This window comes from Massilia sp. UBA6681, from assembly GCF_002454935.1.
GTDB classification, from domain to species: Bacteria; Pseudomonadota; Gammaproteobacteria; order Burkholderiales; family Burkholderiaceae_D; genus Telluria; species Telluria varians.
This window is the reverse complement of record NZ_DKJX01000045.1, coordinates 1-57,404: the sequence shown is the minus strand read 5'-3', so window position 1 is coordinate 57,404 and position 57,404 is coordinate 1. Positions and strand designations below refer to the sequence as shown.

Here is a 57,404-nt window from a genome sequence, read left to right as displayed (position 1 = left end):
GGTGCCCTGGGTCTCGGGACGCTTGACGTAGTTGACGATCAGCACCAGGAGCGACAGCATCCCGGCCGAGAACAGGAAGGTCAGGGCGTGGGCGATGTACAGGATGCGCGCGAACTGCTTGGCGTCCTCGGTTCCGCGATCCATTACCAGGTCTTGCGACATCAGTTTTCTCCTTAGAGGAACACGGGAACGCCCCGTACGCGACGATTGTAGCAGCGAGTGCTGCCGTTTTGCCAACATGAGGGCCGAAGGCAGCTTCTTCAAGACCTGCTCTGCGGTTTTACCTCAGCTGCGATTCGACCCAGGCGACCAGGCGGCCGGCATCCATGGCCCCGGACTGGCGCGCGAGCTCGCGGCCGCCGCGGAACAGCGCCAGGGTCGGGATGCTGCGGATCGCGAACTGTGCCGCCAGGTCCTGGCTGCGTTCGGTATCGACCTTCAGCAGGCGCAGCGCCGGCTCGAGCCGCTGCGCCGCCTGGGCGAAGTGTGGCGCCATCATCTTGCAGGGGCCACACCACTCGGCCCAGAAATCGACCAGCACCGGGATGTCGTTGCGCCCGACGTGTTTCATGAAGCGCGCGCTGTCGACGTCGAGCGGGCGACCGGCAAACAGGGCTTGCGCGCACTTGCCGCACACGGGCGCATCGCGCAGGCGCTCGGGCGCCAGCCGGTTCACCGCATCGCATTGCGGGCAGACGATATGGATCGGTTCGCTCATCGGATTCTCCTTCGTTGATACCCCCCGGTATTGTAAGCCGAACATCATGCGCCGCCCGCGCGGCGCGTTTCGTAGAATGGAGCCATTGCCATCTTTAACATGCTTATGACAGCTCATTCAACAGCGGATGCAAACCTGCCGGGCCGCCTGCTGGTCGGGTGTGCCGGCTGGAGCCTGCCCAAGGCCGATGCCGCTTCCTTCCCCGTCGAAGGCAGCCACCTCGAACGCTACGCCGCCGTGTTTCCCATGGTCGAAATCAACTCGTCCTTCTACCGTCCGCATCGTCCGGCGACCTATGCAAAGTGGGCCGCCTGCGTGCCCGAGGACTTCCGCTTCGCGGTCAAGGTGCCGCGGGCGATCACGCACGACGCCCGCTTGGAAAACGTCGAACAGCTGCTGGTGCAGTTCGCCGCCGAGGCAGGGGAGCTGGGCGAGAAGCTGGGCTGCCTGCTGGTGCAGCTGCCGCCCAAGTTCGGCTTCGTCGACGAGACCGCGCGCAGCTTCTTCCGCCAGCTGCACGGCATCTTCGGCACTACGGTCGCGTTCGAGGCGCGCCATCCGAGCTGGTTCTCGGACGCGGCGACCGAGCTCCTGGTGGAGAGCCGCGTCACGCGCGTGATCGCCGACCCTGCGGCCGGGCAGCCCGGCCCGCACGTGCCGACCAGCAGCGACTCGGTCTACGTGCGCCTGCACGGCACGCCGCGCATCTACTACTCCAGGTACTCCCCGGAGTATGTCGAGTCGGTGCGGCGCGAGCTCGACCGCCAGCGGGCGGCCGGGCGTACCTGCTGGTGCGTGTTCGACAACACCGCGGCCTTCGAGGCCGTGCCGAACGCGCTGCAGCTGCTGCACGGCCTCGACGGGCAGCAGCTCGACGAGTCCGCCATACCGCCGGCGCCATGGTGACCGCGAGCTTTCGCTTCTACGACGTGCTGGGCGAGTTCCTGCCGCGCGAACGGCGCGGGCGCGCGTTCAGCACGCCTTGCGCGCGCGAGGCCACGGCCAAGCACATGATCGAGGCGCTGGGCGTGCCGCATACCGAAGTCGAGCTGCTGCTGGTCAACGGCGTGTCGAGCGGCTTCGAGCACCTGCTGCGCGAGGGCGACCGGGTGGCGGTCTACCCGGCCTTCGGGATGCTCGACGTGCGCCCGCTGCAGCGCCTGCGCCCCTTGCCGGAAGGGCGCCCGCGCTTCGTGGCCGATGCCCACCTGGGCGCGCTGGCGCGGCTGCTGCGCATGGCCGGCTACGACACGCTCTACGACAACCATTACCACGACGACGAGATCGAGCGCATCGCGCGCGAGGAAGGGCGGATCCTGCTCACGCGCGACCGGGCGCTGCTCAAGCGCCGCAGCGTGGAACGCGGCTGCTACATGCATGCGCTGGCGCCGGAAGCGCAATTGCGCGAACTGTTCGCGCGCCTGCGCCTGGGCCCCGGGATGCGTCCCTTTTCGCTGTGCCTGCACTGCAACCTGCCATTGCGTCCGGTCGCCAAGGCGTCGGTAGCCAACCGCCTGCCGCCGCGGGTGGCGCAGCTGCATCAGGAATTCACTACCTGCGATGCTTGCGGCCGGGTGTACTGGAAGGGCTCGCACCATGCGCGCATGGCGGCCCTCCTGCAGGGCGTGGCGGCGGCGCCGGCTGATGTAGAATTGCCGCCGACCCCTGACTCCCATCCATGACAGCGTGAGCGAGCAACTTTCGCCGTTTCCTTTCCCCGTCCGCACCGAGTGCCCCCCCGGCGCCTGTGTGTGCGAGCGCGAGCGTGTCATGGCCGACCCGCAGGCCGACCACCGGCCCCTCGCCCTGACCCGCCAGCAGGAGCAGAAGCTGGTCGAGCGCATCGAGCGCGTGAGCAGCTACGAAGACCTCAAGCACGTGCAGGAACTGATCCGCAAGAACCTGGGCGCCGAGCTGCGCATCGCACCGGGCCCGAACGAGGTGCGCACCATGCGCGGCATCATCGTCGTGCTGGAAGAGAAGCCGGGCCTGTGCAAGAAGGCGCGGCAATCGGTGCCGGCGGCGGTGCGCCGCTGCCTGACCGAACACCCCGAGATCGCCTATGCGCTGCTGGATGCCCACGACCTGTTCGGGTCCCGCTAGCTACTTAACCCCGGCCGCACGCGTTTTGCTTGGCTCTTATACAATGTGGACGAGGCGGCAATAGCCGTGCGCATTCATCAGGAGAAAAGTCATGTCGGGCTACAGCATCAACATCGAAGAGAAAACCCTTGCCGGAAACAACTTCCGCGAGGTGCTCTACACCACCCAGCGCAGCCAGCTGGTCATCATGACCCTGCAGCCGGGCGAGGAGATCGGCCTCGAGCACCATGAAGGCCACGACCAGTTCATCCGCGTCGAAGCGGGCGAAGGCGTCGCGATCCTGGACGGCGAGGAGCACAAGCTGGAAGACGGCGTCGCGGTGGTGATCCCGGCCGGCACCGAGCACAACGTCATCAATACTTCGCAGACCGAGCCAATGCGCCTGTACACCCTGTACACCCCGCCGGAGCATCCGGACGGTATCGTCCACGCCACCAAGGCGCAAGCCGACGAGTACGAGCGCCAGCACCACGGCCACTGATCCGGGCCGCGCCCATGAAAAAGGCCGGCATCCCTGCCGGCCTTTATTACGTGCACGCCTTTAGCGGCGCCAATGGTAGGGGAAGCGCGTCCCGATGTGGCCGCCCCAGCCGCGATGGTGCCCCCAGCCGCGGCCGAAATTGAAGCCGAGACCGATCGAGACCGGCGGGTAGTAGTAACGCGGCTGGTACACCGGTTCCGGCACGTACACCGGTTGCGGCACGTACACCGGCGCCGGCTGCACATAGACCGGCGTCTGGTGCACGACCACCGGAGCAGAGCCATAGGTCGTGCTCGTCCCGGTGTCCCCGCTGGCGGCCGCGCGGGCGCCTGTGCCCAGCGGCACCGGTGTCACCGACACGACTTGCCACTGGCTCGGATCGCCCGAGCGCGGATAAGCCTGGCTGCCGTAGTAGTTCGGGCCGGGCGCGGCGCAGCCGGCCAGCACGGCCAGCGACGCGGTAACAATGATGAGTTTCTTCATGGCGGTCCTCCTGATGCCACCATGATAAAAAAATCCGTGCACTGTACCGCGTGGAATTACACCCTGTTACAACCGCCGGTTCCGGAACGTTCATACGCGCAGCGACGCCAGCTCCCCGAGCGGCACGGCGGCCGCCAGTGCCTGGTAGCCGGCATCGTTCGGGTGCAGCCCGTCGCCGCTGTTGTAGGCACTGCGCAGGTAGGCGGGCGCTTGCGGGTCGCGCAGCACGCTGTCCCAGTCGACCAGCGCGTCGAAGGCGTTCGGCGAGCGCAGCCAGCTGTTGACCTGCTGGCGCACCGTCTCGCGCGCCGCCGAGTTGCGCCCGGAGCCCTGGATCGGGGGCAGCGTCGCCCCGAGGATCGTGATGCCGCGCGCCCGCGCCTTCATGATCAGCTGGCGATAGCCGTTGACCAGGTTATCGCGCATTTGGGTCAGGGCCGTACTGGACGCCAGGATGATGTCGTTGGTGCCGATCGCCACGATCGCGGCCTGCACCCCCGGCGTGGCCAGCACGTCGCGATCGAAGCGCTCGAGCACGTCGTGGCCGGCCAGCAGCGCGTTCGGGTCGTCCACCAGCAGACGGTTGCCGGCAATCCCCCGGTTCACCACGCCGATGCGTCCCGCCGTGCCCAGTTCGGCCTGCAGCCGCCGTGCCAGGTAGTCCGGCCAGCGCCGGTTCTGGTTCACGGTGCTGCCCTGGCCGTCGGTGAGCGAGTCGCCGATCGCCACGACGCAGGGCGCTCCGACGTCGACGTCGACTTCGGTGAGGAAGGCCCAGGAAGCGAAACTGCGTGTGTACGAGAACGTGGTGTTGGCCGCGGCATTGCCCGAGGCGACATAGGTCGACGACCAGGAGTCGCGGTGCAGGGTGCTGGCCCTGGCCGGCAAGCTCGACGGGAAATACAGGCTGACGGCCAGGTCGGCGAAGGGCGCGACCTGGAAGAACAGCGGGTCGGACAGGACATGGGCGCCGGGCTGGATGGTGATGGTGCTCCTGCCGCCGAAAGTGAGCGGATGGTTCGATCCCGCGATCACGGCTTGCGCGCTGTTGCGCAGGCCGATCCAGGCGGCATCGATGGCGAGCGGCGCGCTGCCCATCTGGTTGGACAGGCGCACGCGCACGCGCTTGCCGCCGATGCTGGCGCGGATGAACATGCGAATCGTCTGCCCGCTGAAATTGTAGTCGTAGTAGCTGCCGGCAGGGGCGGGCCCGGCCGGTGCGCATCCCCAGCTCGCGCACCAGCCGGGCAACTGCTGCGCCGATACGCCGAAGGGTGCGAGGGCAAGACTGCCTGCAAGGGCCGGCACACCGAGGACGAAGCGCCGTCGGCCGCTGTCCGGGCCGCCGGCCGCGCGGGCGGCATGGTCGGATTGGGAATCGGAAAGGTGAGGAAGCGAGGTGCGGAAGGCCGGAATGGACATGGCATGCTCCTGAGGAGTGAGGCGCAGCCGCGGCGCGGCCGCACCAATACCATAGACCAGCAGCGCTGCTCATCCAATCGTGCGTGTCAGTTCTTTTGCGCTGGCTCGTGTTTGAGCACCGAACTTACGGAACAGAGGAAACTTATGCGAAACGCGACGGTTCGTCAGTGCATGAAATTTCGTGCTTCACATGCATATCGCCCGTGAATCCAGGCGCTATGCCGTGCGGCACTGTCCTCGCCGCACGGAAAAAACGCGTCACTGCAGGATCGTCAAGAGACCGTCCAGTCCCGAGAAGTTCAGCGCCACCGAGGCCTGCGCACGCACCACCGGCTTGGCGCGGAAGGCCACCGACAGGCCGGCGATGCCCATCATCTTGAGGTCGTTCGCGCCGTCGCCCATGACGATGGCCTGGCGCGGCGTGAGGCCATATTGCGCGCAGACACGCTCGACCGTGCGCATCTTTTCTTCCGCATCGACGATGCCGCCGAGCACGCGGCCGGTCAGCTTGCCGTTTGCCACTTCCAGCACGTTCGCATGCGCGACGTCGAGCGACAGGCGCTGCTGCAGGCGCTCGGTGAAGAAGGTGAAGCCACCCGACACCAGCAGGGTCTTCAGGCCGGCGGCCTGCACCGCCTGCAGCATCGCTTCGCCGCCCATCGAGATGCGCAGGCGCTCGTCGTAGACGCGCTCCAGGGCCGTGGCATCCAGCCCTTCGAGCAGGGCCACGCGGCGCGTCAGGCTGGCCGCGAAGTCGAGCTCGCCGCGCATGGCCGCTTCGGTGATCTCGGCCACCTGGGGTTTCAGGCCCTGCATGTCGGCGATCTCGTCGATGCACTCGATGGTGATCAGGGTCGAGTCCATGTCCATGGCCACCAGGCCGAAGTCAAGCAGCCGACGCCCGGCCTCGATGAAGCAGGCATCGACGCCGGCCTCAAAAGCGGCCGCGTCGATGCGCGCCTTCAGTTCGGCGGAGAAGGCCACGTCCTCGCAGCGCAGGGCATGGTCGCCGAGGCGGACCACGCGCGCGGCTTGGGCGAGCAGGGCAAGGCGGTCGAGCGTGTCGGAAGAGGCCTGCGGCCCCTGGAGCACCAGGTTCATCGTCATTGTGTTTCTCAAGCGAGCAGTTGTTTGATGGTCTGTTTTACCTGCGTCACGCGCGCCGCCAGGTCGGGCATGCTGGCGCTGATGCGCAGCTTGTCCTGGCCGGCGAGCTTGATGTGGCGGTTCTTCTGGATCAGCGTGATGATCTTGATCGGATCGATCGGCGGCTTCTCCATGAACTGCAGGTTGGCCGCTTCGCCGTGGGCGTCGATCTTGACGATGCCGACTGACTTGGCCGCGATGCGCAGGCGGTGGGTCTCGATCAGGGCCTTGACCTGGTCCGGCATCTTGCCGAAACGGTCGATCAGCTCTTCCTGCATGGCGTCGATCCGGTCCTGGCTTTCGCAGTTGGCCAGGCGCTTGTAGATCGACAGGCGCTCGTGCACGTCGCCGCAGTAGTCCGAGGGCAGCAGGGCCGGCACGTGCAGGTTGATCTCGGTGGTCGACGAGAGCGGCGCGGCCAGGTCGGGCTCCTTGCCTGCCTTCAGGGACTTCACCGCTTCGTTCAGCATGTCCGAATACAGCTGGAAGCCGACCTCCAGCATTTCGCCCGACTGGTTCTCGCCCAGCACCTCGCCGGCGCCGCGGATCTCCAGGTCGTGCATCGCCAGGTAGAAGCCGCTGCCCAGTTCTTCCATCGCCTGGATCGCGTCCAGGCGGCGCTGCGCCTGCTTGGTGAGGCCGGAAACATCGCTGACCAGCAGGTAGGCATAGGCCTGGTGGTGCGAGCGCCCGACGCGGCCGCGCAGCTGGTGCAGCTGGGCCAGGCCGAAGCGGTCGGCGCGGTGCATGATGATGGTGTTCGCGGTCGGCACGTCGATGCCGGTCTCGATGATGGTGGTGCACAGCAGGATGTTGAAGCGCTGCGCAACGAAATCGCGCATCACCTTTTCCAGGTCGCGCTCGTGCATCTGGCCGTGGGCCACGCCGATGCGCGCTTCCGGCAAGAGTTCCTGCAGCATGGCGCGGCGGTTCTCGATGGTCTCGACCTCGTTGTGCAGGAAGTAGATCTGGCCGCCGCGCTTCAGTTCGCGCAGGCAGGCCTCCCTGATCACGGAACCGTCCTCGCTGCGCACAAAGGTCTTGATCGCCAGGCGCTTTTGCGGCGCGGTGGCGATGATGGAAAAGTCGCGCAGGCCTTCCAGCGCCATGCCGAGGGTGCGCGGGATCGGGGTCGCGGTCAGGGTCAGGACGTCGACCTCGGCGCGCAGGGCCTTGAGCGCCTCTTTCTGGCGCACGCCGAAGCGGTGTTCCTCGTCGATGATCACCAGCCCCAGGCGGGTGAACTTCACGTCCGGCGACAGCAGTTTATGCGTGCCGATCACGATGTCGAGCGTGCCGTCGGCCATGCCCTTGATCGCGTTGTTGATCTCCTTGCCGGTGCGGAAGCGCGACAGCTCGGCGATTTTCACCGGCCAGTCGGCGAAGCGGTCGGCGAAGGTCTGGGCGTGCTGCTCGGCCAGCAGGGTGGTCGGGGCCAGGATCGCGACCTGCTTGCCGCCCATGACGGCGATGAACGCGGCCCGCAAGGCCACCTCGGTCTTGCCGAAGCCGACGTCGCCGCACACCAGGCGGTCCATCGGACGGCCCGAGGTCATGTCCTTGATGACGTTGTGGATGGCCTCAAGCTGGTCCGGGGTCTCGTCGAAGCCGAAGCTGCCGGCGAAGTTCTCGTAGTCGGTGCTCGAATACTCGAAGGCGTGTCCCTGGCGCGCGGCGCGGCGCGCGTACAGGTTGAGCAGCTCGGCCGCGGTGTCGCGTACCTGCTCGGCGGCCTTGCGCTTGGCCTTTTCCCATTGGCCGGAGCCGAGGCTGTGCAGCGGCGCGTCTTCCGGCGAGGTGCCGGAGTAGCGCGAAATCACGTGCAGCTGCGAGACCGGCACGTAGAGCTTGGTCTCCTTGGCGTATTCCAGGTGCAGGAATTCCATCTCGCCTTCGCCCAGGTCCATGCTCATCAGGCCCATGTAGCGACCGATGCCGTGGTTGATGTGCACCACCGGGTCGCCGATCTTCAGCTCCGACAGGTCGCGCACCATCGATTCGACCTGGCTGGTCGCTTCCTGCTTCTTCTTGCCGGCGCGGCGGCCCGAGCCCGCGTACAGCTCGGTCTCGGTGACGAAGACCAGGCGCCCGCTTGCTTCCTCGCTCAGCTCGAAACCGGCCTGCAGCGGGGCCACGCCGAGCGCCAGTTTCGCACTGGCGGCGCGGAAGCCCTCGAAGCCTTCGACGGGCGCCAGTTCCAGCCCGTATTCGTGGAAGTACTGCTGCAGGGTCTCGCGGCGGCCGGCCGAATCGGCGACGATCATCACGCGCGCATCCTGGCGCAGGAGGTAGGCGCGCAGATTGGTCAGCGGATCGTCCAGGCGGCGGTTGACCGAGATGTCGGGAATCGGCGCGGACAGCTCGGAGCTTGGGGCGGCCGGGTCACGGCCGATGGTCCAGCGGCCATGCGGCTTGGCGCAGGTGAAAAATTGCTCTGCGCCCAGGAACAGCTCGCGCGGCTCGAGGATCGGGCGTTCGCGGTCGCTCTTGAGGAATTTATAGCGCGATTCGGTATCGAGCCAGAAGCGCTGGATGGCGGCCTCGATGTCGCCCACCAGGGCCAGGGTGGAGGCCGAGGGGAGGTAGTCGAACAGGGTCGCGGTTTCTTCGAAGAACAGCGGCAGGTAGTACTCGATGCCGGCCGAGGCGATGCCGTTGCCGATGTCGCGGTAGATCGGCGAGCGCGAGGGATCGCCCTCGAAGCGCTCGCGCCAGCGGCCGCGGAAGGCGGCGCGCGCCGCTTCGTCCATCGGGAACTCGCGGCCCGGCAGCAGGCGCACTTCCTTGACCGGGTACAGCGAGCGCTGGGTGTCGGCGTCGAAGGTGCGGATCGATTCGATCTCGTCCCCGAACAGGTCGAGGCGGTAGGGCAGGGCCGAGCCCATCGGGAACAGGTCGATCAGGCCGCCGCGCACCGAATACTCGCCCGGCGACATCACCTGCGACACGTGGGTGTAACCGGCCAGCGTCAGCTGGGCCTTCAGCCTGGCCTCGTCCAGGCGTTCGCCCTGCCGGAAGAAGAAGGTGTAGGCTGCGAGGAAGGACGGCGGGGCCAGCCGCACCAGCGCGGTGGTGGCCGGCACCACCAGCACGTCGCACTGCCCGTTGCGGATCTCGTGCAGCGTGGCCAGGCGTTCGGACACCAAATCCTGGTGCGGCGAGAAGGCGTCGTAGGGCAGGGTTTCCCAGTCGGGCAACAGGTGGCAGGACAACTTGCCGTCCGCGAACCAGGGTATCTCGTCGAGCAGGCGCTGGCCGTCGCTGGCATTGGCCACGACCACGGTCAGTATCTGATTGTTGGCCTTGAGAGCCAGCGCGGCAGTGGCGAGCGCATACGCGTCGCTCGAGCCATGCAGGGCCGGCAGGGCAAAACGGGTTCCTGGTTTGGGAAGATTTTTCTTGAGATCGAAGGGCATTGAGCGCGCAGTGACGTTCGCAACAGTGGTGGGCCATTATAGACGAATGGCCCACGCCACGCCGGGCAGGACGCCTTGGCGGATTGCGCTCCCGGCCTCGATGCCGCGAGTAGAGCGAGGTGCAGAATGAGAAGTGCAATGAAGCATTTTTCCGATCCGGCCGCGGTTGCGCATTACCACCAGGGCCCGCCGCGGCTGGTGCCGGGATTCAGCGACCTGCAGCGCATGGCGCAGGTGCTGCTGGCCGAACGGGCGCCGCTGGACGCCCGGGTGCTGGTGCTGGGCGCCGGCGGCGGGCTGGAACTGAAGGCCTTCGCCGATGCCCAGCCCGGATGGTCGTTTGACGGCGTCGATCCGTCGCACGAGATGCTGGAACTGGCCCACGACACCGTCGGCGAGCATGCCGGGCGCGTCCGGCTGCATGAAGGCTACGTGGATGCCGCGCCGGCCGGTCCTTTCGACGCCGCGGCCTGCCTGCTGACCATGCACTTCATGCCGCTGTGCGAGCGCCGCCACGCGATGCGCGCTATCCGCCAGCGCCTGCGGCGCGGCGCGCCTTTCGTGGTGGCCCACATGAGCCTTGCCGAGGACGAGGATGAGCGCGCGCTGTGGCTGGCGCGCGACGAGGCCTATGCGGTGGCCTCCGGCGCGCCGCCCGAGGAAGCGCGGCAGCGCCGCGCGCTGATCGAGCGGGTGTTGCCGGTGCTGGCGCCCGAGCAGGACGAGGCGCTGCTGCGCGAGGAGGGCTTCAAGGAGGTGAGCATGTTCTACGCGGCCGGGGTGTTCCGGGGATGGATCGGCTATGCCTAGCGGGCGGGCTGCTTCACTGCTGCTGCGGATGGAGCTTGTCGAATATTCGCAACTCGTCACCGGCTAATGCTGCCGCCATTTCACGCGCCTCTGCGTTGCCCGCATCGCACAGCACGCGCAGCTTGGCCAGCCGGTCGCCTTCATGCAGCGCCTGTGCGAGCGGCGTGGCCTCAATCTGGCCGGCCTGCAGGATCGCCTGCGCCACGCCCGGCGGAAATTCCCATCGTCCCGCGATCCCTGCCGACAGCCTGCGCGCGCTGTCCAGCAAGGCACGGGCGAAATCGTCGGACTGCGGCAGGGGCGCCGCGCCGCCCAGCCGGTCCGCCAGGCGCAGGGCGACCACCAGCCCGACGCTGCGCATCAGGCCCGCGAGCGTGGCCTCGAAGGGATCGGCGCCGCAGGCGGGGGCCGCCATGCTGGCCGCCATCGCGCACTTCTCGGACTGGCTCCAGACCAGCGGCGCCGCCTGGCGCGCCAGGCGCCCGCTCTGGCTGCCGATCAGCGGACGGAAGGCCACCCGCGCCAGCAGCATGCGCAAGCCGTTCTGGCCCAGCAGCATCAATGCGCCTTCGATGTTCGCGATCCTCGCCGTGGCGCGGTAATACGGGCTGTTGACCTCGCGGATGACTTCCGCCACCAGGCTCACGTCCTGCGTCACCTGGCGCGCCAGTTCGCCCGCTGAGGTGGCATCGATGCGCAGGCTGCGCAGCAGTTGCGGGATGACCGCCGGCACCCGTGGCACCAGTTCGGCCGCCGCTTCCGGCTGGCGTGCCAAGCGCGCCAGCTCATCGAGAATCAATCCCTCGGGCATCTCGCCGGCATGCGCCGATCCGCCCGCAAGCGAGCGGTAAAAAGCCAGGTCGAGGTCGAAAGACGGTGGCGGATTTACAACGCCGGCGGCGGCGGGAACGGCCGATGGCGGCGTCGGCGCCGGCTGCCCCGGACTGCCGAACAGGCGTGCAAGCCAGTTTTTCATCGTCGACCGCAGGGAGAGGGAGAACGAGCGACGGCCCGGCTGTGCGACCGCGAAGCGGCCGCAGCCGGGCTGCGGGGCAGGTAGCCCGGCCGGAGGATCGCGGAAGGCGCAGGCAGTGCGCGCCGGTTCCGCGGGCCGTTCAGCGGCCGGTACCCGAGGTCGACGAATTGGTCGCCGGCGGGGTGGTGGTGGTGCTCGGGTTGGTGGTGCCGGTGTTGGTGCCGCTCTGGCCCGAGCCGCCCGTGGTGTCGGAGCTGGTGCCGGTGCCGACGTTGCCGGAGGCGCTGGAGCTGCCGGTGCCGGTCGTGCCCATGCTGGCGTCGGAGCTGGAGCTGGAGCCGGTGTCGGTGCCGGTCGTGTTGCAGGCCGCCAGCGACAGGGCCATGATGCCGCCCAGCAGAACGGTGTGGATCTTGTTCATTCGTGTTCTCCTCGATGTGGTTGGGTCGGACCATCATGCGAGGTGTGCGGTGCACGTGAAATAGGAACAAAACTTCAGTCGGTGTAGGAGCGGGCGTACGTACTGCGTGGCGCGAAGTTCGCGCCGTACGATACTGTTCAGGCAGCAATTGCCTGGTGACCGGCCAGCCATGCCAGCAGGTCGTCCGAGGGCAGCGGCCGGCTGTAGAAGTAACCTTGGCCCTTGGCGCAGCACTGGGCGCGCACGACGTCGGCCTGGGACTGGGTCTCGATGCCTTCGGCCACGGTCTTCATGCCCAGGCTCTGGGCCACCTTGACGGTCGCTTCGATCAGCACCCGGTGATGGTGGCTGGTGTCGGCCTGGCTCACGAAGGAGCGGTCGATCTTGACCGTATCCACCGGCAGCAGGTGCAGGCTGGACAGCGACGAGTAGCCGGTGCCGAAGTCGTCGAGGGCCAGCTGGATGCCCAGCGCCTTCAGTTCGTGCAGGCGCTGCTGGATGCCCTGGTCCTGCGCCGCCAGGCTTTCGGTGACCTCGAGCTGGAGCTGCTCGGGCGCGATGCCGGTGACCTTCAGCACGCGGCGCACGCTGTCGATCCAGCCCGGCTGCCCGAGCTGGGCGCGCGACAGGTTGACTGCGATCCGCCGCGGCGCACCCTGGCCCAGGCGTGCCTGCCAGTCCATGAAATCGCGGCACGAGCGTTCCAGCACGAAGTCGCCGACCGCGCCGATCAGGCCGCACTCTTCGGCGACGGTGATGAATTCGATCGGCGGCACGATGCCGCGCTCGGGATGGCGCCAGCGCACCAGCGCCTCGACCCCGGCCGCATGGTCGGTGCCGCCGTCAGGCAGCAGGCCGACCACCGGCTGGTAGACGACGAACAGCTGTTCCTCGGCCAGGGCCTGGCGCAGCTCGGCCTCGATGCCGGCGCGGCGCTCGGCGCGTTCGCGCATCGAGGCGTCGAACACCAGGTGGCGGGCGCCGCCGGCGCGTTTGGCCTCGACCATCGCGATGCCCGCGTCGCGCAGCACGTCGTCGGCGTCGCGCGCGCCGCAGTGGACCGATTCGGCGCCCCAGGCCAGGCCCAGGCTGGTGCCGCACACGACTTCATGACCCTGCACCCGGTAGGGAAGGGCCAGGGCATCGAGAATGCGGCCGGCGACGCGCTCGGCATCCTCGCGCGAGCGCATCCCGTCCAGTACCACCACGAACTCGTCGCCGCCCACGCGCGCGGCCAGCTGGCCGGTCACGCTGCCGATGTCGATGCGGTCGCTCGGCGGGCGCAGCGCGCCGCGGATGCGGTCGGCGATCTGCACCAGCAGCTCGTCGCCGGCCGCCTGGCCGAGGGTGTCGTTGATCTGGCGGAAGCGGTCGCAGTTCATGAACAACACGGCAAACTCGCCCGCTGACAGGGGCCGCTCAACCAGGTGCTGCAGCTGCTCGCGCACCGCTTCGCGGTTCGGCATGCGCGTGAGCGCATCGGTACGGGCGGCGTTGCGCAGCCGGCGCACCAGGGTGTCCTGCTCGCGCTGCACTTCGGCCGTGACGTCGGTCACCACCGCCATCAGCCGCTCGGTGTCGAGCTTCATCAGGCTGATCGCCAGCACTTGCGGGCTGCCCGAGGTCAATTCGAGCGGCAGCGGCGCGCGCATGCCTTCGCAGATCACGCCGGAGGAATCGCCGAATCCCGCTGCCAGGGCAGGCAGCTGGGGCGCGATCGGCGCCAGCACGCTGTACAGGTTGTCCAGGCCGGTATCGCGCGCGATCGGCATCAAGAGGCTCGATGCCATGGGATTGAGCATCTCGACCGTGCCGTCCGGCGCGATCTGGGCCAGCCCGATCGGCGCACGGTACAGGAACTGCACCAGGGCTTCGTAGGCGTCGCTCGGGTCATGCATGCTTGCGATCTCCTTCGGATTGGTGGGCCGGGCTGGAGGCCATCTCGGTGCGCCAGCGTTCGACGCGGTTGCGCCCCTGGCGCTTGGCCGCGTACAGGGCCTGGTCGGCGCGCTTGAGCAGCAGGTCGATGCCGCCTTCGCCGTCGGCCAGGCTGGCCACGCCCGCGCTGACAGTATACTGGATGCGATGTCCATCAAAGTGGACGACTTGCGAGGCCACGGCCGCACGCAGGCGCTCGGCCACCACCGCCGCTCGCGGCAGGTCGGTGGACGGCAGCAGCACCGCGAACTCCTCGCCGCCGATGCGCGCGACCACGTCGACCTCGCGGAAGGTCTCGCCCAGGATCGCGGCCAGGTGCTGGAGCACGGCGTCGCCGCCCGGATGGCCGTAGCGGTCGTTGATGCCCTTGAAATGGTCAGCGTCGATCGCGATCACGGAGGTTGGACGCGGCACCGTCAGGCTGCGGGTCAGCTCCTGCTCGGCCGCTTCAAAAAAGGCGCGGCGGTTCGCCAGCCCGGTGAGGTAGTCGCCGAAGGTTTCGCGCCGGCGCCGTTCGCTGGCCTCGCGCTTGTCGGTGATGTCGCGCAGGATCAGGCAATAGGCCGGGCCGTCCGCCTCCAGGCCGCAGGGCGGCTCACGCTCGGGCAGCGGCGCGATGAGAAGGCTGCCCCAGAAGCCGCTGCCGTCGGCGCGCACGCGCTTGCCTTCGTCGAGGCTCCAGCCGTCGCGTTCGGCGTCGCGCAGGCGGTCGAGCAGGCGCTCCGGGGTCATCGCATCGAGCGGGTAGAAGATCGAATAGGGCTGGCCCACCGCCTCCTGGCCGAAGCCGGTGACACGGCCGATGCTGGGGTTCCATTCGGTGATGCGGCCGTTCGCGTCGAGGCCGACCAGGGCGTAGTCGGTGATGCCGGTCAGGATCGCGTTGAGCCAGGCGTCGTTCTGGCGCAGCTGGCGCTCGCGCCGCACCTGCAGGGTGACATCGTCGATCACCGCCATGATGCGCTGGGCGTCGAGCTTGAGCAGGGTGATCGCGAGGATCTGCGGGATCTTCTTGGCGCCGCCGGCGTTCAGGTGCACGTGCAGGCCGTCGCAGATCTTGCCCGCGTGCCTGCCGTAGGTGCTGCACAGGTGGCGCAGCTCGGGCGCGACGCTTTCCAGCGCCGTGAACAGGTTGTCCAGGCCGCCGTCACGCGAGAGCGGCATCAGGAGCTGGGCCGAGATCGGATTCATCATGACGATCGCGCCGTCGATGTCGGCCTGCACCAGGCCCACCGGGGCCAGGTACAGGAACTGGATCAGGGCCTCATGCTCGGCCCGCAGCTCGTCGATGTCGTCCACGCGTGCGCCTCGTTCGTGTGGCGGCTCAGCGCTGGCGCTGGACCAGCACGTAGCGGTTGCCGCTGGCTGGGCTGGCCAGCAGGCGCAGCGCCACCTTGACCGGACGCATGCGCAGCGTCAGGACGTAGTCGAGGGTGGCGTCCAGCGCGCTGCCGTCCTCCATGGCGTCCTCGAAGCGCTGGGCCACCATGAAGTTGTTCAGGCAGGGGGCGACGTTGGTGAACAGCGGCTGGCCGACCACGCGCTGCGGCGACAGGCCGGCGGCCTGCGATTCGAAGGCGTTGTAGCGCTGGACATTGGTGTCGGCGTCGAAGCCGATCACGCCGAAGTCGAGCTGGTCGAGCTGTTCCGAGGAGCAGCTGTCGAGTTGGGACGCCAGGTCGGCGGTCGAAAACGACAGAGTGGGTACGTTCATGGCGTAAGTGGCGGTCGGGCGCGTTCGTTGATTTGAGGAAATTGATGTTGACATGCCGCCACCCCCTCTGTCAATTGTGCGCGACCGGGTTTTGACAGTTTGCGTTGTCGAATCACACTTTTGCTCGGAATTTCGGCAGGGTTGACAGGGTTCCGGGCTGTCGGCACCATCGACGGCTCGCCACGTATCCGCCAAGCCATGACTGTCAATACCGATTTCGAACCCCGTTGGTGGACCCACGGGCCAAGCCTGCTGCGCGTCCTGTCCGACCTGCTGGCCGGCGAACTGACCTTGATGCGGCCCGGCATTGTGCGCCGCCCGCCGCCCTGGCCGCCGGAGCTGGACTTGATGGCCGACCTCGGCGCCGATTCGCTTGAACTGCTGGGCCTGGCCACCGCCATGGAGCAGGTGCTGGGAATCGGCTGCATCGGCGAAGAGCGGGTGCTGGCCAACCCCCGGCTTGGCGCCTGGTGCGATGCGGCGGCATCCGGACTGGACCATGGCAGCGGGGTGATCAATTTCCGCACTTCCGGCAGCTCGGGCGCGCCCAAGCCCTGTTCCCATCTGCTAGCCAGCCTGTGGCAGGAAACCGGCGCGCTGGCCGCGCTGTTCCCCGGCACGCGCCGGATCGTCGCGCTGGTACCGTCCCACCATATCTACGGCTTCCTGTTCACGGTCCTGCTGCCGCGCGCACTCGGCCTCGATCCCGCCGCGACCGTCGACCTGCGCGGCGCCTCGCCCGGCGCGGTGGCCCGGCAGCTGGCGCCCGGAGACCTGGTGGTGGGCTTTCCCGATTTCTGGCGCGCCTTCGCGCCGGTGGCCGGGACGCTGCCGGCGGGCGTGACGGGCGTCAGCTCGACCGCGCCGTGCCCGGACGAGGTGGCGCGCGCCGCCATGGACGCCGGCCTGGCCCGTCTGGTGCAGGTCTACGGCAGTTCCGAGACGGCCGGTGTCGGTTGGCGCGACAGCCCGGATGAGGATTACCACCTGTTCCCGTACTGGGAGGTTGGCGAGGATGGGACGCAGCTCGAACGCTGCGGCGCGGACGGCAGCCGTCGGTCCTTCGCCTTGCAGGACCGGCTGGCCTGGAGCGCGCCGGGCCGGTTCCGGCCGATGGGACGGATCGACCATGCGGTGCAGGTCGGCGGCGTCAACGTGTTCCCCGGCTACGTGGCCGACGTGCTGCGCATGCACCCGCAGGTAGCAGATGCGAGCGTGCGCGCCATGCGGCCCGACGAAGGCCGGCGCCTGAAGGCCTTCGTGGTGCCGCGCGCGGGTGCGCCGCTGGAAGGCAGCCCGGAAGCGTCGACGCTGCGCACGGAACTGAGCGCGTGGATGGCCGAGCGCCTGTCGACGCCGGAACGTCCCGCCGCATATTCGTTCGGGGCCGCGCTGCCGCGCCAGGCCAGCGGCAAGCTGTCGGACTGGATCATCGACGCCGGCGCATGAGGCCAGGCATCAGAATATCGTGGATGGGGCCGGCGGTGGGGGAGGCGGCGGCGGTGGCTGTGGCGTCGCCGGGGGCGGCGGCGTGAGCGGCTCGCCCGTGACCGGATCCACTTCCACCGGCGGATTGTCGAGCCCCGGGTCGATGTCGATCGCGCGCAAGTCCGGCCGTTCGACGAATTCCTCGAATATCCAGTCGTCATCCTCGCGCACCACGCCTTCCGGCTCCAGCTGTTCCTCCTGCGGCGGGACCTTGGCCAGGGCCACGCGCATGTAGTCGATCCAGATCGGCAGCGCCAGGGTGGCGCCGAATTCGCGCCCGCCCAGCGAGCGCGGTTCGTCGTAGCCCATCCAGGCCACCGCCACCACCTTGCCGCCGTAGCCGGCGAACCAGCCGTCGATGGCGTCGCTGGTGGTGCCGGTCTTGCCGGCAATGTCCGTGCGTCCCAGCTGCTTGACCGAAGCGGCCCCGGTGCCGTAGCGGGTGACGTCGCGCAGCATGGAATTCAGGACGAAGGCATTGCGCTGGTCGAGCACGCGGTCGCTGTCCTGGCGCGCGGCCGGCTTGTTCTCCTGCAGGATGTTGCCGTTGCCGTCGCGGATCTCGGCGATCAGGTAGGGCTTGACGCGGTATCCGCCGTTGGCGAACACCGCATAGGCGCCGGCCATCTGCAGCGGCGTCACCGCCCCGGTGCCCAGCGCCAGCGTCAGGTTCTTCGGGTGCTTGGGCAGGTCGAAGCCGAAGCGGCCCAGGAAATCGTGGGTGTAGTCGGTGCCGAGCGCGCGCTGCAGGCGCACGGTGGTCACGTTCTTCGAATGGGCCAGCGAGTGGCGCATCGTGATCGGGCCGTCGAACACGCCGTCGTCGTTCTGCGGCGACCAGGTCTCGCCGGCGTTCTCGCCCGGCATGTCGAGCGGCTCGTCGAGGATGCGGGTGCCCGGCGAATAGCCCTTGTCCAGCGCCGCCGCGTACACGAAGGGCTTGATCGCCGAACCCGGCTGGCGCCAGGCCTGGGTCACGTGGTTGAACTTCTGCAGGTTGTAGTCGAAGCCGCCCACCAGCGCGTGGTAGGCGCCGGTGTCGGCATCGATGGCGACAAAGGCGGCCGCCACCTGCGGCACCTGGGTGATGGCCCAGCTTTCCTTGCCTTTTTCCTTGCGCTGGCTGACGCGCACCACGGCGCCCGGCGTGATGCGCAAGGCTTCCTTGGCATTCGCCGCCAGGCCGCGCGCCGCGAACTTCAGGCCAGCGCCTTCGATCGTCACTTCCTCGCCGCTGAGCAGCTCGACGCGCACCGCCTGGGGCGAAGCCGCCAGCACCACCGCCGGCAGCAGGCCGTCGCTAGGCAGGCGCTTCTGCAGGGCCTCGATGACCGCTTCCTCGCGCTCGAGCGGGTCCTGCGGCAGGTCGACTCGCGCCTCGGGCCCGCGGTAGCCGTGGCGCTGGTCGTAGTCGAGCACGTTGCGGCGCACCGACTCGTAGGCCGCGTCCTGCTCGGCCTTGAGGATGGTGGTGGTCACCACGATGCCGCGCTCGTAGGCGCCCTCGCCGAGCTGGGCGAAGACGGCCTGGCGCGCCAGTTCGGCGACGTAGTCGGCCTTGGTGTCGAAGACCTGGCCGCCGCGGCGGATGCGCAGCGGCTCGGCCAGGGCCTGCCGGTATTCGGGCTCGCTGATCTGGCCGAGCTTGAGCAGGCGCTCCAGCACCGCGTGCTGGCGCTGCTGCGCGCGCTTCGGGTTGGCGATCGGGTTGTGGCGCGAAGGGTTCTGCGGCAGGCCGGCCAGCATCGCGGTTTCGGCCAGGGTCAGCTCGTCGAGCGTCTTGCCGAAGTAGCTGCGCGCCGCGCTGGAAAAGCCGTAGGAACGGTTGCCCAGGAAAATCTGGTTCATGTACAGCTGGAGGATCTGGTCCTTGGTGAGCGCGTCCTCGATGCGGTAGGCCAGCGCGACCTCGGTGATCTTGCGCGACAGGACCTTCTCCTTGGAGAGGAAGAAGTTGCGCGCCACCTGCATCGTGATGGTCGAGGCGCCGCCGGAGCCGAAGCCGCCGCGCAGGTTGGTGTACACCGCGCGCATGGCGCCGCGCCAGTCGATGCCCTGGTGCTGATAGAAGTGCGCGTCCTCGATGGCGAGCAGCGCCTGCTTCATGCGGGTCGGGATCTTGTCGATGGTGACGAAGTCGCGCCGCTCGACGCCGAACTCGCCGATCAGGTGCTTGTCGAGCGTGTACACGCGCAGCGGGATCTTGGGCTGGTAATCGAGCACCGAATCGATCTTCGGCACGTTCGGCAGGACCACCGTCATGGCATAGATGGCAAGGGCGGCCGCCAGTCCGACCAGGGCGGCGAGGACAAAGAACAGGAACATCCGGAGACGGCGGGGACGCCTGGCGGGCGACTGGGACGGCGGGGTAACAGGCTTGGTCACTGACTACTCTCGAAGAACGCTCGTAATTACGGAGCATTGCGGTGCATTGTATCCCGGGCATTCTAACCCTTCAAACCGCTTTCATTCCATTTCGGCATATGCGATAGTCACGCCTTCTGTTTTACCCAAGCATGCATACCAGAGGACATCCATGCCTTACGATTCACCTTCCAAAACGAGTGCGGCCGGCTTCAAGCCTTATATCCCGGCCAGCGCGAACCTGCCCGAGTTCACACTGCGCGCCCTGATCATGGGCACGGTGCTGGGCATGATCTTCGGAGCGTCCTCCCTCTACTTGGTGCTGAAGGTCGGCCTGACCGTGAGCGCCTCTATTCCCGTAGCGGTCATCGCCATCACCCTGTTCCACACGGCGAAGAAGTTCGGCGCGCGCGAATCGACCATCCTCGAGAACAGCATCACGCAGACCGCCGGCTCGGCGGGCGAATCGCTCGCCTTCGGCCTGGGCGTGACCATGCCGGCGATCATGATCCTCGGTTTCGACCTGGAGATCTCGCGCGTGATGCTGGTCGGCGTGCTGGGCGGCCTGCTGGGCATCCTGATGATGATCCCGATGCGCCGCACCATGATCGTCGACGCCCACCGCGAACTGAAGTACCCGGAAGGCACGGCCTGCGCCGAGGTGCTCAAGGCCGCGGCCACCGAGACCTCGCGCGCCGCGGCGGGCGAGGCGCGCGAAGACGGTTCCGATGCCGCGCTTGAGGCCAAGCGCCGCGCCATGCTGATCTTCGGCGGCTTCGGCGTCGGCCTGGCGTACAAGACCCTGAGCGTGTCCTTCAAGGGCTGGCGCGACTACGTCAACTTCGAATTCGGCAACCCGCTCAAGGGCGGCTCGGCGGGCGCCGAAGTCTCGCCCGAGCTGCTCGGCGTGGGCTACATCATCGGCCCGCGCATCGCGCTCACGATGGCGGCCGGCGGCGTGCTGTCCTATCTGCTCCTGATCCCGATGATCGCCTTCTTCGGCGAGCTGCTCACGGTGCCGCTGGCGCCGGCCACCACCCTGATCCGCGACATGGGCCCGGACGACATTCGCAACGCCTACGTGCTGTACATCGGCGCCGGCGCGGTGGCGGCCGGCGGCCTGATCGCCCTGGTGCGCTCGATGCCGGCCATCTGGAACGGCCTGACGGGCGGCTTGTCGGGCATGAGCAAGAGCCGGGCCGCGGGCGCGGCGGCCGACAAGGCGCTGCGCACCGAGCAGGACATTCCGCTGAAGTGGGTCCTGATCGGCTGCCTGGCGATCATCGCCATCATCACCGTGGCCACCCCGCTGCACATGAACCTGCTTGGCGCGCTCCTGATCCTGGTGTTCGGCTTCCTGTTCGCCACCGTGTCCTCGCGCCTGACCGGCGAAGTCGGCTCGTCCTCGAACCCGATCTCGGGCATGGCGGTGGCCACCTTGCTGTTCACCTGCCTGATCTTCCTGGTGATGGGCTGGACCGGCGGCCAGTACTACGTCACCGCGCTGTCGGTCGGCGCCATCGTCTGCATCGCCGCGAGCAATGCCGGCACCACCTCGCAAGACCTGAAGACCGGCTTCCTGGTCGGCTCGACCCCGCGCATGCAGCAGTACGCCATCCTTTGCGGCGCCCTGGCCTCGGCCCTGATCCTGGGACCGATCCTGCTCAAGCTGAACGAGGCGGGCACCGTGTACGTGCCGGCGGCCCAGGTGGCGCCCGGCCTGAAGGTGGATGCCTCGAAGCTGACCGAAACCGCGCAGTTGCACGGGCCGCAGGCCGCCGGCGACGCCAACACCTACAAGGTCTGGCAGAAGACGGACACCGCGGGCGGCCCGGCCGGCAAGTACCTGGTGGCCGCCGACGGCAGCCTGGCCTACCTGGTCGACCCGGGCATCAACGGCACCCACAAGGTCCGTCCGGACGGCACCGAGGTAAAGAAGTACGACGCGCCCAAGGCGGTCCTGATGTCCTACATCATCAAGGGCATCCTCGACCAGGAGCTGCCATGGACGCTGGTGCTGTTCGGCGTGATGATCTCGGTGGTGCTCGAGATGGCCGGCGTGCACGCGCTGGCCTTCTCGGTGGGCGTCTACCTGCCGCTGATCTCGACCCTGCCGATCGCGGTGGGCGGCATGGTGCGCTGGCTGGCGGACCGCCGCAACAACCGGCTGCCGCAGTACGAAAAGCTGAACGCGGAAGAACGCCAGGCCGCGGGCGACCGCAGCTCGGGCACGCTGCTGGCTTCGGGCTACATCGCGGGCGGCGCGCTGGCCGGCATCATCATCGCCATCACGGCCGGCGTGCTGACCGACTTCGACAGCAGCATGGCGAAGTGGGCGGAAGCCTCGAACCCGTTCTTCGCGGGACCGAACGCCAACCTGCTGACCCTGATTCCGTACGGCTTGATCATCGCGCTGCTGTACTGGGTGGCGCGGGAAAAAGCGAAGAAGTAAACGACAAAGGCCCGGATCGCTCCGGGCCGTTTTGTTTGCGGGCTCTACTTAGACGAAGGCCAGGTCGTGGTGGCGGATCACGTCATCGAGCCAATCCTTGGTATGGCCGAAGCGGTAGCCAAGCGCCTTGGCACGCGAGGTGTCGAGCGCCACAGGCGTGGCGAAATCGAAGGGCGACAGCACGCCCGGCGCTGCCGCTGCCACCTGCGCGGCGCGCGGCGTCTCATCTAACACCGCGGCCACGCGCGCATGCAGGTCGAAGCTCGAGAGCGCCCCGTCGCAGGCGGCGTTGACCGGGCCGCGGAAGTCCTGCATGCCGGTCCACAGCAGGAAGTCGGCCGCTTCCTGGGCTTCCATGAACGAGACCTTGGCGGCCGCGTTCGCGTAAGGCAGGGTGGCGCGCAGGCGCACCAGGTCGACGTAGTGGGCCAGCCGGCCGGTGAAATCCTCGGGGCCGCCGAGCACGTGGGCCAGGCGCACGGTCGCGAGCGGCAGGCTGCCGTCGCGCTCCAGGTAGGCTTCGGCCTGGATCTTGCCCGAAACGTAGCATTCGATCGCGCGCGCCGGGTCGTGCCAGGGATAGGCGGTGTCGATGCGCTGCGCCAGCACGGGCAGGTCGCTTTCCAGGAAGGCCGCATCGCGTGGCGCCAGTTCGCGGTAGGCGTCGATGGTCGAGGTCATGACGTAGCGCCCCACCTTGCCCGCGAAGACGCGCACCGAGATGGCGGCGTCCAGCGGCGAATAGCACATCTGGTCGAAGACGATGTCGAAGGACAGGTCGCGGAACGCGTTGCGCATCGCATGTTCGTTGCGGCGGTCGACGCGGATGCGGGTGATCCGTTCGCCGAAGGGGTCCGGCGCATAGCCGCGGGTGGCAATGGTCACGCTGTGCCCCAGGCGCAGCAGGCGCTGCACCAGGAGTTTGCCGAAATAACGGGTACCGCCGATCACCAATATATTCTTTGGCATGACTTTTCCTTGTAGGATCGCGTATATTTTCTGCAAAGCAGCAAAAACCATCAAACGAGAAAAAGTACTGACATTGAATAAGAAAAACTTATGCACGGAGGCGGCATGAAGCCCTTGCGCAGCCTGTCCGGCCTGATCGACTTCGACGCCGCGGCGCGCTGGGGCAGCTTCAAGCTGGCTGCGCGCGAACTGCACAAGACCCCGGCGGCGGTCAGCCTGCAGGTCAAGCAGCTCGAGGAAAACATCGGATTTCCCCTGTTCGTGCGGCATCCGCGCCACATCGCGCTGACCGAGAAGGGGCAGGAGCTGGCGATTGCCACCGGGCGCATGCTGGCCGACCTGCGCGCCAAGGTGGCGGCGCTGCAGCGCGGCGACGAGGAGGCGGTGCTGCGGATCTCGACCACGCACTCGTTCGCGATCAAGTGGCTGGTGCCGCGCATGCACCGCTTCACCAAGCAGTATCCGGAACTCGACATCCGGATCGACTCGAACGACGCCCCGGTGGACCTGCAGGCCGACAGCACCGACGTGGCGATCCGCTACGGGCCGGTGGTCGAGGGCGATCCGTCGGTGCTGTTCCGCGAGCGCCTGGTGCCGGTCTATAGCCCCGAACTGCTGGCGCCCGGCCAGGACGCCTTGCTGCTTGCCGACCTGCCGCAGCACCACCTCCTGGTGGTGCAATCGCCCGAGGCCTGGCTGCAGCTGCTCAACGAGAACCGGGCGCTCAAGGGCAAGTACGATTTCTCGCGCGTGTACACGCACTGGGGCGTGCTGGTGCAGGCGGCGGTGGCAGGGCAGGGCGTGGCGCTGGTGCCCTACGGGATCGCCTTCGAGGACATCCAGTCCGGTGCGCTGCGCCAGATTCCCTGCAGGAGCGCACGCTTCGAGAGCGGCTACCGCTTCCTGGTCAATCCGCACAAGGAGCACATGCTCAAGGTGCAGCGCTTCCGGGAGTGGATGGTGGCGGAGATGCGCGAGATGGAGGCGACGCTGGACCGGCGCTGAGAAGCGCGCCGCCAACGAAAAACGGCAGCCCGCGGGCTGCCGTTCTCACGTTCTGCGTATCGAGGCTTACTTCACGCCGTGCATCAGTTTCTGGATGAGCGGGGCCAGCAGGAACAGCAGCACGCCGCCGCCCAGCAGGATCCAGAAGCCGAAGGTGTAGCCGTCCAGTGCCGAGGCCACCGACATGCCGGTCTCGCCCGAGACGTGCGAGGCGAAGATGCCCGACAGGTTGTTGCCGATACCGGTCGACAGGAACCAGCCGCCCATGCCCAGGCCCACCAGGCGGGTCGGGGCCAGCTTGGTCACCATCGACAGGCCGATCGGCGACAGGCACAGCTCACCGATCGACTGGATCGCGTAGACCATGAACAGGGTCCAGAACGGGATCTTGCCCTGGTCGTCGATCAGCTGGGTCAGCGCGTACATCAGCAGGCCGAAGGCCAGCGCATTGAAGATGATGCCCAGGCCGAATTTGCGCGGGATCGACGGGTTCACGTTGCGCTTGCCCATCGCGACCCAGATCGCGGCGATGATCGGTGCGCACACGATGATGGCCACCGAGTTCACCGACTGGAACCAGGCCACCGGGAAGATCCAGCCGCCGAAGTCGCGGTTCACGATCTGGTCGGCCAGGAAGGTGAACGAGCTGCCGGCCTGCTCGAAGAAGCACCAGAACAGGATGTTGAAGAAGAAGATGATCATCATGGCGATGGTCTTGTCGCGCGAGACCTTGCCTTCGCGGACGCCTTCGACGATCAGCATCAGGGCCAGTGCGATGAACAGCACCGACAGCACGATCTGCAGGTTCTCGGCGCCGGCCTGCAGCAGCAGGTACACGCCCGGGATCACCACGATCGAGCCAAGCACCACGGCGATCAGGCGCTTCGGGCTGGCCAGCTCGCCGGTAGGCGCGCCGATGCCCTTGAGCTGCTTGCGGCCCATGTAGAACCAGAACAGCGAGATCAGCATGCCGATGCCGGAGGCGATGAAGACGATCTTGTAGGCCGGGGTGTCGCCGGTGTTGAAGACGTTCTGGGCCAGTTGCTGGGTCAGGATCGGCGAGAGGAAAGCGCCGGCGTTGATGCCCATGTAGAAGATGGTGAAGCCCGAATCGCGGCGGGTGTCGTTCAGCGAGTACAGCTGGCCGACCATGGCCGAGATGTTCGGCTTGAACATGCCGTTGCCGACGATGATGGTGGCCAGGCCGAGCTTGAAGACGTCCGGGTTCGGGACGGCGATCATGAACAGGCCGGCCGCCATGAAGATGGCGCCGACCAGGATCGAACGCTGGTAGCCGATCACGCGGTCGGCGATGTAGCCGCCGAACACGGCGCCTGCGTACACCAGCGCGAGGTAGGAACCGTAGGTGAGGTTGGCGTCGGCCTGGCCGACGGCGTTGCCGTCGTAGAACTGGGCGACGATATAGAGCACCAGGGCCCAACGAATGCCGTAGAACGCGAAACGTTCCCAGAATTCGGTCATGAAGAGCATCCACAACGGAGCTGGATGGCCCATGATCTGCTTGAATTCTGGGATCGGTCCCTTGGCTGAAGTAGCTGCACCGCTCATGCGGTTCCTCCCGAAATAGTTATATGTAACGACGATTTTTTTGGTGGAATATCTGGTTGCCGGAAATTCCAGTAGGCACGCATTTTAGTGTAAATCCCTCATCGCAAGCGAACTTTTTCGGCTTGTGGTAAACACGCTCCCCCGCAGTGCGCGCGACGTCATGGAATGCCCTCAATCGGGGCGCAAAGTGTTGCACTTTGGCGTATATTGGCAAACAGGCCAATCCGTATTACCGATGAAAGGGAAAACAAAACCATGACCCAAGATGTTGTCGATGTTCTCATCTCTCCGGAAGGCCGCCTCGAAGTCCTGTCGAAAGCCGAAGTCGCCAAGCTGCTCGACACCAGCAAGAGCGGTTTGTATGACATATTCAGAAAATGCGCACTGGCCGTACTCAATACCGGCAGCTCGATCGACGACGGCAAGGAGCTGCTCGAACGCTACCGCGATTTCGAGATCAGCATTCTCCAGCGCGAGCGCGGCATCAAGCTCGACATCCGCAGTGCGCCCGCGCACGCCTTTGTCGACGGCAAGATGATTCGCGGTATCCACGAGCACCTGTTTTCGGTGCTGCGCGATATCGTCTACGTCCATTTCGATATCACCTCCAACCCCAAATTCGACCTGAACCGCCCGGAAGGCATTACCGACGCGGTATTCCACATCCTGCGCAATGCCAATGTGCTGCAGCCGCAGCGCAGTCCGAACCTGGTGGTGTGCTGGGGCGGGCACTCGATCAACCGCGTCGAGTACACCTATACGAAAGAGGTCGGCTATGCGCTCGGCCTGCGCGAGCTGGATATCTGCACCGGCTGCGGTCCGGGAGCCATGAAGGGCCCGATGAAGGGCGCCGCCATCGGCCACTCGAAACAGCGCATCCGCAGCGGGCGTTACCTGGGCATTTCCGAGCCGGGCATCATCGCGGCCGAATCGCCGAACCCGATCGTCAGCGACCTGGTCATCATGCCGGACATCGAGAAGCGCCTCGAGGCTTTCGTGCGCACCGGTCACGGCATCATCGTATTCCCGGGCGGCGCCGGCACGGCCGAGGAAATTCTATATATTCTGGGTATCTTGCTGCATCCGGAAAACGCGGAAGTGCCGTTCCCGCTGATCTTTACTGGCCCGGCGACGGCCGGCGCGTATTTCGAGCAGATCGACCATTTCATCGGCCTGACGCTCGGCGAAGCGGCGCAAAAGCGCTACAAGATCATCATCGACGATCCCGAGGCAGTGGCGAAAGAAATGTACGCGGGCATCCAGAAGGTGCGCGAATTCCGCAAGGCGCACAGCGACGCGTATTACTTCAACTGGCGCCTCAAGATCGATCCGGAATTCCAGAAGCCGTTCCGCCCGACCCACGAGAACATGCGCAACCTGAAGCTGCACCGCGCCCAGGAATCGCACCTGCTGGCGGCGAACCTGCGCCGGGCGTTTTCGGGCATCGTTGCCGGCAACGTGAAGGAAGAGGGCATCCGCGCGATCGAGCAGCACGGCAAGTACGAGATCCAGGGCGAGAGCGCGATCATGGAGCCGATGGATGCGCTGCTGGCATCGTTCGTGGAGCATAGCCGGATGAAACTGCCGGGCAAGGCGTATACGCCTTGCTACACCATCGTCCAGTAAGCTGCGTACATTGATAAAAAAAGGCGGCCCTGCTTGCGCAGGCCGCCTTTTTTGACGCGCCGATCAAGCGCTCAGTCTTCCTTGCGCAGGTGCGGGAACAGCAGCACGTCGCGGATGTTCGGCGAGTCGGTGATCAGCATCATCAGGCGGTCGATGCCGATGCCGCAGCCGCCGGCCGGCGGCATGCCGTATTCCAGCGCGCGGATGTAGTCGGCGTCGTAGAACATCGCTTCGTCGTCGCCCGCATCCTTGGCGGCCACCTGCGACAGGAAGCGCGCGGCCTGGTCTTCCGGATCGTTCAGCTCCGAGAAGCCGTTGGCGATCTCGCGGCCCACCATGAACAGCTCGAAGCGCTCGGTGATGCCTTCACGGCTGTCCGAGGCGCGTGCCAGCGGCGACACTTCTACGGGATAGTCGATGATGAAGGTCGGTTCCCACAGCAGGGCTTCGGCGGTCTCTTCGAACAGCGCCAGCTGCAGCGCGCCCAGGCCGGAGGTGGCGAAAGGCTTGACGCCGAACTTCAAGAGTTCCTGCTTCAGGAAGTCCATCGAGTTCAGCTGCTCCTGGGTATAGCCGGGTGCGTACTTGTCGATCGCTTCCACGATGGTCAGGCGCTGGAAGGGCTTGGACAGGTCCAGCTCGCGGCCGCCATAGGTCAGCACGGCGCTGCCGTTCGAATCGATCGCGGCCTGGCGGATCACCTGCTCGGTGAAGTCCATGATCCACTTGTAGTCGGTGTAGGCCGCATAGAATTCCATCATCGTGAATTCCGGGTTGTGACGGACCGATACGCCCTCGTTGCGGAAGTTGCGGTTGATCTCGAAAACGCGGTCGAAGCCGCCCACCACCAGGCGCTTCAGGTAGAGTTCCGGCGCGATGCGCAGGTACATTTCCATGTCGAGCGCGTTGTGGTGGGTGATGAAGGGCTTGGCCGCCGCGCCGCCCGGGATCGGGTGCAGCATCGGGGTTTCGACTTCCATGAAGCCGTTCTTTTCCATGAAACGGCGCATCGACGACATGGCGGCGGTACGCGCCTTGAAGGTGCGGCGCGTCTCCTCGTTCATGATCAGGTCGACGTAGCGCTGGCGGTACTTGGTCTCCTGGTCGGCCAGGCCGTGGAACTTGTCCGGCAGCGGGCGCAGGGCCTTGGAGATCAGGCGCAGCTTGGTGACCTTGATGGTCAGCTCCTCGACCTTGGTCTTGAACAAGGTGCCTTCCACGCCCAGGATGTCGCCCAGGTCGTAGCTGCGCAGGGCTTCCATCGCCTCTTCGCCGGCGGAATCCACCGTGATGTAGATCTGGATGCGGCCGCTGGCCGACGGGCCCGAGCTGTCCTGCAGGGTTGCGAACGCGGCCTTCTTGCCGGCTTCGCGGCGCAGCATCATGCGGCCGGCCAGCACCACGTTCACCGGCTCGGCTTCCAGCTCTTCGCGGGTCTTGCCATTATAGGTCTCGACCAGGTCGGCGGCCTTGTCCTGCGGGACGAAGTCGTTCGGGAAGGGATTGCCCTGCTGGCGCAGCGCGGCCAGCTTGGCGCGGCGCTCGGCGATGATCTTGTTTTCGTCGTGCGCCACGACAGGCGACTGGTCTTGGTTTTCCGTAGTCATGATTGGATAGGCAGTTCTTATTAGGTGTTTAGGCGAACAGCAGTTCGGCCTTCAGTTCGGTGAAGTCGCGCACGATGGCGATGACGTTGTCGAAGCCGGCGAAGCTGGAGGCGGGCAGGGTGGTCGTCAGGACGATGCAGCGCATGCCCGCGCGGCGCGCCGCTTCCACGCCCAGCGGCGCGTCTTCGAACACGATGCAGTGCTCGGGCGCCACGCCGCACAGCTCGGACGCTTTCAGGAACACGTCCGGATGCGGCTTGCCGCGCGCGACGTCGGTGGCGCCGACGATCGCATCGAAATGCTTGCGCAAATCCAGGCCGTCGAGGGTGAACTCGACGTTGGCCGGCGGGGCCGCAGTGCCGACGGCCAGCTTCACGCCGTTCGCTTTCGCCTGATCGACCAGTGCATCGAAGCCGGCGACCGCCTTGAGGTGCGGCGCGTACAGTTCGCGGTAGAGCGATTCCTTCTCGTGGTCGAGCAGGGCGAGTTCATCGTCCGTCAGGTGCTCGCCCAGATAGCTGCGCATGATTTCGCGGCCCTGGCGGCCGGCCGTCGCACGGAAGAATTCATCCGCATCGAGGGTCTGGCCGCGCAGCTCGAAGAAGCGCAGCCACGAGTCGGTGTGGAAGGCCATGTTGTCGACGATGGTTCCGTCCATATCGAACACGAAGGCGCGTTGCGTCATGCTCATCGATTACACGCCTTGCTTGAGCGAAGCGGAGATGAAGTCGTCCAGGTCGCCGTCCAGCACGTTCTTGGTGTTGCCGGTTTCAAAACCGGTACGCAGGTCCTTGATGCGCGACTGGTCCAGCACGTAGGAGCGGATCTGGTGGCCCCAGCCGACGTCGGTCTTGGAGTCTTCCAGCTTCTGCTGCTCGCTCATGCGGTTGCGCAGTTCGAGTTCGTACAGCTTGGCGCGCAGCATGTCCCAGGCTTCGGCCTTGTTGCGGTGCTGCGAACGGTCGTTCTGGCACTGCACCACGATGCCCGACGGGGCGTGCGTCAGGCGCACCGCAGAGTCGGTCTTGTTGATGTGCTGGCCACCCGCGCCGGATGCGCGGTAGGTGTCGATGCGCACGTCGGCCGGGTTGATCTCGATTTCGATCGAGTCGTCGACTTCCGGGTACACGAACAGCGAGGTGAACGAGGTATGGCGGCCGTTGGCCGAGTCGAACGGCGACTTGCGCACCAGGCGGTGCACGCCGGTCTCGGTGCGCAGGTGGCCATAGGCGTATTCGCCGTCGACCTTGATGGTGGCGGTCTTGATGCCCGCGACTTCACCCTCGGACTGTTCCAGGATCTCGGCCTTGAAGCCCTTGCGTTCGCAGTAGCGCAGGTACTGGCGCAGCAGCATCGAGGCCCAGTCCTGGGCTTCGGTGCCGCCCGCGCCGGCCTGGATGTCGATGAAGCAGTTGGCGTGGTCCATCGGGTTGCTGAACATGCGGCGGAATTCCATCGACTCGATGATCTTCTGGATGGCTTCGGCGTCGCCGCCGATCGATTCCAGGGTGCCGTGGTCGCCTTCTTCCTTTGCCATCTCGAACAGGTCGGCAGCGTCGGTAAGGTCGTTGCGCGCCTTCTCGAGCGTCAGCACGACGCCTTCCAGCGCCTTCTTTTCCTTGCCGAGGTCCTGGGCCCGCTTCTGGTCATTCCAGACGGACGGGTCTTCGAGTTCCTGGTTGACCTGTTCTAGTTTCTCTGACTTGCGATCGAAGTCAAAGATACCTCCGAAGTTCGGCTTCACGGCTGGTCAGGTCGTTCAGCAGGGCGGAGATGGCGTTGATGCGTTCAGCTTCCATGGTCTTGGTAGTCTTCTAAGGGGGTTAAACTGGCGTTGAATCGAACCTTCGATTATACCCCAGGACGGCTCCAGGCCGGCGGGCACGATTGGCCTTGCTTGCTACCGAGCATGGTGCTGGCATATCATCCCCCGGTTCTGTTCACCGCACACCCCATGGCCATCCACTTGCGTTACCAAATTTGCATCGCGCTCGCCCCGGCGCTCCTCAGCCTTCCCGTGCTTGCAGCCGCCGCAGCCAGGGCGCCCGCCGCCGGCACCACCGCCCTGCTGGCCGTGCTGGAGACGACCGACCTGCATTCGAACCTGGTCGGCTACGACTACTACAAGCTGGCGCCCGAGCCCTCGCACGGCCTCGACCGCACCGCCACGCTGATCCACCAGGCGCGCAAGGAATTCCCGAACACCTTCCTGCTCGACAATGGGGACACCATCCAGGGCACGGCGCTGGCCGACTACCAGGCGCAAGTCAAGCCGCTGCGCTGCGACGAAACCCTGGGCATCTACAAGATCATGAACGCGCTGAAGTATGACGGCGCGGGGGTGGGCAACCACGAATTCAACTATGGCCTGGCTTTTCTGAGCCAGGTGACTGGCAACCGCTTCCAGGTGGACGGCGTCGACCAGCCCAAGCGGTGCGCCGGCCCGGCCTTCCCGATGGTGCTGGCGAACGTCTACAGCGCCAAGACGGAGCAGCCGCTGTTCAGCCCCTACGCGATCGTCGACAAGGAAGTCAGTGCGCTGGACGCCAGGGGCAAGCCGGTCAAGGCGATCGTGCGGGTCGGCATCATCAGCTTCACCCCGCCGACCATCATGGAATGGGACCGCCGCTGGCTCGAGGGCCGCGTGCTCACCACCGGCGTGCTCGAGGCCGCGCAGAAGTACGTGCCCGAGATGCGCAGGAAGGGCGCCGACCTGGTCATCGCGATCTCGCATGGCGGCCTGGATGCCAGCCCATACAGCCCGACCATGGAGAACGCCAACTGGCACCTGGCCAAGGTGGAAGGCATCGACGCCATGCTGCTGGGCCACTCGCACCAGCTGTTCCCCAGCGCCGACAGCACCGTACCGCAGTTCAACCTGCCGGGCGTGGACAAGGCCAGGGGCCTGGTGCACGGCGTGCCGACCGTGATGGCCAACCTGTGGGGCAAGCACCTGGGCGTGATCGGCCTGCACCTGAAGCACGACGGCAAGCGCTGGATCGTCGACAAGGACAAGACGCGGGTCGAGGCGCGCGCCGCGCAGCTGGGCGCCAAGAGCTACGTCGACGCCGACCCGGCCGTCATGGCCCTGGTGAAGGAGGAGCACGAAGCGACCATCCGCTACGTGCAGACGCCGGTCGGCGCGACCGCCTTCCGCATGTCGAGCTATTTCGCCGACGTGGGCGACATCTCGGCCCTGCAGGTCGTCAACCAGGCGCAGACCGAGTACGTGCTGAAGTACGTGGCCGCCAGCCTGCCGCAGTACAAGGACCTGCCGGTGCTGTCGGTGACGGCGCCCTTCAAGAGCGGCGTCGCCGGCCCGGCCGACTACACCGACGTCAAGGCCGGCGACCTGGCCCTGAACAATGCCGCCGACCTCTACCTGTACCCGAATTCGCTGTACGCGGTGAAGGTGAACGGCGCGGGGCTCAAGGCCTGGCTGGAAAAAGCGGCGCAGCGCTTCCATACCATCGACCCGGCGAAACTCGAGCCGCAGGTGCTGGTCAACCTGGCTGTGCCGAGCTATAACTTCGATACCCTGACCTCGCCGGACGTCACCTACGAGATCGACGTGACCCGCGCCCCGGGCGAGCGCATCCGCAACCTGGCCTGGCGCGGCAAGCCGGTGGCGGCGGAGCAGGAGTTCCTGGTCGCGACCAACAACTACCGCGCCAGCGGCGGTGGCCATTTCCCGGGCCTGGACGGCAGCAAGACCGTGATCGCCTCGCCCGACAACAACCGCGACCTTCTGATCGCCTACGTGCGCGCGGCGAAGAAACTGACGCGCGACGCCCATGCAGCGGCGCGCAGCTGGCGCTTCACGCCCGTGAAGACGGCCGGGCGCGTGGTGTTCTCGTCGGCGCCGGGCATGCTCCACCTGGCCCGCGAGGCCGGCCTGCACAACGTGACCCAGATCGCGGACGATGACGGCCGCGGCAAGGGCATGGCGCTGTACGCGATCGACCTGTCGAAATGAAGCGTCTCGTCCTCGCGGTCCTGGCCGCATTGATGCTTGTCCAGCCGGCCGCCGCCCAGCATGGAGACGAGGCCGATATCGCCCTGCGGCGCGGGATGATGTACCGCGACGGCGGCGATGCGGCGCTGGCCGCGCACTGGCTGGGCGTGGCGGCCGCACGCGGGATGCCGGAAGCGATGTTCCTGCTGGCGAACATGCTGCTCGAAGGGGATGGCGTGCCGAAGGACGAGGCGGCCGCGCGGCGCTGGCTGCATGAGGCCACGCAACTGGATTATCCGGAGGCGTGGCAGCAGCTCGGGATGATGGAGAAGGATCCGGAGAAGGCGGGGCAGTATTTCCGACGGGCGGCGCATGCGCTCACGCACCGCGCCGAGGGGAAGCGCTAGCTCGACGCGGTCGCCAGCGGGGCGTACGACGGCCTTGAGGCCAGCAATGTTTGCTACGTCGTCCCGGCGCAGGCCGGGACCCAAGTTCAGCTGCTCAGGCAGTAACTCAATGCAGCTGCTTCTTCTCCGGCTGCACCAGCACGAACGGACTCACTACCGAGGCCCACAGCGTCGCATCCGCCGCGGTCCAGGTCTGCGCCTGCAGGTCGCTGACCTTGGCCACCGTCCCCGCCGCCATCCATTTGCCCACGCTGTCCTTGTCGTCGTGCGCGATGCGCAGGGCCACGTCGATCAGGTCCAGTTCCTCGCTCACGTAGATCACCGAGCCGCTGGCAAAATGGCGTTCCAGCTCGCTCCATTTGACGCGGCCGGTTTCGCGGTTGATCTTGTCGTGCAGTTCAGTGTCTTTTTCGGGATTGGTCTTCATACGCATTCAAAACTAGGTGATCTCGACCGCCGGTTGCGGCGAGCCCGCCCATGTTAACCGATAGGTCTGCGCCTTGCGCACATTGCCCACCAGTGCGGGGCGAAAGCAGGCGAGGTTGGTGCCGCCCGGATGACGCACGCTCGGGTAGATGATGCCCATGGAATCCTGCGCCATCAGCTCGGCGGCCAAGGCCTGCGAGGCGATATAGCTGTCCGGATCCAGGCAGGCTTGATACGCATCGATGCCGCGCAGGTCGTGGAAGCCGGCGCTGAAGTCGGCCAGCAGCATCTGGTAGCTGAGGCTGTCGTCGAAACGATCGATCTCGGCATACTCGACCGTCTTGTGGAAGATGACTTCGCTGAGCGCCGTCTCGGCCGCGAAGGCGCAATACCAGGCGCCGCGCTCGCCGTCGTTGAAGCGGCTGCCTTCCGGGCGGGCGTAAGTGAAGGCCGCATTGATGATGCGGAAATTCGGCACCCCGAACACCAGTTCGTCCATCCCGATGCCCGGCAGCAGGCCGGACTCGCCGCGCAGGCGCTCGTTGGTGGCGTTGTCGAGGTCGAACAGGTCGCGCAGGACCTCGTCGTTCTCGGCCAGCGGCGCCAGCACGGAATCCTCGACGTCGGCGAAACGGGACGGAATCAGGCGGCAGGTGTCGTACTGGCGCAGCTGGGTGATTTTGTGCAGCGGCAAGGTCAAAGACCTCCGCGGCGTGCGTCCAGCAGCTTGCGCACCGTCTGCATGGCGATCAGGCCGCCGGCCAGCATGTAGGCCAGCGGGCTACGGCCGGCGAACACCGGGTTGGAATTGGGCAGGTGGACCCATTCGTCGGCGAGCTTGTCGCCGTACAGGATGTGCAGGGCCTTGTAGATGCCGAGCAGGTAGGAGATGCGCGTGATGCGGTCGACCTCCAGCACTCGGTCCGGATTCTTCTTCCAGTCGTAATAGGAGGACGAGGACAGACCGCCGAGCAGCTCGCGCGCATCGTCGTCGCGCACCTGCCAGCTCGCTGCCAGCTTGAAGAAGCCCATCAACGCCGAGCGCGACAGGCGCTCGCGTTCGGCCCGTGAATTCAGGTCGACCAGGATTGCCGGTTCGAAACGGCTTTTCGGGTAGGAATAGGCTAGGCTCATCGTAATCCTCCGTAATTGGACTATTTATACTCCAATTTCGGACCGATTGCAACTGCTGGTTGTAAGCTTTGCGCGACCCTGACAGAATTATTGATCTTGCTGTATAGAAAAAAGCTTAATAAAAGCCCGTACACAGATCAGGAGACAACCCCAGATGCGCCTGCGTTCGCTTTCTCTTCTTGCTGCATGCCTGATGCTGGCTGCCGCCGCCGGTAATGCCCGCGATTCGAATCATGATCTGAAGCGGCAGGTCATGGAAGCGGAACGCGGATTCGCGGCCACCATGAAAGCGCGGGATTTCGACGCCTTCAAGCGCTTTATCGCGGACGAGGCGATCTTTTTCAGCGCCGAGGGGCCGCTGCGCGGCAAGGCGGCGATCGCCAGGGGCTGGCGCCAGTACTACGACAAGCCGCAGGCCCCGTTCTCCTGGGAGCCGGAAGAGGTGGAAGTGGTGGCGTCCGGCACGCTGGCCTATAGCGGCGGGCCGATCTACAACGCGGCCGGGCAGCGCATCGGGCGCTTCAATTCGATCTGGCGCCTGAGGGCGCCGGGGCAGTGGGAAGTGGTGTTCGACCGCGGGTCGGATTTCGGGCCGCCACCTAAAAAATAACACCGGGGTCAGGTCTGACATTCGAACACGAACTCGAGCGTTACCCTGTGGTACTGCTCAGCCCGTGTCTAAATGTCAGACCTGACCCCATGCTTGGGCCGGTCATGCCGGCTCCGCGTGCTCCACCAGCAACTGCACCTTGGTCACGCCGTTGTACTCGTTCGCATCCAGCCTGAACGCCACCCGCGCCCGCTCCGGCAGGCTGTCGGCATGCCCGAACCAGATCGCGTCATAGCGCCGGCCGTTCTTCTCCAGCAGCAGCTTGAGGTGGCGTTCCTTCAGGATGCGCTGGCTCACCACGCGGAACTCGTCGCAGAACACCGGCGGGGCGAAGCCCTGGCCCCAGACCTGGCCGTCCATCTCTTCGATGAACTGGGTGCAGTAGAACTCGTCCTCGAGCGGGCCGTCGGTCTCGATGATGCGTTCCAGTTGCGCTTCCGTCAGCCAGGCCTTGCCGACCGCCTCGAAGGCCTGCTGGAAGCTGTCGAAGTGCTCGCCGCGGATGGACAGGCCCGCTGCCATCGCGTGGCCGCCGAACTTGTCGATGAGCCCCGGCACCCGCTTGGACACCAGGTCGAGCGCGTCGCGCAGGTGGAAGCCCGGGATCGAACGGCCCGAGCCCTTGATCCAGCCGTCGCCCGCCGGGGCGAAGGTGATGGTCGGCCGGTAGAACTTTTCCTTCAGGCGCGAGGCGACGATGCCGATCACGCCCTGGTGCCAGCCCTCGTCGAACACGCTGATCGTGCTGGAGCCGGATGGCTCGAAGCTGTCCAGGTGGAGCAGGGCGGTGTCCTGCATCTCGGCCTCGATTTCGCGGCGCTTCAGGTTGATCTCGTTGAGCTGCTGGGCGATGGCCCAGGCGCGGCCGACGTCGTCCGTCACCAGGCACTCGATCCCGAGCGACATGTCTTCCAGGCGCCCGGCGGCATTCAGGCGCGGACCGAGCGCGAAGCCGAGGTCGAACGGCGAGGCCGAGCGCGCTTCGCGGCCCGCCACCCGGAACAGGGCGGCCACGCCCGCATGCATGCGGCCCGCGCGCATGCGCTTGATGCCCTGCGCCACCAGGATGCGGTTGTTGGCGTCCAGCCTGACCACGTCGGCCACCGTGCCCAGCGCCACCAGGTCGAGCAGGCTGTCGAGCTTGGGCTGGGTCTGGGCGTCGAACACGCCGCGCCGGCGCAGCTCGGCGCGCAGCGCCAGCAGCACATAGAACACCACGCCGACGCCGGCCAGGTGCTTGCTCGGGAAGCCGCACTCGGGCTGGTTCGGGTTGACGATCACGCGCGCCGGCGGCAGCGCATCGCCCGGCAGGTGGTGGTCGGTGACCACGACTTCGATGCCGCGCCGGTTCGCCGCCAAGACGCCATCGATGCTGGCGATGCCGTTGTCGACCGTGATGATGATGTCCGGCGACTTTTCGCGCGCGGTGAGTTCGACGATCTCGGGCGTCAGGCCGTAGCCGTACTCGAAGCGGTTCGGGACGATGTAGTCGACCGTGGCGCCCATCATGCGCAGGCCGCGCAGGGCGACCGCGCAGGCGGTGGCGCCGTCGCAGTCGTAGTCGGCGACGATGGTCATGCGCTTGGCCGCAGCAATCGAGTCGGCCAGGAACACGGCGGCGGCGTCGATGTGACGCAAGGCCCCGGGCGGCACCAGGGCCGCCAGCTCGCTCGACAGCTCGCGTGCGTCGAGCAGGCCACGCGCCGCATAGATGCGCGCGAGGACCGGATGAACCCCGCCCTGGCGCAGCATCTCGGAGGTGCGCCAAGGGCAGGGACGGGTGGTGATGCGTGTCGTGATGCTCAAAGTATGCTCAAGTCAGTCGTTCCAGGGTCGGCCGGCGCCAGAATTTGCGCTGGGCCATGGCGGTCGTGGTGCATTCGGCAAGGGTCTCGCGGTTGCTCAGGACAAGCTTGAGCTGTTTCACGCGGCCCTGCACCAGCGCCGCGTGCAGCGGCGCGAACAGTTTATCTTCCAGGTGCTGCACCTGCTGCACCCAGGTGCCCCAGTCGGAGGCGATGGCGGCGTCCGCGAGAATGCCGACGACCAGCAGGCCGTCCTGCGCCAGCGCCCCGTCCAGGCTATCCAGCGAGCCGATGGATTCGCTGGACAGGCCGCGGACCCATCCGGGCACGCCGATGCTGGCCACCCGGCCGGCGGCGCGCGTGGCGTCGCCGGCGGCGCCCCACAGCCAGAAGGAATTCACGCCGGGGAGGCGGCGCGCCTCGCGCGCGGCATTCACCGGGTGGGTGTGCCACAGCATCTGCACTTCGTTCTGCAGCCGGCGCAGGGGCAGGGCCTGCTTGCCGCGCGGGACGAAGTCGCTCAGGTCCATGCCCACCACCGTGTCCGGGGTGGCGGCCTCGATGCCGGCCCAGTCGTCGGCGCGCAGGAACCAGGTCTGGGCATCGCCGTACAGCAGCGCATGGCCGATTTCCTCGCACAGCGGCCTGGCCGCCTCGTACAGGGCGCGGCTTTCATCCTCGCTTAAGCCTAGATGGCGCAGGTCGGCCATCATCGAATGGCTGCGCGCGATCTGGATGTGGGCCGGGTTGACGATATACCAGGTGCCGCCCGCCGGATCGAGGCCGAAGCCGCGCATGGCGGCGGCGGCGAAGGCCGGCAGGCCCTCGGGCGACAGCCCGAGCGTGCGCGCCAGCCACTGTTCGTGCGGCAGGGCGCGTGCGGTATCCAGGGCGGCCCGGCGGTCGAAGGCGCTGGTACGGGACAGCAGGGCGGCCAGCGCCGGGGTCTGCAGGGCACGGACCAGGTCGGGCGCGAATTCGGGGAGCGGCAGCAGGTGGGGCAGGACAAGCGTAATGTGCGACATACCGCTATTTTAGGGCAAATATGCTTCCAGCGAACGGTCGTGCAGCGGCCACGTCCCGCCCTCGCCACACGCGCAATGCTTTCTTTTGCGCCATAAATGTCCGATGTCTGGCAAACTCTCGGGTTGGCAAACCAATAACGCACATTAAGCGATTTCATGAGCATCACCCACAAGCTGCCCTACGAATGGCAGGTCGGCCTGCGCTACACCCGCGCCGGCAAGCGCAGCGGGCGCAACAGCTTCATTTCCTTCATCTCGATGGCCTCGGTGGCCGGCATCGCGCTCGGCGTGGCCGCGCTGATCGTCGTGCTGTCGGTGATGAACGGCTTCCAGAAGGAGGTGACCGCGCGCATGCTGTCGGTGCTGGCCCACGTGGAAGTGTTCGACGCGCGCGGCGAGATGCCGGGCTGGCGCACGTCGATCCAGGAAGCGCTGCGCAACCCGGAAGTGCGCGCCGCCGCGCCCTTCGCCGAAACCCAGGCCATGCTGCTGAGCGACGGCGTGATGAAACCGGTGCTGCTGCGCGGGATCGACCCGGCGCAGGAAGTGAAGGTGTCGGACGTGTCGAAACACATGCGCGAAGGGCGCTTCGACAGTTTGCAGCCGGGCTCGTACAACGTGATCATCGGCCGGGCACTGGCCAAGTCGCTCGACGTCGGCGTGGGCGACCGGGTGACGCTCCTGATGGCCTCCGCCCCGGCGCAGGCGCAAGAGACTGGCCAGGGCAGCGTCCTGCCGCGCACCCGGCCCCTGACCGTGAGCGGCATTTTTGAAGCCGGCCACTTCGAATTCGATTCCTCGCTGGCCTTTGCCAGCATCGAGGACGCCGAGGCGCTGGCGGGCGTCTCCGCACCCGCGGGCATCCGCCTGCGCCTGGCCGACATGCACCAGGCGCCGCGCGTGGCGAGCGAACTGCATGGCAGCATGTCGGGCGACCTGTTCATCCGCGACTGGTCCAAGGTCAACGCGATCTGGTTCGCGGCCGTGGAGTCGCAGAAGCGCATGATGTTCATCATCCTGACCATGATCGTGGCGGTGGCGGCGTTCAACCTGGTGTCCACCCTGGTGATGACGGTGCGCGACAAGCAGTCCGATATCGCGATCCTCCGTACGCTGGGCGCCTCGCCGCGCTCGGTCATGACCATCTTCATGGTGCAGGGCACCCTGGTCGGCGTGCTCGGCGCCGTGCTGGGCGTGAGCCTGGGCGTGGCGGTGGCCATGAACATCGACGTCATCGTGCCCTTCATCGAGCGGCTGTTCAAGGTGCAGTTCCTGTCGCAGGAAGTCTACCTGATCAGCGAGATCCCCTCGCAGCTGCGCTGGGGCGACGTCGGCTGGATCGGCGGCGTGGCCGTGCTGCTGGCCTTCGTGGCAACCCTGTACCCGAGCTGGTCGGCGGCGCGCGTGAAGCCGGCCGAGGCGCTCCGCTACGAATGAGGATGCCTCACTTGACGATGACAATCTGGCCACGCCTGTGCCTCCTGTGGCACACTGCGGCCTCGCAACAACGACCCAGACCATGAGACTCACCCAGAACCTGCCGTACGAATGGCTGGTCGGCCTGCGCTACACGCGCGCCGGCAAGCGCAGCGGCCGCAACAGCTTCATTTCCTTCATCTCCCTGATCTCCGTGTCCGGCATCGCGCTGGGCGTGGCCGCCCTGATCATCGTCCTGTCGGTGATGAACGGCTTCCAGAAGGAAGTCACCGACCGCATGCTGTCGGTGCTGGCCCATATCGAAGTATTCGACCGCAGCGGCAGCATGCCGGACTGGCGCGCGGCCGGGCAGGAAGCGCTGAAGAACCCGGCGGTGCGCGGGGTCGCGCCGTTCGTGGAGACCCAAGGCCTGCTGGAAGGCCAGGGCGTGATGCGCCCCTCGATCATCCGCGGCGTGCTGCCCTCGGAAGAACCCAAGGTGTCCGACGTGGCCAAGCAGGTCAACCAGGGCAGCCTCGATTCGCTCAAGCCAGGCGCCTATAACATCGTGCTGGGCTACGCGCTGGCACGCGCGCTGAACGTCGGCATCGGCGACAAGGTCACCATGCTGCTGGCGCAGGGCCAGATCACGCCGGCCGGCCTGCTGCCGCGCAGCCGCAGCTTCACCGTCTCCGGCATCTTCGAAGCCGGCCACATGGACTTCGACGCTGCGCTGTCCTTCATCCACGTCGAGGATGCGCAGCGCATGGAGCGCCTGCCGGCCCCGATGGGCCTGCGCCTGCGCATCGCCGACATGCACCAGGCACCTGGCGTGGCCCAGGAACTCAAGAAGTCCATGCCGGGCGACCTGGAAATGCGCGACTGGTCCAAGCTCAACGCCAACTGGTTCGCCGCCGTACAGACCGAGAAGAAGATGATGTTCATCATCCTCACCCTGATCATCGCGGTGGCCGCCTTCAACCTGGTGTCCACCCTGGTGATGACGGTGACCGACAAGCAGGCCGACATCGCGATCCTGCGCACCCTGGGCGCCTCGCCGCGTTCAATCCAGAAGATCTTCATGGTGCAGGGCGCGCTGGTCGGCATCATCGGCACCGTCCTGGGTGTCGGCGGGGGCGTGCTGGTGGCCCGGAACATCGACGTCATCGTCCCGTTTATCGAAGGTTTGCTGGGAGTGCAGTTCTTGTCGAAAGATATCTACCTGATCAGCGCGGTGCCGTCCGACCTGCGCTGGCCGGACGTTTTCAAGATCGGCGGCGTATCCGTGCTGCTGGCGTTTGCTGCGACCCTGTACCCGAGCTGGTCGGCGTCGCGCGTAAAACCTGCGGAGGCGCTGCGTTATGAATGATTACCCAAATACCTCAACTACCCCTGTCCTGTCCTGCCGCGGCCTGGGCAAGACCTTCAAGCAGGGCGACTATACCGTCAAGGTCCTGGACGGGATCGATTTCGCCATCTATCGCGGCGAGCGCGTGGCCATCGTCGGCGCTTCCGGCTCCGGCAAGTCGACGCTGCTGCACCTGCTGGGCGGGCTGGACACCCCGTCGACCGGCTCCGTCACCCTGCTGGGCGAGGATTTCGCGACCCTGTCCGAGACCCGCCGCGGCGAGCTGCGCAACTCTTCGCTCGGTTTCGTCTACCAGTTCCACCACCTGCTGCCGGAATTCTCGGCCCTCGACAACGTCCTGATGCCCTTGATGATCCGGCGCGAGGCGCGCGAGCCGGCCTTGAAGAAGGCCGAGGCGATCCTCGGGCGCGTAGGCCTGGGCAAGCGCGTGGTGCACCGCCCCGGCGAGCTGTCGGGCGGCGAGCGCCAGCGCGTGGCCCTGGCGCGCGCGCTGGTCACCGAACCGGCCTGCGTGCTGGCGGACGAACCGACCGGGAACCTCGACCACAGCACGGCCCAGTCGATCTTTGATTTGATGCTGGAACTCTCGCGCACCCTCGGCACGGCGTTTGTGATCGTCACCCACGACATGGAGCTGGCGCGCCGCTGCGACCGCGTGTTCCGCCTCACCGAGCACGGCCTGCAGGCGGTGGAAAGCTGAGCATGTGGATCGATACGCACTGCCACCTGGATGCGCACGAGTTCGGCCGGCATTCGCTGGACGTGGCTGCAGCGGCGAAGGCGGCGGGCGTGTCGATGATCGTGGCGATGGCGATCGAGCGCGGCAACTTCGGCGCCGTGGCCGAGCTGGCCGCGCAGGCCCCGAACGTCAGCTATGCACTGGGCATCCACCCGATCTACGTGCCGCAGGCCCGGGATGAAGACCTGCTGGTGCTGCGCAGGGCGGTGGAAGCGGCGATGAAGGACCCGAACTTCGTCGGCGTCGGCGAGATCGGGCTGGATTTCTTCATCCCGATGCTGTGCGAGCCGGACATGCGCGAGAAGCAGGAGCGCTTCCTGCGCGAGCAGCTGCGCATCGCACGCGACTTCGGCCTGCCCGTGATGCTGCACGTGCGGCGCTCGCAGGACCAGGTATTGAAACACCTGCGCCAGATCCGTCCTCCGGCCGGGATCGCCCACGCCTTCAACGGCAGCTTCCAGCAGGCGCAGAACTTCATCGACCTGGGCTTTCACCTCGGCTTCGGCGGCGCCATGACCTTCACCCGCGCGCTGCAGATCCGGCGCCTGGCGGCCGAGCTGCCCCTCACGTCCATCGTGCTGGAGACCGATTCTCCGGACATCGCGCCGTCCTGGATCCACCCGGGACGCAACACGCCCGACCAGCTGCCCGCCATCGGCGCGACCCTGGCCGAGCTGCGCGGGATCGGCGCGGACGAGGTGCGCGAAGCGGTCCACCGGAACACGCTGGCGGCGATTCCGCGGCTGGCCGGCTATCCGCTCGCGCATGGTCATGCAGCGGACTAGCCAATCCGACACTGGACAAATAGCTAATTAGCGAAGTAGCAGCACTTGCACCGGTGGGTAGCACCGGATGCTTGGCGGCGTCCCGCGACAGTGGCTATAAGGTTTAGTTCGTTTGCAGCGTTGAAGCACGACAAGGCTGCGCATGTTCCGTTCTGCCAAGATGCACTCTTCGCTGCCATTGCAGCACAGCCACGATGGAGAGTGATTTGGACAGCGCGAGCGAATTCCTGCGGATGCTACGGCACGAGAAGTCGCTGACCACCGCCCACCGGCCGATCCGGTTGCGCCTGGGCCATGCCGACCACCTGGCCGACGAACTGCTGCTGCCGCAGCGGGTGCAGGGCCATGAATCGGTGTGCGGCGGTTTCGAATACGTCGTCACCTGCGTGGCCGACACGCCGCGCCTCCCGCTCAAGGAACTCATTGCGCTTCCCGCCGAACTGCAGATGGTCACCGACCGCGGCCAGCTGCGCAGCATCTGCGGCATCGTCGCCGAGGCGCGCGCCGGCGACCACGACGGCGGCCTGGCGGTCTACCAGCTGGTGCTGCGCGACGCCCTGGCCGTCATGGAAAAGCGCGTCAACAGCCGCGTGTTCCGCTACCAGAACGAGCTCGAGATCGTGCAGGTCCTGTTCGACGAATGGCGTCAGTCCAACAGCGTCATGGCCAGCGCCTTCGACTACGAACTCGACCCGCTGTTCGACATGCGCCTGTACCCGCCGCGCGAACAGACCATGCAGTACAACGAGTCCGATGCCGCCTTCGTGCGCCGCCTGCTCAAGCGCCGCGGCATCGCCTGGACCTTCCGCCCGGGCCGCGCCCGCGCCGGCAGCACCGACCAGGACGCGGACGACACCCCCGTCCACACGCTGGTGCTGTTTTCCGATCCCGCCTCGCTGCCGCGCAGCGCCGCCGGCAGCGTGCGCTACCACCGGATCGATGCCACCGAGGAGCGCGACACCGTCGTCTCCTGGTGCGCCGCGCGGCGCCTGCAGCCGGGCAGCATCACGCGCCACAGCTGGGACTACCGCAACCCCACCGGCACCCAGTTCATGAGCACCACCGCGCGCAGCATGGCCGACCAGGGCCGCAGCGGCAATGCGCTGGCGGCGAGCCTGGACGATTACCTGGTCGAGATCCCGCATGCCGGCAACGACGTCGAGGACCACTGGCGACTCGGCCAGGTGCGCATGAACCGCCATGAATTCGACACCAGGTGCTTCCACGGCGAAGGCAGCGTGCGCGACCTGTGCGCGGGCGAATACTTCACCCTGGCCGGGCACCCGGAGATCGACACCCATCCGGAAGGCGAGCGCGATTTCGTCGTGACCGCCGTCTGGATGGAAGCCGAGAACAACCTGCCGGCCGACCTGTCGGCGCGCGTGCGCCGCCTGATGGGACCGTATACCCCGATCGATGCGATGCTGGCGCCGAACGAACATCCGGTGGCCGGCGACGGCGTGCGGGTGCGGATGCGCTTCGATTGCGTACGGCGCGGGATCGCGCTGGTGCCGGCTTTCGATCCGCGCATCGACCTGCCGCATCCGCAGCTGCAAAGCGCCATCGTCACCGGGCCGCCGGGCGAAGAAGTGCATTGCGACGCGCTGGGGCGGGTGAAGATCTGCTTCCCGGGCATGCGCACCACGGACCACAAGCATGCGCACGGGGCGGGCGCCTCGGATACCCCGGCCGATTCGGCCTGGGTGCGGGTGGCGTCGAACTGGGCCGGCAACGGGCCCGGCGCCAACCAGCAATGCGGCACGCTGTCGCTGCCGCGCGTCGGCAGCGAAGTCTTGGTGGCCTTCCTTGGGGACGACCCGGACCGGCCGGTGGTCCTGTCGCAGGTCTTCAACCAGCGCGGCGAGCCGCCGGCGTTCAGCAAGGCCGGCGGTCTGCCCGGAAACCGCTACCTGTCGGGCACCCGGACCCGCGAGATCGGCGGCGCGCGCGGCAACCAGCTGCGCTTCGACGACACCCGCGGCGAGATCAGCGCCCAGCTGGCCAGCGACCATGGCGCCTCGCAACTGAACCTCGGCTGGCTGACGCAACCCAAGGCCAACGGCACGGCCGCGCCGCGCGGCGAAGGCGCCGAGCTGCGCAGCGACCATAGCGTGGCGATCCGCGGCAAGGAAGGCGTGCTCCTGAGCGCAGAAGCGGCCCCGGCGGCCGAGGGCGAGCAACTGGCGCGTGCCGGCCTGCTCGGCCTGGCCGAGCTGATGCAGAGCATCGCGGACGAGGTGGCCAAGCTGGCGGAACAGCACACCGAGGACGAGCCGAGCGCGCAGCGCCTGGCCGACCTGTCCGACAAGCTGCGGCGCTGGGACCAGGGTTCCAATGTCGCACCGGGCGACAAGGGCGCCGAGCCGATCGTGGCCGTGACTGCCCCGGCGGGCATCATGCTGGCCAGCCAGGACAATGTGGCGCTCGGGTCCGAGACCCAGCTCGACATGGTCAGTGGCGGGGATGCGCGCACGTCCGCAGGAAAGAACATCTTCCTGCGTGCTGCGCGCGGGATCAGCGCTTTTGCCCAGGCACTGGGCGTCAAGCTGGTGGCGGGGCAGGGGAATATCCTGCTGGAGGCCCACCAGGGCAAGGTCGAGCTCAAGTCCTCGGGCAAGATCAGCCTGATCTCGGCGGAAGCGATCCATATCGAGGCACCCGTGGTCCGGATCATCTCGCAGGGCGCGCAGACGCAATGGACGGAGGGCGCGATCACGCAGGAGAGCGCCGGCGAACACACCATCAAGGCGACCAGCCTTACCCGCGGCGGGCCGGGCGGAGGCGACCCCAGCAAACCTGAGTTTGCCAAGTCAACGTTGAAGACAAACGAACGACTTGTGCTGCGCCATCTCCAAACGCGGGAACCGATTCCATATCAAAATTACATTGCCCACCTCAGCGATGGCAGGACCATCCAGGGCACCAGCGACGAGGAAGGACGCACAGCGCTGGTGCAGAGCGATACGCTGGGGCCGGTGCGATTCGAGCTTCTTCCGTCGACTATGTAAGCTGTCGGGAACCGTCATGCGTGAACCGACCAGGCCATTGCCTTCGCTCGTCCCTTTGCCGCACGGCGGCTGGGGAGTGGATTCGTATATGTCCTCTGCGGATTATACGATCCGTGGGCTTGGGCTTGTCCCGCCAAATACGATCCTCCCCATCATCGTTGTGCCCGGCATTATGGGGACGAACCTGCGCGCAAAAACGAATCCGCGTCTGGGAAGACTGAACGATGAGCGCAACGAAAAACTGACGCCAGGTGCGATTGCATGGCGTCCGCCAAACGACATCCCGTCGGCAGTGCGCGACGCACACGTCTGGAACAAATTGTCTCCCCGAGATCGTCAGAAATGGTTTGATCGCGCCACTTTGGAGGTGGACGATCGCGGCCCTATCGTTGTCCCGCAAACCGACGACGGGTATGTCGTTACGGAGGCCGAGTTACGTTCGCGCGGCTGGGGCGAGGTCCATGCTGAATCTTACGGTCTCCTATTGTCCTCGCTACAGAGCCAACTAAATCAAACCTTTGGAATGGATGAAAAGACGCATCGTCGCTTCGTCAAGCCGCACTGGAAGCGCGCAATGGGGTACGACCCTCGTAAGTGGGGTGTGCGTGAAATTGCGCCGCTAACCGAAGCACATTTGGAAAATTATGCGAAAAATTATTACCCGGTTTACTGCTTTGGGTACAACTGGCTGGATGACTGCGAGACATCGGCGAAGCTACTCGAAAAACGAGTTGCCGACATCATGGACTCGTGGCGTAAGTTAAGCAGGACCTGCGAAAAGGTCATCCTTGTAACGCATTCGATGGGGGGACTGGTCGCGAGAGCCTGTGCTAAACGAATCCCTGGGAAGATCGCGGGGGTAATCCATGGGGCGATGCCGGCATATGGGGCACCAGTCGCGTATCGGCGGATTGCATGCGGAACCGAAGCTTTTAGTCCTAGTAATGGCGTGAAAGATGATATTGCCGGGTACGTCATCGCGCAAATTCTTGGCGACTCGCCTGAAAAAACTACGCCCGTACTGGCTACGTCTCCTGGTGCGCTCGAACTGCTGCCTAATCATCTGTATCCGGGACCTTGGCTACATGTTCGCGTTGTGAAGGTTCGTGGGCAGGCAAATCCAGCGGATCATGAACGAAAAGGCGGGATCAAACCGACGGACGAGGCGGCAACGGATTACCTGAAGCTGCCCAGCTCAATTGCGCCGAACCCATACGATTTATATCGTGACATGCGTCGTTGGTATCGATTGATAGACCCACATTTGGCGGACCCCGCAAAGAAACACAAGAAGGGCGTATTGAAGGCGATTACAGACGCGATTGACACAGCGGAAGCGTTCCATCGCTCCCTGGGCGATTACTATCACCCGAATACCTATGTGTTCTATGGCGACGATCGTAGCAAGTTGTCGTTTGGACAGGTCCGCTGGGTTGCGCGCCAATGGGGCAACTCCGCGACAGCGCTGACCACGTCGAATGTATCCGCTGCGCAAATCCTGGGCCGTTCCTACGACCGGAGCCGCCGTGTCATGGTGGAAGGCAAGACGGACCTGAGGTTCGAACCAGATCCCCAGGACACACGCGGGGACGGCACTGTGCCACATCAGTCTGGCGCGGGCCCGGCGGGAAAGGTCAAACAACTGTTTGCAGCACAAGGATTCGATCACCAAGGATCGTATAACAATAGCGACATACTAATGTTGACGCTTCGACTGATTGCGAAGATTGTTCAGGAGATGTCGTGAGGCGCCTGTTTCGGACCGGGCTGGCCGTGGTGCTAGCCGGGATTGTTATCGCGGGTTTGGCGAAAACCTGGGACCCGGGCGCCGAACAGGACAAGCATGGGGTGGCGCGTATGACCGAGAAGATGAAAACTGTATGCGTGGGCAGATTTTTGGTCGACCTGCCTGCAGAAGCACAGTACGAATTCCACCGGCCCCGCGTTGACGGCTTCGATATTAATGTCTTCGACGAATCCGAGGAGGACTTTGAAAAGCGCGTTGTTTTACGCAAGAGTCAACTGGAAGCAGTTCCCAATCGGCCGGGCGGCCACAAGAGCCTTGAATCGGTCAGGGAAGTAAGAAACGATTTCGGAGTCGAGGGCCATGTTTTCGTCCATGGACGGGATGTAAGCGAGGGCCAGTCCTCGGATGGGTTGACGATAGAACGCTATCGATATGAAAGTGTTTCAGTCGAGGCACTTGTCCATGCCAATGGGTTGAGTATTGATTTCTTCGCGCCTGCTTACGATCCAGAATCGGTTGCGAACCTAACGAAATTAATTTCCCAGCTAGTTCCAAACCCGGACAATCTCGTTCCGACCGAACCTGGCTTTTGCATCAACCGCGCCTACATTCGGGATCCCCTGCATGCTGATCAGGGCGAAGAACTCATGATGGCAGCATGGCTTCCGAATCGTCCGGATATCCTGTTCAAGATTATGCTGGCCGCAGGTACCGAGCCGGATCGACAAGGACTCCTCGAGAGAGGGGATGAATCCGATATGCGGCTGGGCGCTGACGAACGAACGCGGGTGTCAAGATTACGTGCCGACAAGCGCACCATCGGCGGAATCGACGGCGACGAACTGGTTGAGCGTTTTGTTGAAAAAAATGATTCAGTCGTTTATAGCTTCTGGTGGGAAGTGAATGGCACGGTCGACAACGTGTTTGTCCCGCATATCGTCTTCAAGATGGACACGGGATACAGCGAGCATGGCCCAGTTCCTCCGTCACTGTCGGAAGATGCGGCGACCTGTCTATGGGATGCCGTGCTGACAAGCCTGCGCGTACGTCCTTCGGGGGCAACGGTATCGCAGGCAACTGATTCTTCGTCCATTGCGATAGGAAGCCAAGCACTCGCAGGAGACAAATGTCCCGAAAGCGGGTGGTGGGAATGTACCGATGGAGGCAAGGATATCGGGGTGATGGGAGGGCGGCGACAGTACATCAAGCAGGGGGAGCGCATGCCCCAGGCATTGCTGCTCTCAAGACCAACGCTCTGGGAACGCTTGAGGGGACTTCAATCAAGTTTTGAGTCTACCGTGCCGACGTCTTGGCAGCTTGTCGACAAACGGGCCCGGAAGCGGGTGGCGCAAACGATCCCGTTGGCGAAACCCGTCGCCGGCTCTGGAGCTTCCTCGATGGCGGATTTTCGCCAGGTGCATGGGCAGGATATTTCGACTGGAAGTTTTGTCACAACCGGCTTCCCGTGTCCAGCGAGCGGATGGTGGCGCTGTGAGGACTCTCATGCGCTCGATGGGACACGCTGGTTTGCTCAGGGAAGTCTGTTACCGCCAGCAACTTTCGCAGTTCCTCCAAGCGTATTCGGGCATTCTGACAACGCTCCAAAGTCGATCCAGCGGCGGGCAGCATGGCGTCTCGTCCGAATTGCTCAGGCTCCTGAGCATGCACACGGTTCCGCTGCAGGAGCTGCCGATTCGCCGGAAGCGCCACGTGAGTCTAGAAGCACATGAAACTTCCCGATCGTCTTCTCTGTACCCGATCTAGGCTTGTTCAGCCTCCTGGAGGTGCGAAGGAGTTTCTGAACCAATGTGCTGCGTTTCCACAAACCCAAACACCCCAGCTAAGCTACATTCCAGCTTTCCCCCGGAAGGAGAGCTGAGTGACCCACAAGCGTTTCTACATCCGCGCCGGCGCCACTACCACGGCGGGCGGCACCGTCAGGGCTTCCAGCACCTTCACTACCCTGGACGGCATGCCGATCGCCCGCGAAGGCGATCCGGTCGACTGCCCCGAGTGTGGCGAGCAGGGCGTGATCCAGTGCGTCATGCCGCGCCTGCCCGACCAGTCCGAAGGCAAGGAGTGCGCGCTGAGCGACGACCTGTGCATCTGCGCCTGCTCGCCGCCGCCCAAGCTGGTCGCCGACCAGTTCCACGACTTCCAGCTCGTCGCCGAGAGTCCAGTGGCCTAGCAGCCTCACCCACGCAAGCCGCGGGCCGGCCCATGCGCTGCGCGATCCTCGCCTTCCTCGCCGGGGTATGCTGGCTCCACACCCGCGCCGAACTGCCGCCACCGGCCTGCCTGGCCGGCGCCCTTGCGGCAGCGCTGGTCCTGTTCTTGCTGCGCAAACGTGCCGCGACCCTGCTCGCCGCCGCCATCCTTGGCGCCGCCTGGTCGGCCTGGCTTGCCCACGTCGCCCTGGCGGACGCGCTGCCGCGCGAGCAGGAAGGTCGGGACGTCACCATCGTCGGCACGGTCGACAGCCTGCCGCATGAATTCGACGGTGGCGCGCGCTTTCACCTGCGCGTCGAACGGGTCCTGACGCCGGACGCCACGGTCCCACCTCGGATCGCCATTTCCTGGTACGGGCAGCCGGCGGACACGGACGGCCTGACGCCGGTGGAACCCGGCGAGCGCTGGCAACTGGTCGTCCGCCTGCAGCGCCCGCACGGCAATGCCAACCCCTACGGACTATTACGTCAACGAAATTGTTATATGTCCACATGAACATGCGGTCTCTGGCAACATATAATGCGTCGCGCGCATATGAGCAGAGTCTAGCCTGAAAAAATTTTCTGCAGAACAACGAAAGGTTACTTGCCAGGGCGTCAACGTTCCTCGTACACTGGGGCTTCGACCAAGTTTTAGGGCCAACATCGCCACAACACAGCAAGCAACGGTCAAGTCTGAACAATTGTGCAGAGACTCTTAGAACAGCAGAAAGAACTCATTGGGCCGCGAATAAATGGAAAATAGTACGAAAGTTCTGCGTCAAATTAAGCTCATGGAAGAGCTCGGTTCTCCTATGCAGCATTCTTGTCAATGTGGGAAAACCCACGTGGTTCGATTAAGTGAGTTTGACCTTGACTCAGAGCCGGTAACTCCGAAACGATTAGTGCGCCTAGACTGTGCCATCAATTACGAATACTTATCGGAATTGTTGTTGGCTAATACTGAGCTTAAAGTCCAAGTGGAAGGCCGAAATAAGATATCGCAGATCTGCGGAAATTTTTTGGCAAAAATGTATGGTAAATGGATGAATCGCTAAGCAAACGATTCGTAGGAACTATCCCCAAATTACATAAAGTTTCGTTTGTCCCTAAATGAAAAAGCGTTTGCTCTAGCGTCATTTAACGCATGATGTTCAGAACACCCCATTTGTTTATAGTAGTCGAAGTGTAAGAGCGGTGAGATTTCATGCTCGATATTCCTTGGGAATATCCAGCGTGGTACGCGGTTATCAAAAATCTTCTCAAACAAACGCCAATCGACTTCGTCGTCATAACAAAGCTCGATATCCTGCTCCGTGCTTTTTGTGATCCGAAACCAAGTCTCTAGCTTTGAATATAGTTCGTCTGAGTTCACCGCGCAGGCTCGATCGTTTTGCAATAGAGGAAGCACGGATTCGCGGACGAATTCGCTGCAGTCTGCGTAATTGAACTCAACTTCGAAGTATGCCTCCTCTCCGCTTTCTGAGACTAAAGCAATACTAATGAGTTTAGGATCGGATAAATTTGTGAACTCGGTATCAATAAAAACTTGTAGTCGGTTTGACATAAAATTATCAGTAAGCTTGATTAAGTCTAGCTCGGCTATGGCGTAGCTTCTAAATGCCAGCAAGACTGGCTTTTGCAAACGGTTGCTAACTTGGAATAATATGCAGTTTGTTCCATACATTACATGATTTTTCGCCGCCGTTCAACATCTGCCGTAAAGTAAACGGAAGAGCTACAGCCGGCTCAAACTAATTTGGCGCAGATTGTGCCTGCAACGATATTTGGAATTAAGCCACTGTCTGAACCACGACAGGGCACACTGTCGGTTAAATGAGCAAAACTCAAAAAAATGCGGAGAATCTTTTCCTCCAAAGCCAGAATGATCTAATCTCGCACGATATAACTCATCGAAAAAAGATCGGAGCTTACTACACTCCCGAGAGTGTATCGTCGATTCTTTCTGCTTGGGGAATTAGATGTTCAACTGATACTATCCTAGAACCCTGCTTCGGTGGCTGCACGTTTTTGGAAGCAGCCAGAGAAAGACTTCAGGCTCTTGGCGCGGCGTCGCCCGAGCAAAACTTGTTCGGATGCGACCTCGATCCACTTGCGTTTTCGTTTCTGCAAGCGCGAGTACCTCACGCTAAACCAACAGGTCATTTTTTCAGGCAAGATTTTTTGACGTTGTCTCATAGTCAATTAAAAGGTGGAAAGGTAGATCTTGTTATCGGAAACCCTCCCTATATTGGTTATGGCCGCCTGGCTGACGACCAGCGAAAAATTCTTGATAACTGGACGCGTATTCATAGTCTAACAATAAGCAGACGCGCCAATCTCTGGGCATACTTTGTATTGCATGCATTGCAATTTATTAAAGTTGGAGGACGACTTGGGCTCGTTCTTCCCGGCAGTTTCCTATATACGGAATATGCACAAACGGTACGCGATCTCATTGCGAAGAACTTCGAGAAGGTTGTCGCTATTTCGTTAGTCGAAAGACTATTTACGAGTGAGGGCACCGACGAAACCACCGTCATTCTACTGGCCGATGGCTTTCAGACGCCATCCGAGTCCCAAAGCATAAAAATAACCTATGTCGATCATGTGACCGATCTACCTCGGTTGCTTGAAAGTGATGAGTTGTATGCAAAGAGTGAAAACGGGGCCAACACTGGTTATAGCATCATTCCTGCAAATGTCATGGCTGCATATAACGAATTGTCATCTCGCCGAGAATGCCGGTCGTTCGGTGATCTAGCAAAGATTCGAATTGGACTGGTGACTGGGGACACTGGATTCTTTGTTAGATCTAGAGACGTCTGGAGCAGTTACAAGATAAGTGCGCGGCATCTCAGGTATATACTTCCTAAGAGTAAATTTGTGCGCGGAGCGCGGCTCACCAAGGCTGATGTAGCTGATCACATCTCTTCCGGTGTTCCGTGCTTGGCGATATCAACTCCGGTTGTCCCACGCGAAGAGAATTTATTGGCGTATTTGGGAAATTATTCCGAGGCACGTCGAAACAAAAATGTCACCTTTAACAAGCGAAAGGTTTGGCATCGCTTCTTAGATGACTACATAATGCCGAGCGCTTTCTTCGTTTTTATGACGGGGGGCGGACCTCGTTTGGTCCTGAATGAAGCGCAAGCAGCGTGTACGAATTCTGTGTACTGTGTGTATTTCGAGCCCACCTTTCCGTTATCAGCTCAAAAGTTGGCAGTGATTTCAATGCATACGACATTCAGCCAACTTGGAGCTGAGATGGTGGGGCACGCGCGCGGCGCAGGTGCCTTAAAATTGGAGCCGTCACGTGCACTTGGTATAAGGGTATATCTGCCAAAGCGGGACGAACAGGCGATTGACGCCGTATTTAGTCAAGTCGATGCATATTTGCGTTCGGGAAATTCTGAGGCTGCGCAGCAGGCCGCCGATGAATTCATTTTTGGAGTAGAAGATTCTACCGATATTATCCGGCTGTTGCGGATCGGCCTACTGCAAACTCGTACAAGGCGTACAGGTTAAGGCATGTAACGTTGTCGCACGCAGCAGTCCTAAATAAGTTACCAAAGACTGAGAGACGTAATGAGCAGTATAGAGAATCTACGCAAAGCAATCGTCGACGAGCTGGCTAAGGAGGCGCCGAACTGGCACCTGATTGAGAAATGGAGCCGTGGAGAGGTGGACTCGGACCACAGTAGCGTCCGATTCAGCGTCGACGCCGGACACATACAACGGCTAGGGCAAGAACTCGTTGCGAAGCAGGAGACCGCTTTAGCTGAGTTAATAAAGAACGCCTATGACGCGGACGCAACTAAGGTCACTGTGAAGTTTATCGACCAGGATACTCCTGGCGGAACTCTCGTAGTCGAGGACAACGGGGTGGGCATGCCATTTGACGTCATCCGTGACTCATGGATGAGGTTGTCGACTTCGCACAAACAGACTAATCCGGTTTCTAAACGTTTTGGCCGCGTTCGCGCCGGTCGCAAAGGTATTGGCCGATTTGCGGTACAGCGCCTTGGCGAGTCGCTTGTCCTGGAAACCGAAGTTGCCGGTCACGTTAAAGGGCTTCGTGTGCGTTTCAACTGGGATGAGAGATTTCACGCAGGCGATAACCTGAATGATATCTTTAATAGCGTGGAAGAGTACGAAAAACCCTTAGAACGCGAGGGGACCGTGCTAGTAATTGAGCGGCTACGAGAGGCTTGGAGCGATACTGCCATAAAAAGGGTATGGAAAATGATACTTACCCTGCAGTCGCCGTTTGCAGTGCTTGCACCACTAAACACAAGCCCGGACGAGCCTGGCTTCGAAGTTATAGTAAATGGTTTATCTAGTCGCAATCAAGCAACTGCTATTGGTCTGCATAACGGGTTTTTGCAGCATGCAACGGCTGAGATTTCTGGAAAGATCGACGATAATGGAATAGGTCACGTTAACGTAACTTCGTCCAGGTTCCATCTTGACGACCGCTATATACTTGACCGGAAATTTAAACTTACAGGCCCATTGGAATTCAACGCGAAATATTTCATCTACATGCCGGAAGTTCTCTCTGGACTCAGCGTGGCAGTTGCTAGAGAAATGGGTAGGGAATATGGTGGAGTAAGGATTTATCGTAACGGATTTCGTGTTTTACCCTACGGAGAGCGCTCCGATGATTGGCTTGCCTTAGATAGAGATACAAGTCGCCGTAACATCATTGTTCCTGCAAACAACGTGAATTTCTTTGGGTATGTTTCATTAAGCCAAGAGACAAATCCTTTGTTTGAAGAAACGAGCAGCCGTGAGGGCCTCATTGAGAATGATGCTTTTGAGGAGCTGCGAGCCTTCATGCGCTCCAGTCTCGAGTGGGCCTTCCTTCGGGTTGCGTCGGCACGTGGACGCAAACAGACGACGGGGCAAAGGGACTTTATCTCCACCGCACGTCCTCGCAAGCCGAGCGAAGTGATTGACTCTATCGCGTATGCCGTCGAGGCTGCGACAACATCAGTTGAAACTACCGACGAGATCGCTGAGTCAGTCAAGGATGAGGGGTTCATCGCCAAGGAAAACCAATTTAGACCTAAGGCTGAACCCTCATATGAGCTAAAGGCAGCCATGTATGCGCTTGAACAAGCTCGCGAAGAAATAACCCTATGGGAGGCGGACGTTGAACAGCGTCAGGCTGCCTCCCTGGAATATGAAGAGATGCTTCGCATTCTTGCTTCTTTAGGGCTCTCGATCTCTGTCTTCGGTCATGAAATTAAGGGAATTCGTGGTTCAGTTACGGCGCATTTGGCTGTGTTGCGTGACCAGGTTGAGGCATTACCCGTCGATAAAAAGGAAGACCTCCTATCTATAATTGAAGGCCTTACTTCATCGACCAAAAGGATGTTTGATCTCGGTGGATACGTTGCTGGTTTAATGTCAAATACTGAGAGTCGCGAGTTACGGACTCTTTCGGTCAAAGGCGCCCTAGACCGGTTTAAAGAGCAATTCAAGCAGTATCTTGAGAGACAAAAGGTAACCTTGGAATATTCTGTCTTCCCTGAGAATCTTCGAACAGCTCCAATGCATGGCAGTGAAATCGATTCGGTCCTTCTTAATTTTTTCACTAACTCAATTAAATCGATAAAAAAAGCTAAAGTTTCCCCGCGCAAGATTAGAGTCAGCGCAACGGAAGACGGCGAGCTTGTAGTGCTGAGGTTTGAAGATAATGGGATTGGAATCCCAGCTCATGTCGGAGATCGTGTTTTCGATGCATTTTACACTACAACTGTTACCGTGGATGATGACGGGCTAGCGGGACCAGGAACTGGACTTGGACTTAAAATTGTCAGCGACATTGCCAATAGCTACGGCGGTAAGGTGTCCGTCAAGACTCCGTCTTTAGGATACACCTGTTGTATTGAATTTTGCGTCCGCTCGGACGTACACATGGAGAGTTGAAAATGCCTTTCAAAGGATATTTCATTGACGATTCAGACGAGGCGCGCATCTACGCAACTTTGTTGTCAGTGCAAGGCGAAAACGGAATCGATGTCGAGTTTCGAGAGGTGTCGGACGCAGTATTGTTATCAGGGGAACTATTTGGGCTATCTCCTGACTTGGTCGCGCTTGACTTTGCTTTAGACGACAACCCAAATGTTATTGAGCCTAAGCATGCCTACAAAGGGAGCGGCTTAGCTCAACTTTTACGCGATAAAGCCACTGTGGACCCAGCAGGAGACTTTCCTGTGGTATTGATTTCTGCAGAAGAGAAATTTGAAAAATATTATCGACCTGACAGTACCGCTCATGACCTCTTTGACAGAACGTACGGGAAAGTCTATACGTCCGAAAATTATAAGCAAGTGCGGATCGAACTACTTGATCTTTGCGAGGGATATAAGATTCTAAAATCAGTATGGGGGGAGGGCAGCGATAGACTGTCGATATTCGGGCTGCCTGAGGATGAGCGGTCGATTATCGACGTGCAAGAACTGCGAAGCGCGATAACTAACGCCGCGGCCCCTCATATTGCAGCTCGAACCATATTAAAAGACGTAATCGACCGCTCAGGAATTTTATTCTCGGATGGCGAGGTGGCGGCGCGCTTAGGACTATCGGAGATTGGTCCGCTGGCACAGATTCTAACGGAATCAGGCCTAGCATACGCAGGCATATTTTCGAAAGGCCAACGTAGATGGTGGGCGCACCGATTCGATACTTGGGCTGAAAACCTGTTTGGCCAGAGGCCTGCGAACGTTTTGGGTGACGACCGCGCACGTATCATAGAAGAAAAATTCGGCCTCGGTATTGCTGGCGCGGTTTCCACGTGGGATTGTTCTCCTAGAGAGCGTTTCGCGTTCTCCTGCGCTTCGTGCGGAAGGCCTGGGGAGGTAAGGCACTCTGTTTCAGTGTTCGAATCATCTGCGCCCCGTTTCGTTCACCGCCGTCGGATCTGCTGGGACTGCGTCCAAACTGAGAGGTATCTCGATTTACGTTTAACCGTCGACGACGTAGATGCAAATATCGTGAAAGAGGTAAGGACGAAGGCACGCGAAAGGTATATTGCGAGCTGAAGTCAATATTGAAAGTATTCTGTGGACGAGATAATAATTACTGCCGGGGAAATGTCTGAGGCATTAAGCACGATTGCTGCCAAACTGCTGTCTGTTGATATCGTTACTTCTGACGGATTCCAGGTAATGTTGGAAGAAGCGCGGCGTTTAAAACGTGTGCCAGGCGCACTTAATTGGACAATGGAGATCGATCGCGATAGTGCCATTGTTTTTACTGAAACTTTTGACAAAAATGATGACATCGTTATCCCAAAGATTACCTGTGCAGGCATTACCGTGGAGCAGGTTCAGCATGATAGGCCTCCGTTCACTGCTCTTGATATAGCGTTGGAAGTAGAAGACTCTGATCGCAATCCTGTTTCTCGTTGGCACGTAGATTGGGCGAACACTCAAGGCGGAATTACGCAGTCAGGACCGCTTGTCCACTTGCAGTACGGCGGGCATCGTCCAGGCCATCGTGCAACTGACCATCCATTGAAAGTGCCTCGATGGGCACATCCTCCAATGGACGTTTTGCTTTTGTGTGAGGTTGTCGCAGCGAATTTCTATGAAGACCAATGGGAAACCCTCCGCGAAGACCAAAACTGGTGTGCTGCAATAGCGCTTGGTCAAAGGCTATGTTATTCCGCCTATCTGCGAAAGATGTTGAGTGGAATGTCAGTCAGAAGCAAGACTTTATTGCACTCAATGTGGGCGTCTAGCTGGGCGCTATGAGGCCTTCCAAACGATAGCTAGTCCAGATGGAAAAGATAGACAGCTGAACCGGCACACGAAGTGCGACTAAACACTACTGACATGGAATTACTCGATATTCTAAATGCAAAGCGGCGTCATGTCGCACGCCTTGCTGCTGAACGCGGTGCATATGGTGAAGCTGCCGTGATTGCGGAGATGGAGCATTGGATGCCTCGCCCAAAAGGTAAAGGGCTCAAAGTGTTATTGGACGCACTCAACAATACAGGCATCGCGATCAAAAAATCTAGTTTCGACGGGCTTTGTTGAGCAAATTGA

Annotated in this window: 49 protein-coding genes (1 of these 49 running past the window's edge); 26 read left to right on the top strand and 23 right to left on the bottom strand. The window is 63.6% G+C overall.

The window, feature by feature from the left end:
• Both B2R83_RS06350 and trxC read right to left on the bottom strand, forming a co-directional pair.
• On the bottom strand, positions 1–162 hold the 5' portion of the coding sequence (locus tag B2R83_RS06350; protein WP_036214830.1) for a DUF4870 family protein. Its footprint begins 201 nt before the window's first position; only the first 162 of its 363 coding nucleotides appear in the window; its start codon is at positions 160–162; the stop codon falls past the left edge of the window.
• 118 nt (positions 163–280) lie between these two features.
• On the bottom strand, positions 281–718 hold the full coding sequence (gene trxC, locus B2R83_RS06345; protein WP_209586838.1) for a thioredoxin TrxC: 438 nt from the start codon (positions 716–718) through the stop codon (positions 281–283).
• A gap of 105 nt (positions 719–823) precedes the next feature.
• Here trxC and B2R83_RS06340 point away from each other — a divergent pair, with 105 nt between their 5' ends.
• From B2R83_RS06340 to B2R83_RS06325, 4 genes are all read left to right on the top strand, one after another.
• Entirely contained in the window at positions 824–1,624 is an 801-nt protein-coding gene (locus B2R83_RS06340) for a DUF72 domain-containing protein (RefSeq protein ID WP_292039308.1), read from the top strand.
• Positions 1,618–2,400, top strand: coding sequence for a Mut7-C RNAse domain-containing protein (locus B2R83_RS06335; RefSeq protein ID WP_292039305.1), 783 nt, complete (start codon positions 1,618–1,620; stop codon positions 2,398–2,400). Before B2R83_RS06340 ends, B2R83_RS06335 begins: the two co-directional genes overlap by 7 nt.
• 4 nt (positions 2,401–2,404) lie before the next feature.
• On the top strand, positions 2,405–2,821 hold the full coding sequence (locus B2R83_RS06330; protein ID WP_414674367.1) for a hypothetical protein: 417 nt from the start codon (positions 2,405–2,407) through the stop codon (positions 2,819–2,821).
• A gap of 91 nt (positions 2,822–2,912) precedes the next feature.
• A complete protein-coding gene (locus tag B2R83_RS06325; protein WP_209586834.1) occupies positions 2,913–3,302 on the top strand; it encodes a cupin domain-containing protein in 390 nt (129 codons plus the stop codon).
• 60 nt (positions 3,303–3,362) lie between these two features.
• On the opposite strand, the gene B2R83_RS06320 is transcribed toward B2R83_RS06325, so the two are convergent.
• The 4 genes from B2R83_RS06320 to mfd form a co-directional block, all read right to left on the bottom strand.
• A complete protein-coding gene (locus B2R83_RS06320) occupies positions 3,363–3,785 on the bottom strand; it encodes a hypothetical protein (RefSeq protein ID WP_292039298.1) in 423 nt (140 codons plus the stop codon).
• Positions 3,786–3,875: 90 nt separating this feature from the next.
• Entirely contained in the window at positions 3,876–5,207 is a 1,332-nt protein-coding gene (locus B2R83_RS06315) for an SGNH/GDSL hydrolase family protein (RefSeq protein ID WP_292039296.1), read from the bottom strand.
• 258 nt (positions 5,208–5,465) lie between these two features.
• Positions 5,466–6,308 (bottom strand): phosphoserine phosphatase SerB, encoded by an 843-nt coding sequence (gene serB / locus B2R83_RS06310; protein WP_292039336.1) that lies wholly within the window; start codon positions 6,306–6,308, stop codon positions 5,466–5,468.
• 14 nt (positions 6,309–6,322) lie between these two features.
• Positions 6,323–9,769 carry a transcription-repair coupling factor gene (gene mfd, locus B2R83_RS06305; protein ID WP_292039295.1) on the bottom strand — a complete coding sequence of 1,149 codons (3,447 nt, stop codon included), beginning with the start codon at positions 9,767–9,769 and terminating at the stop codon, positions 6,323–6,325.
• A 138-nt stretch (positions 9,770–9,907) separates the two neighbouring features.
• Between mfd and B2R83_RS06300 the strand changes: the two genes are divergently transcribed.
• Positions 9,908–10,579, top strand: a complete 672-nt coding sequence (locus B2R83_RS06300; protein WP_292039292.1) for a class I SAM-dependent methyltransferase — start codon at positions 9,908–9,910, stop codon at positions 10,577–10,579.
• Positions 10,580–10,592: 13 nt separating this feature from the next.
• Here B2R83_RS06300 and B2R83_RS06295 read toward each other — a convergent pair whose 3' ends face one another.
• From B2R83_RS06295 to B2R83_RS06275, 5 genes are all read right to left on the bottom strand, one after another.
• A complete protein-coding gene (locus B2R83_RS06295) occupies positions 10,593–11,555 on the bottom strand; it encodes an HDOD domain-containing protein (RefSeq protein ID WP_292039288.1) in 963 nt (320 codons plus the stop codon).
• 139 nt (positions 11,556–11,694) lie between these two features.
• Positions 11,695–11,976 carry a hypothetical protein gene (locus B2R83_RS06290; protein ID WP_209586829.1) on the bottom strand — a complete coding sequence of 94 codons (282 nt, stop codon included), beginning with the start codon at positions 11,974–11,976 and terminating at the stop codon, positions 11,695–11,697.
• 137 nt (positions 11,977–12,113) lie between these two features.
• Positions 12,114–13,874: a putative bifunctional diguanylate cyclase/phosphodiesterase gene (locus tag B2R83_RS06285; protein ID WP_292039283.1), complete on the bottom strand. Its 1,761-nt coding sequence runs from the start codon at positions 13,872–13,874 to the stop codon at positions 12,114–12,116.
• Positions 13,867–15,213 carry a GGDEF domain-containing protein gene (locus tag B2R83_RS06280; RefSeq protein ID WP_292039281.1) on the bottom strand — a complete coding sequence of 449 codons (1,347 nt, stop codon included), beginning with the start codon at positions 15,211–15,213 and terminating at the stop codon, positions 13,867–13,869. The genes B2R83_RS06285 and B2R83_RS06280 overlap by 8 nt, the downstream gene beginning before the upstream one ends.
• 25 nt (positions 15,214–15,238) lie before the next feature.
• Positions 15,239–15,628 carry a PAS domain-containing protein gene (locus B2R83_RS06275; RefSeq protein WP_292039279.1) on the bottom strand — a complete coding sequence of 130 codons (390 nt, stop codon included), beginning with the start codon at positions 15,626–15,628 and terminating at the stop codon, positions 15,239–15,241.
• 198 nt (positions 15,629–15,826) lie between these two features.
• On the opposite strand from B2R83_RS06275, the gene B2R83_RS06270 reads away from it, so the two are divergent.
• A complete protein-coding gene (locus B2R83_RS06270; RefSeq protein WP_292039278.1) occupies positions 15,827–17,077 on the top strand; it encodes an AMP-binding enzyme in 1,251 nt (416 codons plus the stop codon).
• A 9-nt stretch (positions 17,078–17,086) separates the two neighbouring features.
• Here the strand turns inward: B2R83_RS06270 and B2R83_RS06265 are convergent, their stop codons facing one another.
• A complete protein-coding gene (locus tag B2R83_RS06265) occupies positions 17,087–19,441 on the bottom strand; it encodes a penicillin-binding protein 1A (RefSeq protein WP_292039275.1) in 2,355 nt (784 codons plus the stop codon).
• A gap of 211 nt (positions 19,442–19,652) precedes the next feature.
• Between B2R83_RS06265 and B2R83_RS06260 the strand changes: the two genes are divergently transcribed.
• Positions 19,653–21,932, top strand: a complete 2,280-nt coding sequence (locus tag B2R83_RS06260; RefSeq protein WP_292039273.1) for an OPT family oligopeptide transporter — start codon at positions 19,653–19,655, stop codon at positions 21,930–21,932.
• A gap of 48 nt (positions 21,933–21,980) precedes the next feature.
• Here B2R83_RS06260 and B2R83_RS06255 read toward each other — a convergent pair whose 3' ends face one another.
• On the bottom strand, positions 21,981–22,901 hold the full coding sequence (locus tag B2R83_RS06255; protein ID WP_292039270.1) for an NAD-dependent epimerase/dehydratase family protein: 921 nt from the start codon (positions 22,899–22,901) through the stop codon (positions 21,981–21,983).
• Between the two features lie 105 nt (positions 22,902–23,006).
• Here B2R83_RS06255 and B2R83_RS06250 point away from each other — a divergent pair, with 105 nt between their 5' ends.
• Positions 23,007–23,906, top strand: coding sequence for a LysR substrate-binding domain-containing protein (locus B2R83_RS06250; RefSeq protein ID WP_292039268.1), 900 nt, complete (start codon positions 23,007–23,009; stop codon positions 23,904–23,906).
• A gap of 66 nt (positions 23,907–23,972) precedes the next feature.
• On the opposite strand, the gene B2R83_RS06245 is transcribed toward B2R83_RS06250, so the two are convergent.
• Entirely contained in the window at positions 23,973–25,475 is a 1,503-nt protein-coding gene (locus tag B2R83_RS06245) for a peptide MFS transporter (RefSeq protein ID WP_292039267.1), read from the bottom strand.
• A gap of 255 nt (positions 25,476–25,730) precedes the next feature.
• Between B2R83_RS06245 and ppnN the strand changes: the two genes are divergently transcribed.
• Positions 25,731–27,101, top strand: coding sequence for a nucleotide 5'-monophosphate nucleosidase PpnN (gene ppnN, locus B2R83_RS06240; RefSeq protein WP_027867403.1), 1,371 nt, complete (start codon positions 25,731–25,733; stop codon positions 27,099–27,101).
• Between the two features lie 71 nt (positions 27,102–27,172).
• Here the strand turns inward: ppnN and lysS are convergent, their stop codons facing one another.
• From lysS to prfB, 3 genes are all read right to left on the bottom strand, one after another.
• Complete coding sequence (gene lysS / locus B2R83_RS06235) at positions 27,173–28,708, bottom strand: lysine--tRNA ligase (RefSeq protein WP_209586820.1); 1,536 nt, start codon at positions 28,706–28,708, stop codon at positions 27,173–27,175.
• A 28-nt stretch (positions 28,709–28,736) separates the two neighbouring features.
• Positions 28,737–29,399, bottom strand: a complete 663-nt coding sequence (locus tag B2R83_RS06230; protein WP_292039262.1) for an HAD family hydrolase — start codon at positions 29,397–29,399, stop codon at positions 28,737–28,739.
• 3 nt (positions 29,400–29,402) lie between these two features.
• A protein-coding gene (prfB, locus tag B2R83_RS06225) for a peptide chain release factor 2 (RefSeq protein WP_292039260.1) occupies positions 29,403–30,507 on the bottom strand; the annotation gives its coding sequence in 2 pieces (ribosomal slippage) (positions 29,403–30,425 and positions 30,427–30,507; 1,104 coding nt in all).
• A 110-nt stretch (positions 30,508–30,617) separates the two neighbouring features.
• Here prfB and B2R83_RS06220 point away from each other — a divergent pair.
• The gene (locus B2R83_RS06220; protein ID WP_414674365.1) at positions 30,618–32,684 is read left to right on the top strand and encodes a bifunctional 2',3'-cyclic-nucleotide 2'-phosphodiesterase/3'-nucleotidase; all 2,067 of its coding nucleotides are present in this window, start codon (positions 30,618–30,620) and stop codon (positions 32,682–32,684) included.
• Positions 32,681–33,070: a tetratricopeptide repeat protein gene (locus B2R83_RS06215; protein ID WP_209586816.1), complete on the top strand. Its 390-nt coding sequence runs from the start codon at positions 32,681–32,683 to the stop codon at positions 33,068–33,070. The genes B2R83_RS06220 and B2R83_RS06215 overlap by 4 nt, the downstream gene beginning before the upstream one ends.
• Before the next feature lie 106 nt (positions 33,071–33,176).
• On the opposite strand, the gene B2R83_RS06210 is transcribed toward B2R83_RS06215, so the two are convergent.
• From B2R83_RS06210 to B2R83_RS06200, 3 genes are read right to left on the bottom strand one after another with little or no spacing between them, the layout of a single operon-like run.
• Positions 33,177–33,497, bottom strand: coding sequence for a DUF2288 domain-containing protein (locus tag B2R83_RS06210; protein ID WP_209586815.1), 321 nt, complete (start codon positions 33,495–33,497; stop codon positions 33,177–33,179).
• A gap of 12 nt (positions 33,498–33,509) precedes the next feature.
• Positions 33,510–34,190: an RES family NAD+ phosphorylase gene (locus B2R83_RS06205; protein WP_414674364.1), complete on the bottom strand. Its 681-nt coding sequence runs from the start codon at positions 34,188–34,190 to the stop codon at positions 33,510–33,512.
• 2 nt (positions 34,191–34,192) lie between these two features.
• Positions 34,193–34,630, bottom strand: a complete 438-nt coding sequence (locus B2R83_RS06200; protein WP_292039252.1) for an antitoxin Xre/MbcA/ParS toxin-binding domain-containing protein — start codon at positions 34,628–34,630, stop codon at positions 34,193–34,195.
• A gap of 154 nt (positions 34,631–34,784) precedes the next feature.
• Between B2R83_RS06200 and B2R83_RS06195 the strand changes: the two genes are divergently transcribed.
• Positions 34,785–35,240 (top strand): YybH family protein, encoded by a 456-nt coding sequence (locus tag B2R83_RS06195; RefSeq protein ID WP_292039250.1) that lies wholly within the window; start codon positions 34,785–34,787, stop codon positions 35,238–35,240.
• 102 nt (positions 35,241–35,342) lie between these two features.
• Here the strand turns inward: B2R83_RS06195 and recJ are convergent, their stop codons facing one another.
• A complete protein-coding gene (recJ, locus tag B2R83_RS06190; protein ID WP_292039334.1) occupies positions 35,343–36,992 on the bottom strand; it encodes a single-stranded-DNA-specific exonuclease RecJ in 1,650 nt (549 codons plus the stop codon).
• Positions 36,993–37,053: 61 nt separating this feature from the next.
• Positions 37,054–38,070 carry a hypothetical protein gene (locus B2R83_RS06185; protein WP_292039249.1) on the bottom strand — a complete coding sequence of 339 codons (1,017 nt, stop codon included), beginning with the start codon at positions 38,068–38,070 and terminating at the stop codon, positions 37,054–37,056.
• A gap of 156 nt (positions 38,071–38,226) precedes the next feature.
• Here B2R83_RS06185 and B2R83_RS06180 point away from each other — a divergent pair, with 156 nt between their 5' ends.
• The 9 genes from B2R83_RS06180 (at position 38,227) to B2R83_RS06140 (ending at position 49,858) form a co-directional block, all read left to right on the top strand.
• The gene (locus B2R83_RS06180; protein WP_292039247.1) at positions 38,227–39,507 is read left to right on the top strand and encodes a lipoprotein-releasing ABC transporter permease subunit; all 1,281 of its coding nucleotides are present in this window, start codon (positions 38,227–38,229) and stop codon (positions 39,505–39,507) included.
• 82 nt (positions 39,508–39,589) lie between these two features.
• The gene (locus tag B2R83_RS06175) at positions 39,590–40,855 is read left to right on the top strand and encodes a lipoprotein-releasing ABC transporter permease subunit (protein ID WP_292039246.1); all 1,266 of its coding nucleotides are present in this window, start codon (positions 39,590–39,592) and stop codon (positions 40,853–40,855) included.
• Complete coding sequence (gene lolD / locus B2R83_RS06170; RefSeq protein ID WP_292039244.1) at positions 40,848–41,555, top strand: lipoprotein-releasing ABC transporter ATP-binding protein LolD; 708 nt, start codon at positions 40,848–40,850, stop codon at positions 41,553–41,555. The genes B2R83_RS06175 and lolD overlap by 8 nt, the downstream gene beginning before the upstream one ends.
• A gap of 2 nt (positions 41,556–41,557) precedes the next feature.
• On the top strand, positions 41,558–42,379 hold the full coding sequence (locus B2R83_RS06165) for a TatD family hydrolase (protein WP_292039242.1): 822 nt from the start codon (positions 41,558–41,560) through the stop codon (positions 42,377–42,379).
• A gap of 206 nt (positions 42,380–42,585) precedes the next feature.
• The gene (locus B2R83_RS06160; RefSeq protein WP_292039240.1) at positions 42,586–45,387 is read left to right on the top strand and encodes a type VI secretion system Vgr family protein; all 2,802 of its coding nucleotides are present in this window, start codon (positions 42,586–42,588) and stop codon (positions 45,385–45,387) included.
• 16 nt (positions 45,388–45,403) lie between these two features.
• Positions 45,404–47,134, top strand: coding sequence for an esterase/lipase family protein (locus B2R83_RS06155; RefSeq protein WP_292039238.1), 1,731 nt, complete (start codon positions 45,404–45,406; stop codon positions 47,132–47,134).
• Entirely contained in the window at positions 47,131–48,864 is a 1,734-nt protein-coding gene (locus B2R83_RS06150; RefSeq protein ID WP_292039236.1) for a T6SS immunity protein Tli4 family protein, read from the top strand. The genes B2R83_RS06155 and B2R83_RS06150 overlap by 4 nt, the downstream gene beginning before the upstream one ends.
• Before the next feature lie 149 nt (positions 48,865–49,013).
• Positions 49,014–49,322 carry a PAAR domain-containing protein gene (locus B2R83_RS06145; RefSeq protein ID WP_292039234.1) on the top strand — a complete coding sequence of 103 codons (309 nt, stop codon included), beginning with the start codon at positions 49,014–49,016 and terminating at the stop codon, positions 49,320–49,322.
• Between the two features lie 32 nt (positions 49,323–49,354).
• Entirely contained in the window at positions 49,355–49,858 is a 504-nt protein-coding gene (locus tag B2R83_RS06140; RefSeq protein WP_292039232.1) for a ComEC/Rec2 family competence protein, read from the top strand.
• Between the two features lie 570 nt (positions 49,859–50,428).
• Here the strand turns inward: B2R83_RS06140 and B2R83_RS06135 are convergent.
• Positions 50,429–50,986: a 3'-5' exoribonuclease gene (locus B2R83_RS06135; RefSeq protein WP_292039230.1), complete on the bottom strand. Its 558-nt coding sequence runs from the start codon at positions 50,984–50,986 to the stop codon at positions 50,429–50,431.
• Between the two features lie 191 nt (positions 50,987–51,177).
• On the opposite strand from B2R83_RS06135, the gene B2R83_RS06130 reads away from it, so the two are divergent.
• The 5 genes from B2R83_RS06130 (at position 51,178) to B2R83_RS06110 (ending at position 57,395) form a co-directional block, all read left to right on the top strand.
• A complete protein-coding gene (locus tag B2R83_RS06130; RefSeq protein WP_292039228.1) occupies positions 51,178–52,869 on the top strand; it encodes an HsdM family class I SAM-dependent methyltransferase in 1,692 nt (563 codons plus the stop codon).
• 60 nt (positions 52,870–52,929) lie between these two features.
• Complete coding sequence (locus B2R83_RS06125; RefSeq protein ID WP_292039226.1) at positions 52,930–55,278, top strand: sensor histidine kinase; 2,349 nt, start codon at positions 52,930–52,932, stop codon at positions 55,276–55,278.
• A 2-nt stretch (positions 55,279–55,280) separates the two neighbouring features.
• On the top strand, positions 55,281–56,393 hold the full coding sequence (locus tag B2R83_RS06120; RefSeq protein ID WP_292039224.1) for a hypothetical protein: 1,113 nt from the start codon (positions 55,281–55,283) through the stop codon (positions 56,391–56,393).
• A 21-nt stretch (positions 56,394–56,414) separates the two neighbouring features.
• Entirely contained in the window at positions 56,415–57,107 is a 693-nt protein-coding gene (locus B2R83_RS06115) for a hypothetical protein (RefSeq protein ID WP_292039222.1), read from the top strand.
• Between the two features lie 81 nt (positions 57,108–57,188).
• Positions 57,189–57,395: a hypothetical protein gene (locus B2R83_RS06110; protein ID WP_292039220.1), complete on the top strand. Its 207-nt coding sequence runs from the start codon at positions 57,189–57,191 to the stop codon at positions 57,393–57,395.
• Positions 57,396–57,404: the final 9 nt, after the last annotated feature.

Excerpts from the sequence above, each read along its gene's own strand:
- trxC (WP_209586838.1), bottom strand. The coding sequence starts at position 718 with ATGAGCGAACCGATCCATATCGTCTGCCCGCAATGCGATGCGGTGAAC.
- B2R83_RS06340 (WP_292039308.1), top strand. The coding sequence starts at position 824 with ATGACAGCTCATTCAACAGCGGATGCAAACCTGCCGGGCCGCCTGCTG.
- B2R83_RS06335 (WP_292039305.1), top strand. The coding sequence starts at position 1,618 with ATGGTGACCGCGAGCTTTCGCTTCTACGACGTGCTGGGCGAGTTCCTG.
- B2R83_RS06325 (WP_209586834.1), top strand. The coding sequence starts at position 2,913 with ATGTCGGGCTACAGCATCAACATCGAAGAGAAAACCCTTGCCGGAAAC.
- B2R83_RS06320 (WP_292039298.1), bottom strand. The coding sequence starts at position 3,785 with ATGAAGAAACTCATCATTGTTACCGCGTCGCTGGCCGTGCTGGCCGGC.
- B2R83_RS06315 (WP_292039296.1), bottom strand. The coding sequence starts at position 5,207 with ATGTCCATTCCGGCCTTCCGCACCTCGCTTCCTCACCTTTCCGATTCC.
- serB (WP_292039336.1), bottom strand. The coding sequence starts at position 6,308 with ATGAACCTGGTGCTCCAGGGGCCGCAGGCCTCTTCCGACACGCTCGAC.
- mfd (WP_292039295.1), bottom strand. The coding sequence starts at position 9,769 with ATGCCCTTCGATCTCAAGAAAAATCTTCCCAAACCAGGAACCCGTTTT.
- B2R83_RS06300 (WP_292039292.1), top strand. The coding sequence starts at position 9,908 with ATGAAGCATTTTTCCGATCCGGCCGCGGTTGCGCATTACCACCAGGGC.
- B2R83_RS06295 (WP_292039288.1), bottom strand. The coding sequence starts at position 11,555 with ATGAAAAACTGGCTTGCACGCCTGTTCGGCAGTCCGGGGCAGCCGGCG.
- B2R83_RS06290 (WP_209586829.1), bottom strand. The coding sequence starts at position 11,976 with ATGAACAAGATCCACACCGTTCTGCTGGGCGGCATCATGGCCCTGTCG.
- B2R83_RS06285 (WP_292039283.1), bottom strand. The coding sequence starts at position 13,874 with ATGCATGACCCGAGCGACGCCTACGAAGCCCTGGTGCAGTTCCTGTAC.
- B2R83_RS06275 (WP_292039279.1), bottom strand. The coding sequence starts at position 15,628 with ATGAACGTACCCACTCTGTCGTTTTCGACCGCCGACCTGGCGTCCCAA.
- B2R83_RS06270 (WP_292039278.1), top strand. The coding sequence starts at position 15,827 with ATGACTGTCAATACCGATTTCGAACCCCGTTGGTGGACCCACGGGCCA.
- B2R83_RS06265 (WP_292039275.1), bottom strand. The coding sequence starts at position 19,441 with ATGTTCCTGTTCTTTGTCCTCGCCGCCCTGGTCGGACTGGCGGCCGCC.
- B2R83_RS06260 (WP_292039273.1), top strand. The coding sequence starts at position 19,653 with ATGCCTTACGATTCACCTTCCAAAACGAGTGCGGCCGGCTTCAAGCCT.
- B2R83_RS06255 (WP_292039270.1), bottom strand. The coding sequence starts at position 22,901 with ATGCCAAAGAATATATTGGTGATCGGCGGTACCCGTTATTTCGGCAAA.
- B2R83_RS06250 (WP_292039268.1), top strand. The coding sequence starts at position 23,007 with ATGAAGCCCTTGCGCAGCCTGTCCGGCCTGATCGACTTCGACGCCGCG.
- B2R83_RS06245 (WP_292039267.1), bottom strand. The coding sequence starts at position 25,475 with ATGAGCGGTGCAGCTACTTCAGCCAAGGGACCGATCCCAGAATTCAAG.
- ppnN (WP_027867403.1), top strand. The coding sequence starts at position 25,731 with ATGACCCAAGATGTTGTCGATGTTCTCATCTCTCCGGAAGGCCGCCTC.
- lysS (WP_209586820.1), bottom strand. The coding sequence starts at position 28,708 with ATGACTACGGAAAACCAAGACCAGTCGCCTGTCGTGGCGCACGACGAA.
- B2R83_RS06230 (WP_292039262.1), bottom strand. The coding sequence starts at position 29,399 with ATGAGCATGACGCAACGCGCCTTCGTGTTCGATATGGACGGAACCATC.
- B2R83_RS06220 (WP_414674365.1), top strand. The coding sequence starts at position 30,618 with ATGGTGCTGGCATATCATCCCCCGGTTCTGTTCACCGCACACCCCATG.
- B2R83_RS06215 (WP_209586816.1), top strand. The coding sequence starts at position 32,681 with ATGAAGCGTCTCGTCCTCGCGGTCCTGGCCGCATTGATGCTTGTCCAG.
- B2R83_RS06210 (WP_209586815.1), bottom strand. The coding sequence starts at position 33,497 with ATGAAGACCAATCCCGAAAAAGACACTGAACTGCACGACAAGATCAAC.
- B2R83_RS06200 (WP_292039252.1), bottom strand. The coding sequence starts at position 34,630 with ATGAGCCTAGCCTATTCCTACCCGAAAAGCCGTTTCGAACCGGCAATC.
- B2R83_RS06195 (WP_292039250.1), top strand. The coding sequence starts at position 34,785 with ATGCGCCTGCGTTCGCTTTCTCTTCTTGCTGCATGCCTGATGCTGGCT.
- recJ (WP_292039334.1), bottom strand. The coding sequence starts at position 36,992 with ATGCTGCGCCAGGGCGGGGTTCATCCGGTCCTCGCGCGCATCTATGCG.
- B2R83_RS06185 (WP_292039249.1), bottom strand. The coding sequence starts at position 38,070 with ATGTCGCACATTACGCTTGTCCTGCCCCACCTGCTGCCGCTCCCCGAA.
- B2R83_RS06180 (WP_292039247.1), top strand. The coding sequence starts at position 38,227 with ATGAGCATCACCCACAAGCTGCCCTACGAATGGCAGGTCGGCCTGCGC.
- B2R83_RS06175 (WP_292039246.1), top strand. The coding sequence starts at position 39,590 with ATGAGACTCACCCAGAACCTGCCGTACGAATGGCTGGTCGGCCTGCGC.
- lolD (WP_292039244.1), top strand. The coding sequence starts at position 40,848 with ATGAATGATTACCCAAATACCTCAACTACCCCTGTCCTGTCCTGCCGC.
- B2R83_RS06165 (WP_292039242.1), top strand. The coding sequence starts at position 41,558 with ATGTGGATCGATACGCACTGCCACCTGGATGCGCACGAGTTCGGCCGG.
- B2R83_RS06155 (WP_292039238.1), top strand. The coding sequence starts at position 45,404 with ATGCGTGAACCGACCAGGCCATTGCCTTCGCTCGTCCCTTTGCCGCAC.
- B2R83_RS06140 (WP_292039232.1), top strand. The coding sequence starts at position 49,355 with ATGCGCTGCGCGATCCTCGCCTTCCTCGCCGGGGTATGCTGGCTCCAC.
- B2R83_RS06130 (WP_292039228.1), top strand. The coding sequence starts at position 51,178 with ATGAGCAAAACTCAAAAAAATGCGGAGAATCTTTTCCTCCAAAGCCAG.
- B2R83_RS06125 (WP_292039226.1), top strand. The coding sequence starts at position 52,930 with ATGAGCAGTATAGAGAATCTACGCAAAGCAATCGTCGACGAGCTGGCT.
- B2R83_RS06120 (WP_292039224.1), top strand. The coding sequence starts at position 55,281 with ATGCCTTTCAAAGGATATTTCATTGACGATTCAGACGAGGCGCGCATC.
- B2R83_RS06110 (WP_292039220.1), top strand. The coding sequence starts at position 57,189 with ATGGAATTACTCGATATTCTAAATGCAAAGCGGCGTCATGTCGCACGC.